General features: G+C 46.6%; 51 protein-coding genes (2 of these 51 running past the window's edge). 22 read left to right on the forward strand and 29 right to left on the reverse strand.

The window, feature by feature from the left end:
* Both BKB51_RS00540 and BKB51_RS00545 read left to right on the forward strand, forming a co-directional pair.
* Window positions 1–765: the 3' portion of a hydantoinase/oxoprolinase N-terminal domain-containing protein gene (locus BKB51_RS00540; RefSeq protein WP_158090099.1), read on the forward strand. The gene continues 1,254 nt to the left of window position 1, outside the view; 765 of the gene's 2,019 nt are visible here — the last part of the coding sequence; its start codon lies off the left edge, out of view; it ends in the stop codon at window positions 763–765.
* 188 nt (window positions 766–953) lie between these two features.
* Complete coding sequence (locus BKB51_RS00545) at window positions 954–1,325, forward strand: bleomycin resistance protein (RefSeq protein WP_085899156.1); 372 nt, start codon at window positions 954–956, stop codon at window positions 1,323–1,325.
* A 113-nt stretch (window positions 1,326–1,438) separates the two neighbouring features.
* On the opposite strand, the gene BKB51_RS00550 is transcribed toward BKB51_RS00545, so the two are convergent.
* Window positions 1,439–1,978, reverse strand: a complete 540-nt coding sequence (locus BKB51_RS00550) for a winged helix-turn-helix transcriptional regulator (RefSeq protein WP_085899157.1) — start codon at window positions 1,976–1,978, stop codon at window positions 1,439–1,441.
* 84 nt (window positions 1,979–2,062) lie between these two features.
* Here BKB51_RS00550 and BKB51_RS00555 point away from each other — a divergent pair, with 84 nt between their 5' ends.
* The gene (locus BKB51_RS00555; protein WP_085899158.1) at window positions 2,063–2,437 is read left to right on the forward strand and encodes a VOC family protein; all 375 of its coding nucleotides are present in this window, start codon (window positions 2,063–2,065) and stop codon (window positions 2,435–2,437) included.
* A 142-nt stretch (window positions 2,438–2,579) separates the two neighbouring features.
* On the opposite strand, the gene BKB51_RS00560 is transcribed toward BKB51_RS00555, so the two are convergent.
* The 4 genes from BKB51_RS00560 to BKB51_RS00575 form a co-directional block, all read right to left on the reverse strand.
* On the reverse strand, window positions 2,580–3,587 hold the full coding sequence (locus tag BKB51_RS00560) for a zinc-dependent alcohol dehydrogenase family protein (RefSeq protein ID WP_198946582.1): 1,008 nt from the start codon (window positions 3,585–3,587) through the stop codon (window positions 2,580–2,582).
* 123 nt (window positions 3,588–3,710) lie between these two features.
* The gene (locus BKB51_RS00565; RefSeq protein WP_198946583.1) at window positions 3,711–4,319 is read right to left on the reverse strand and encodes an alpha-ketoglutarate-dependent dioxygenase AlkB family protein; all 609 of its coding nucleotides are present in this window, start codon (window positions 4,317–4,319) and stop codon (window positions 3,711–3,713) included.
* A gap of 29 nt (window positions 4,320–4,348) precedes the next feature.
* The gene (locus tag BKB51_RS00570) at window positions 4,349–4,957 is read right to left on the reverse strand and encodes a hypothetical protein (RefSeq protein WP_085899159.1); all 609 of its coding nucleotides are present in this window, start codon (window positions 4,955–4,957) and stop codon (window positions 4,349–4,351) included.
* 274 nt (window positions 4,958–5,231) lie between these two features.
* Window positions 5,232–5,648, reverse strand: a complete 417-nt coding sequence (locus BKB51_RS00575) for a PilZ domain-containing protein (RefSeq protein WP_085899160.1) — start codon at window positions 5,646–5,648, stop codon at window positions 5,232–5,234.
* A 242-nt stretch (window positions 5,649–5,890) separates the two neighbouring features.
* Between BKB51_RS00575 and BKB51_RS00580 the strand changes: the two genes are divergently transcribed.
* A complete protein-coding gene (locus tag BKB51_RS00580) occupies window positions 5,891–6,925 on the forward strand; it encodes a lipid II:glycine glycyltransferase FemX (protein ID WP_085899161.1) in 1,035 nt (344 codons plus the stop codon).
* A gap of 176 nt (window positions 6,926–7,101) precedes the next feature.
* Here the strand turns inward: BKB51_RS00580 and BKB51_RS00585 are convergent, their stop codons facing one another.
* Window positions 7,102–8,271, reverse strand: a complete 1,170-nt coding sequence (locus BKB51_RS00585; protein ID WP_085899162.1) for a YeeE/YedE family protein — start codon at window positions 8,269–8,271, stop codon at window positions 7,102–7,104.
* A gap of 307 nt (window positions 8,272–8,578) precedes the next feature.
* Between BKB51_RS00585 and BKB51_RS00590 the strand changes: the two genes are divergently transcribed.
* Window positions 8,579–9,967: a tetratricopeptide repeat protein gene (locus tag BKB51_RS00590; RefSeq protein ID WP_085899163.1), complete on the forward strand. Its 1,389-nt coding sequence runs from the start codon at window positions 8,579–8,581 to the stop codon at window positions 9,965–9,967.
* Between the two features lie 173 nt (window positions 9,968–10,140).
* On the forward strand, window positions 10,141–10,524 hold the full coding sequence (locus tag BKB51_RS00595) for a DUF1761 family protein (RefSeq protein ID WP_158090100.1): 384 nt from the start codon (window positions 10,141–10,143) through the stop codon (window positions 10,522–10,524).
* Window positions 10,525–10,635: 111 nt separating this feature from the next.
* Here the strand turns inward: BKB51_RS00595 and BKB51_RS00600 are convergent, their stop codons facing one another.
* On the reverse strand, window positions 10,636–11,661 hold the full coding sequence (locus BKB51_RS00600; protein ID WP_085899165.1) for an alpha/beta hydrolase: 1,026 nt from the start codon (window positions 11,659–11,661) through the stop codon (window positions 10,636–10,638).
* A 24-nt stretch (window positions 11,662–11,685) separates the two neighbouring features.
* The gene (locus tag BKB51_RS00605; RefSeq protein ID WP_218043931.1) at window positions 11,686–12,951 is read right to left on the reverse strand and encodes an OpgC family protein; all 1,266 of its coding nucleotides are present in this window, start codon (window positions 12,949–12,951) and stop codon (window positions 11,686–11,688) included.
* A gap of 305 nt (window positions 12,952–13,256) precedes the next feature.
* On the opposite strand from BKB51_RS00605, the gene BKB51_RS00610 reads away from it, so the two are divergent.
* A complete protein-coding gene (locus BKB51_RS00610) occupies window positions 13,257–14,822 on the forward strand; it encodes an OpgD/OpgG family glucan biosynthesis protein (RefSeq protein ID WP_085899166.1) in 1,566 nt (521 codons plus the stop codon).
* 15 nt (window positions 14,823–14,837) lie between these two features.
* Window positions 14,838–16,682: a glucans biosynthesis glucosyltransferase MdoH gene (gene mdoH / locus BKB51_RS00615; RefSeq protein ID WP_085899167.1), complete on the forward strand. Its 1,845-nt coding sequence runs from the start codon at window positions 14,838–14,840 to the stop codon at window positions 16,680–16,682.
* An 83-nt stretch (window positions 16,683–16,765) separates the two neighbouring features.
* Here the strand turns inward: mdoH and BKB51_RS00620 are convergent, their stop codons facing one another.
* The 8 genes from BKB51_RS00620 to BKB51_RS00655 all read right to left on the reverse strand — a co-directional run bounded on the left by BKB51_RS00620 (window position 16,766) and on the right by BKB51_RS00655 (window position 25,131).
* Entirely contained in the window at window positions 16,766–17,653 is an 888-nt protein-coding gene (locus BKB51_RS00620; RefSeq protein ID WP_085899168.1) for a DMT family transporter, read from the reverse strand.
* A 38-nt stretch (window positions 17,654–17,691) separates the two neighbouring features.
* Complete coding sequence (locus BKB51_RS00625) at window positions 17,692–18,582, reverse strand: ABC transporter permease (protein WP_085899169.1); 891 nt, start codon at window positions 18,580–18,582, stop codon at window positions 17,692–17,694.
* A gap of 22 nt (window positions 18,583–18,604) precedes the next feature.
* Window positions 18,605–19,552: an ABC transporter permease gene (locus BKB51_RS00630; protein WP_198946584.1), complete on the reverse strand. Its 948-nt coding sequence runs from the start codon at window positions 19,550–19,552 to the stop codon at window positions 18,605–18,607.
* Window positions 19,549–20,325: an ABC transporter ATP-binding protein gene (locus BKB51_RS00635; protein ID WP_085899170.1), complete on the reverse strand. Its 777-nt coding sequence runs from the start codon at window positions 20,323–20,325 to the stop codon at window positions 19,549–19,551. The genes BKB51_RS00630 and BKB51_RS00635 overlap by 4 nt, the downstream gene beginning before the upstream one ends.
* A complete protein-coding gene (locus BKB51_RS00640) occupies window positions 20,318–21,130 on the reverse strand; it encodes an ATP-binding cassette domain-containing protein (protein WP_158090101.1) in 813 nt (270 codons plus the stop codon). Before BKB51_RS00640 ends, BKB51_RS00635 begins: the two co-directional genes overlap by 8 nt.
* The gene (locus BKB51_RS00645) at window positions 21,120–22,700 is read right to left on the reverse strand and encodes an ABC transporter substrate-binding protein (protein ID WP_085899172.1); all 1,581 of its coding nucleotides are present in this window, start codon (window positions 22,698–22,700) and stop codon (window positions 21,120–21,122) included. The genes BKB51_RS00640 and BKB51_RS00645 overlap by 11 nt, the downstream gene beginning before the upstream one ends.
* Window positions 22,701–22,885: 185 nt before the next feature.
* Window positions 22,886–24,361: a sensor histidine kinase gene (locus BKB51_RS00650; RefSeq protein ID WP_085899173.1), complete on the reverse strand. Its 1,476-nt coding sequence runs from the start codon at window positions 24,359–24,361 to the stop codon at window positions 22,886–22,888.
* Window positions 24,362–24,369: 8 nt separating this feature from the next.
* Complete coding sequence (locus tag BKB51_RS00655; RefSeq protein ID WP_085899174.1) at window positions 24,370–25,131, reverse strand: response regulator; 762 nt, start codon at window positions 25,129–25,131, stop codon at window positions 24,370–24,372.
* 277 nt (window positions 25,132–25,408) lie between these two features.
* Here BKB51_RS00655 and BKB51_RS00660 point away from each other — a divergent pair, with 277 nt between their 5' ends.
* The 9 genes from BKB51_RS00660 (at window position 25,409) to eda (ending at window position 35,183) form a co-directional block, all read left to right on the forward strand.
* Window positions 25,409–26,671 (forward strand): ABC transporter substrate-binding protein, encoded by a 1,263-nt coding sequence (locus BKB51_RS00660; RefSeq protein ID WP_198946585.1) that lies wholly within the window; start codon window positions 25,409–25,411, stop codon window positions 26,669–26,671.
* Window positions 26,672–26,928: 257 nt separating this feature from the next.
* The gene (locus BKB51_RS00665) at window positions 26,929–27,837 is read left to right on the forward strand and encodes a carbohydrate ABC transporter permease (protein ID WP_085900157.1); all 909 of its coding nucleotides are present in this window, start codon (window positions 26,929–26,931) and stop codon (window positions 27,835–27,837) included.
* Window positions 27,830–28,717: a carbohydrate ABC transporter permease gene (locus BKB51_RS00670; protein WP_085899176.1), complete on the forward strand. Its 888-nt coding sequence runs from the start codon at window positions 27,830–27,832 to the stop codon at window positions 28,715–28,717. Before BKB51_RS00665 ends, BKB51_RS00670 begins: the two co-directional genes overlap by 8 nt.
* 14 nt (window positions 28,718–28,731) lie before the next feature.
* Window positions 28,732–29,856, forward strand: coding sequence for an ABC transporter ATP-binding protein (locus BKB51_RS00675; RefSeq protein ID WP_085899177.1), 1,125 nt, complete (start codon window positions 28,732–28,734; stop codon window positions 29,854–29,856).
* A gap of 14 nt (window positions 29,857–29,870) precedes the next feature.
* Window positions 29,871–30,761, forward strand: coding sequence for an SMP-30/gluconolactonase/LRE family protein (locus BKB51_RS00680; RefSeq protein WP_085899178.1), 891 nt, complete (start codon window positions 29,871–29,873; stop codon window positions 30,759–30,761).
* A 16-nt stretch (window positions 30,762–30,777) separates the two neighbouring features.
* The gene (locus BKB51_RS00685; RefSeq protein WP_085899179.1) at window positions 30,778–31,572 is read left to right on the forward strand and encodes an SDR family NAD(P)-dependent oxidoreductase; all 795 of its coding nucleotides are present in this window, start codon (window positions 30,778–30,780) and stop codon (window positions 31,570–31,572) included.
* Window positions 31,573–31,630: 58 nt separating this feature from the next.
* The gene (locus BKB51_RS00690) at window positions 31,631–33,424 is read left to right on the forward strand and encodes an IlvD/Edd family dehydratase (RefSeq protein ID WP_420843482.1); all 1,794 of its coding nucleotides are present in this window, start codon (window positions 31,631–31,633) and stop codon (window positions 33,422–33,424) included.
* Window positions 33,425–33,560: 136 nt separating this feature from the next.
* Window positions 33,561–34,523: a sugar kinase gene (locus BKB51_RS00695; protein ID WP_085899181.1), complete on the forward strand. Its 963-nt coding sequence runs from the start codon at window positions 33,561–33,563 to the stop codon at window positions 34,521–34,523.
* Between the two features lie 15 nt (window positions 34,524–34,538).
* A complete protein-coding gene (gene eda / locus BKB51_RS00700) occupies window positions 34,539–35,183 on the forward strand; it encodes a bifunctional 4-hydroxy-2-oxoglutarate aldolase/2-dehydro-3-deoxy-phosphogluconate aldolase (RefSeq protein WP_085899182.1) in 645 nt (214 codons plus the stop codon).
* A gap of 27 nt (window positions 35,184–35,210) precedes the next feature.
* On the opposite strand, the gene BKB51_RS00705 is transcribed toward eda, so the two are convergent.
* Together BKB51_RS00705 and BKB51_RS00710 are read right to left on the reverse strand one after the other, a co-directional pair.
* Window positions 35,211–36,596, reverse strand: a complete 1,386-nt coding sequence (locus BKB51_RS00705; protein ID WP_085899183.1) for a tetratricopeptide repeat protein — start codon at window positions 36,594–36,596, stop codon at window positions 35,211–35,213.
* 144 nt (window positions 36,597–36,740) lie between these two features.
* Window positions 36,741–37,973 (reverse strand): methionine gamma-lyase, encoded by a 1,233-nt coding sequence (locus BKB51_RS00710; protein WP_085899184.1) that lies wholly within the window; start codon window positions 37,971–37,973, stop codon window positions 36,741–36,743.
* 223 nt (window positions 37,974–38,196) lie between these two features.
* Between BKB51_RS00710 and BKB51_RS00715 the strand changes: the two genes are divergently transcribed.
* Together BKB51_RS00715 and BKB51_RS00720 are read left to right on the forward strand one after the other, a co-directional pair.
* The gene (locus BKB51_RS00715) at window positions 38,197–39,756 is read left to right on the forward strand and encodes a sigma 54-interacting transcriptional regulator (protein ID WP_085899185.1); all 1,560 of its coding nucleotides are present in this window, start codon (window positions 38,197–38,199) and stop codon (window positions 39,754–39,756) included.
* Window positions 39,757–40,092: 336 nt separating this feature from the next.
* Window positions 40,093–41,787, forward strand: coding sequence for a methyl-accepting chemotaxis protein (locus BKB51_RS00720; protein WP_085899186.1), 1,695 nt, complete (start codon window positions 40,093–40,095; stop codon window positions 41,785–41,787).
* A 105-nt stretch (window positions 41,788–41,892) separates the two neighbouring features.
* On the opposite strand, the gene BKB51_RS00725 is transcribed toward BKB51_RS00720, so the two are convergent.
* Window positions 41,893–42,294 (reverse strand): group III truncated hemoglobin, encoded by a 402-nt coding sequence (locus tag BKB51_RS00725; RefSeq protein WP_198946586.1) that lies wholly within the window; start codon window positions 42,292–42,294, stop codon window positions 41,893–41,895.
* Between the two features lie 326 nt (window positions 42,295–42,620).
* Between BKB51_RS00725 and BKB51_RS00730 the strand changes: the two genes are divergently transcribed.
* Window positions 42,621–43,523 (forward strand): dihydropteroate synthase, encoded by a 903-nt coding sequence (locus tag BKB51_RS00730; protein ID WP_085899188.1) that lies wholly within the window; start codon window positions 42,621–42,623, stop codon window positions 43,521–43,523.
* A gap of 286 nt (window positions 43,524–43,809) precedes the next feature.
* Here BKB51_RS00730 and BKB51_RS00735 read toward each other — a convergent pair whose 3' ends face one another.
* The 8 genes from BKB51_RS00735 to BKB51_RS00770 all read right to left on the reverse strand — a co-directional run bounded on the left by BKB51_RS00735 (window position 43,810) and on the right by BKB51_RS00770 (window position 54,285).
* Complete coding sequence (locus tag BKB51_RS00735; protein WP_245813187.1) at window positions 43,810–45,435, reverse strand: bifunctional metallophosphatase/5'-nucleotidase; 1,626 nt, start codon at window positions 45,433–45,435, stop codon at window positions 43,810–43,812.
* Window positions 45,436–45,813: 378 nt separating this feature from the next.
* On the reverse strand, window positions 45,814–46,803 hold the full coding sequence (locus BKB51_RS00740) for an ABC transporter substrate-binding protein (protein WP_085899190.1): 990 nt from the start codon (window positions 46,801–46,803) through the stop codon (window positions 45,814–45,816).
* A 52-nt stretch (window positions 46,804–46,855) separates the two neighbouring features.
* Complete coding sequence (locus BKB51_RS00745; RefSeq protein ID WP_085899191.1) at window positions 46,856–47,989, reverse strand: ABC transporter permease; 1,134 nt, start codon at window positions 47,987–47,989, stop codon at window positions 46,856–46,858.
* Window positions 47,986–48,915 (reverse strand): ABC transporter permease subunit, encoded by a 930-nt coding sequence (locus BKB51_RS00750; RefSeq protein ID WP_085899192.1) that lies wholly within the window; start codon window positions 48,913–48,915, stop codon window positions 47,986–47,988. Before BKB51_RS00750 ends, BKB51_RS00745 begins: the two co-directional genes overlap by 4 nt.
* Window positions 48,905–49,723 (reverse strand): ABC transporter ATP-binding protein, encoded by an 819-nt coding sequence (locus BKB51_RS00755; protein WP_218043959.1) that lies wholly within the window; start codon window positions 49,721–49,723, stop codon window positions 48,905–48,907. The genes BKB51_RS00750 and BKB51_RS00755 overlap by 11 nt, the downstream gene beginning before the upstream one ends.
* A 252-nt stretch (window positions 49,724–49,975) precedes the next feature.
* On the reverse strand, window positions 49,976–51,430 hold the full coding sequence (gene hydA, locus BKB51_RS00760; RefSeq protein ID WP_085899193.1) for a dihydropyrimidinase: 1,455 nt from the start codon (window positions 51,428–51,430) through the stop codon (window positions 49,976–49,978).
* A 15-nt stretch (window positions 51,431–51,445) separates the two neighbouring features.
* Window positions 51,446–52,696, reverse strand: coding sequence for a Zn-dependent hydrolase (locus tag BKB51_RS00765; RefSeq protein WP_085899194.1), 1,251 nt, complete (start codon window positions 52,694–52,696; stop codon window positions 51,446–51,448).
* A 92-nt stretch (window positions 52,697–52,788) separates the two neighbouring features.
* On the reverse strand, window positions 52,789–54,285 hold the full coding sequence (locus BKB51_RS00770) for a CoA-acylating methylmalonate-semialdehyde dehydrogenase (protein WP_085900159.1): 1,497 nt from the start codon (window positions 54,283–54,285) through the stop codon (window positions 52,789–52,791).
* 553 nt (window positions 54,286–54,838) lie between these two features.
* Here BKB51_RS00770 and BKB51_RS00775 point away from each other — a divergent pair.
* Both BKB51_RS00775 and BKB51_RS00780 read left to right on the forward strand, forming a co-directional pair.
* Entirely contained in the window at window positions 54,839–55,480 is a 642-nt protein-coding gene (locus BKB51_RS00775; protein ID WP_085899195.1) for a TetR/AcrR family transcriptional regulator, read from the forward strand.
* 49 nt (window positions 55,481–55,529) lie between these two features.
* Window positions 55,530–56,165 carry a TetR family transcriptional regulator C-terminal domain-containing protein gene (locus BKB51_RS00780; RefSeq protein WP_085899196.1) on the forward strand — a complete coding sequence of 212 codons (636 nt, stop codon included), beginning with the start codon at window positions 55,530–55,532 and terminating at the stop codon, window positions 56,163–56,165.
* Window positions 56,166–56,214: 49 nt separating this feature from the next.
* On the opposite strand, the gene BKB51_RS00785 is transcribed toward BKB51_RS00780, so the two are convergent.
* Window positions 56,215–57,177 carry a DMT family transporter gene (locus BKB51_RS00785; RefSeq protein ID WP_085899197.1) on the reverse strand — a complete coding sequence of 321 codons (963 nt, stop codon included), beginning with the start codon at window positions 57,175–57,177 and terminating at the stop codon, window positions 56,215–56,217.
* A gap of 89 nt (window positions 57,178–57,266) precedes the next feature.
* Window positions 57,267–57,671 carry the 3' end of an NAD-dependent dihydropyrimidine dehydrogenase subunit PreA gene (gene preA, locus BKB51_RS00790; protein WP_085899198.1) on the reverse strand. The gene runs 903 nt beyond the window's last position, so the window shows 405 of its 1,308 coding nt (coding positions 904–1,308); its start codon lies beyond the right edge, outside the window; it ends in the stop codon at window positions 57,267–57,269.

A 57,671-nucleotide genomic window follows, 5' to 3' on the forward strand; every position in this document is an offset into this window, starting at 1 on the left:
GGCCTAACCCCAAGTGACAGCAGCCATATACTGAACAAACAAAACAACTGGACCCGCGATGGCGCCCTGCTCTGCGCGCAACTGTTTTTAAGACAATCCCAGCGCGATAATTACCTGTTGGGCGTCACCCCCGATGACCTTGCGGAAATGATTTATCAACAAACAATCGTTCAGGCGGGTAAAACCATTCTCGATACTGCCTTTATCGAAGAAAACATTCCGCAGATGACCAATACCCAAAGTCTGGGCATGGCCCTGCTGGACAATGCGCTGCGAAACAAAGCAGATACCGATAAAGGCGACAGCAAAGGCACCTCTCCCCTTTTGGACTTTACCGTCAAACTGGGCAGAGGCATTGTGGCAACGGGCGCGCCGTCAGCCATCTATTACCCGGAAATCACCGCGCGCCTGAACACCGAACTGAACCTGCCGGAAAACGCCGATGTGTCAAACGCAGTCGGTGCCGTTTGCGGCGGCGTTGTCCAGAAATACACCGTCATGATCTCCTCCCCCGAAAAGGGCCGCTTCCGCACCCATATGGGCACCGAGCAAAAGAACTTCACCGTCGCGCAAGACGCCATCGACTACGCCAAATCCCACGCAGAAGAAAAGGCCTATCAAATGGCAGAGGAAAGCGGTGCCACAGATATCATCGTAGAGGTCGACCAGTTCGATAAAATCATCACCGACGCCGGCGGCGACCAACTCTTCATCGAAAGCGCTATTATTGCAACGGCGAAGGGGCGGCCTGTTTTGATGGGCTGATGGGGGTCGCAAAACATCATCATAGGTTGTATTTTCAGTATTTTCCTATACTGTTTGATTTGTTATTGGAACGTCTGCTTCCAACCCATAGCGGTCCTCATCGTTCAGATGGCAGAACGACAACTATGCATACAAAGTTACTGTCGCCCTATAAATGTGCTAAGGTAGCAAAATAGAAGGAGATCAATGTGGTGCTCATCCGTGCTTGTCCAATTCTTCCAAGTTCTGATTTTGAGACGACGAAAAAATTCTACAGCGATTTAGGATTCGAGTTTGGGTCTGAATATCTCGAAGAAGGATATTTGATCCTTCATCGAGATAAGATTGAGTTGCATTTTTTCAAGTCCCCTCAACATGTTGCAGAAACTTCAGATCATGGTGTTTTTGTCAGGGTTGATGACGCTAGCGTTCTTTCCAACGAATACAAAGCTCTAAATTTACCAGTTGAAGGCATCCCGCGGTTTACGGAAGCCGAAAACAAACCTTGGGGTATTTGCGAGCTAGCAGTCATCGACACTGATGGCAACTTGATTCGAGTAGGTCACATTATGGATACCTGATCTGGTAAGTTTGGGCTCAGAGTTGTCGTTCGCTTCGAATTCAACTAACTTCCGCTTCTGGCACTAAGCAGCTAAAAAACATACTGTAACCGTCCCAGAACAAACTTTTACCATCACCCCAAAATCACACCGCTTGTCACTCCACTAATCATCGCCCCGGTATTAATCGGGTGGTATATTGGCATTGGCGGGCGGGTGGCGTTTTCGACCCTTCGGTGGATCCATTGTCGGTCTTCCATGCGTCGTAGGGACTGTGACAAGGCGCGGTCTGTGATGGTGGATAGATTGCGCTTGATCTCACTGAATTGACTTGGCTTTTGTAGGGTTGCCAGAACGGGCAAGGTCCAGGATCTGCGTATCAAGTCCTGCTCTGATTCTTCCGAAACATCCAGAATTTTACTCGCCATTTCGGCTGCGACTTTGCCCAGCGGGGTCAGGCGGAATTCCGGGCGCAGGGGGTGCCCGTGGCCGGGGTTGCGTTCCAACAGGCCGATATTGATCAGATGATCCATACTTTGTGCGAAGGCCGTTCGGCTTGCGCCCGTTGCGCTCAGCAAGGGGGCTTGCCGCCCCGGAACGCCAGCGTGGAGCTTTGCAAGGATGGGCAGCGCCCATGCCCGTGATGTGATGTTGACAAATACATTTATGTCCATAAAGTATAGTTACTATATTTTAAGAAGACAAGAAAGCCCTAAAGGAAAAACCCCGGAAATGAAAAGCTCAGTAAAGGAAAAGATATGTCGCTCGTAAATTTGAATGAAATGATCACAATTGCAATGTCGGTCACTGACCGTCACAAAAGTGCGGATTGGTACCAGGAAATGCTCGGCTTTGAGCTTATGTATCATGCGGATGAAGCCGGCTGGTCAGAGATTAGAACCAACACACAAAACGTGACAATCGGTCTGGGCGAACACACAAAACCGGCACCGGGAAACTGTGTTCCTGTGTTTGGCATTCCTGACCTTGATGCCGCACGGGGCAAGATGGAAGATGCCGGCGTTCGATTTGATGGCCCAACAGACGTGGTTGAAGGCATGGTCAAAACGGCGACCTTTTATGACCCCGACAACAATGCGCTTATGCTTGCCGAAGATATATCAGGGGATTGATCTGGGGCTGTGGGCTGATAGGCCTTAGGCCTCGTTCTTTTTGAGGCTATTCTCTGAACTTCTTTATTGGAGCTCGTTATCAGGGCCAGTATGGGCGGCGAACCACCCTATACTGGCCACCCCATATTGGCCGATAATTTTCTTATAGTTCTATAACAACTTTACCAACGGCGTTACCACTTGTCAGATGGCTATAGGCTTCGTTCACATCCATGAAGCCAAAATGATTTGGATCCACCAAAGGTGTCAGCCCCCCTTGATCCACAATCTCTGCAAGGGTGGATAAGGCAATGTTATGGTCCTCGCGCTTATGATTGTGCAACATTGGAATAAGCATAAACACCACATGAAGGGACAGACCTTTAAAATGTGCCGGAGTTAAATCAAGCTCTGTCATCGCAACGGTTGTTGCAACGTTGCCGTTTAGTGATGCAGCTTCAAAAGAATTAAGCATGTTAGGCCCGCCAACGGTGTCAAAAACAACATCGAAACCAGCGCCTTTGGTATATTGAGCCACATAATCAGAAACGGCTTCTTCCCGGAAATCAATGGCCGTTGCGCCATAGCCTCTAATCGCGTCAAGCTGTTCCGTGCCGGTTCCTGTGGCGTAAACATCTGCGCCAAAATATTTTGCAAGCTGAACAACAACATGTCCAACACCACCAGCGCCGCCGTGAACAAGGATCATTTGCCCGTTTTTGGCCCCTGCACGCTTTAGACCTTCAAGTGCCGTAATACCAACCAGAGGAAGCGCAGCGGCTTCGCGCATGGACAGACCTTTAGGCTTACGAGCAATCAAATTAGCATCAGCAAGTATGAATTCCGCTAAGGCCCCTTGCAATTCAGCAAGACCGCCCGCACAGCCATACACTTCATCACCGATGGTATACTCTGTTACCCCTTCGCCGACAGCCTCTACCGTTCCAGCAAAATCCATTCCAAGAACAGCAGGTAAGTCGGGTGCTATGGGTAAGTTTTCTTGCCCCATTTCCCGGATCATCGTATCGACGGTATTAACGCTTGTTGCAGAAACTCGGACGATTACGTGGCCAGGCTTAAGTTCTGGGGTTGGTATGTCTGCTTGTTCAAATTTAGCATTCTCACCGTAACTATTAAGAATCATTGCTTTCATAAGTTGGGTTTTCATCATTTGGCTCCAAAGGTTTATCTAGAGCCAATCTAATCACTATCAAAATAGATATAAATGACATTTAAAAGAATTCAGTATTCGTAATATCTATATAATCAAGCATGAGACATTTGACGTCTTAGATCAGGAATAGGTCATCCGGAACGTAAGGCAGATGCGCTCGCCAGTTGGCTTGTTGGTCTTGGGGATCTGATGCAGCCAGTAGTGTTGGGTTTCGCCCTTCATCAATAACAGATTGCCCGCTTTCAGGTTGATATCGAACGGCAAGGTCGCGCCTGATTTTGGCTTGAATTGAAAAATCCGATCTCCGCCAAAGCTGAGCGAGGCGATGGCCGGGTTTGTGCCCAACTCTGCTTCGTCATCCGCATGCCACGCGACGCTATCACGCTCGTGACGGTAGAGATTGCAAAGCGCGCTGTTATAGGTAAACCCGGTTAAGTGTTCCACCCGTTGCTTAAGGCTTAACAGCAAAGGCGTCATCGGCCTTGCCGGCATGTGCAGACGCGAATAGGTATAGTCCGAATCCCCGTACCATTGCTGTAAACGGGGGATCGGCACGGTCCGACCATGGAGGGAGATATGCGCTTGCTGCCAATCCAGGTCGGCTTTCAGCAGCTCAAAAATCTCTGCACTTTCATCAGTCGAATAGGCATTGGGAAAACAGGAAATATCGGCTTGTGGGGCAGGATAGTGAATCACCTTCGTATCCGGTGTGTCCGGTGTATCTGGCAATCTACCCTCCCCCACTTAGCGTAACGAACCTATGAAGTGGCTGTCTCTTCTGCGTCAGTGTCTTCCTCGAAAACCTCTTCCTCGACGGGCTCTTCCTCTGCTGCCTCGGTCTTTACTGCTTCGGCTTTTACTGTCTGGGACTCTATAGTTTCTGTCTTGACAGTTTCTGCCCAGGCGAGACGGTTGGCTTCGCTATCTTCCTTGTCCCCAAGAAAGTTCTGATAACTATCGGGATCGAAGGTGACGGGAGCCAATATGATGCCTTCTCTTTTAAGCTCTATGCGTGCGCGGGTAATAACCGTGCTGTAGAGCTTGTGATAGCGAAATAGCTTGAAGAAGTCCGGCTTCCATTCTTTAAACACTTTATTGCCGAGGTAACGTATAACGGGAACGCTTTCGGGCTTGCCCTTCGCTTCGACGATATCGTCAACGGTTGCCATAAGGTCTTCGACATAATCCTCGATCGATTCTTCGAGTTTGAGTAGTTCTGTGGCCTTTTCATCAGGAATTTCGGACTTTCCCTGTACCCAGCTAAAAAGATCTCGTGCCGGGACTCTGAGAACGCCAGCGGCCTCGCGGTGGGTCATGCCCATTCCAAAGATAATATCATCCATCTGATCTGGTGTAAGTTTTGACAATTTGTAACGTCCTGTTTTGTATAGGTATTGCTAAAACAACGTAAACAGTAATAGCAATAAGGTTAGCAGGCCTCACCCGTGTTGAAATCAAAGGTATGGTATGAGACCCAATCGTTCTGGCGCCTGTGTAGCATGATCTGGCAGATTATGAACATATTATTTCAAAAGAGTTATGGCGACGGCCAAAGGATAAGCCACAAATAAGAAAATGCTTCTTATCTCTCTGCTTATGACGCAAAAATTTTAATGTGCCACAATTATATCCACAATCCTATTACCTCAACCGCCCCAGAACGATCTTTTCCAGCGTATTAAAGTCTTTGTTGCCGATGTTCACAAAGCGGGCGCCGAGCTTTCCGTGGTCGGCATCGGCACGGCGGATTTCGATATCGATCAAAAAGGGATCAGCTTTTTTCAGCAGGATTTCGAGGCTGACGATATCACCGACTTTAAGGCCCAATCCTTCGATATCCAGCTTTTCACCGTCGTCAACGATAACATCCATATCGCCGTATTCTTCAAGGTCAGTTTCTTCCCCCTTGATGCCAACCCCGCCCGGACTGATATCATTAATGGTCACGCGCACGCCCTTGAGAATGGCATCCAGTCCCTTTAACTTTGCGGCAAGTTTCACTGCGCGGCGATGGTCGCGTCTTCTTTCTTTACTATAAACCGCTACTACCTTCGCCATAAAATCTTAAATCCCATCATTCTAGTCATCCAATCTAACTCTTTCTTATCGTTGTTTCATCGTTCGTGTAGGTCACCTACACGTCTCTCTTCACGCCTTAAGTAAAAGCTAGGTTTAATGACTAACGTTAAAAGTTGCATAAGAATAGCACGAATATATCGGGAAATCATTTACAAAGCCATAGATAAAGCATTAAGGATAATAGATGATTCGCCAAAAAAATAGCTAACAACAGCTCTTCTATGCCTCAAAAACAGACGTCACAAAAACAGACCAAACCAACCGCCAAAGCATCAGGCACATCACCGGACGCAAAGGTATTGGATATCAAGTGGAACGACGTTTCCGTGCGCCAGTGGCGGGACCTCGTGCGCAAGGCAGAGCAATCAAACCTGTTGCAAAGCTGGCCCTATGCACAAGCCGTCTTGTTGACCGAACGTCTGGTCGGAAAATTTGCCACCATTTACTGGCAGGGGCGAATTGTCGGTATCTGTCAGGTGCTGGAACAAAAGCTGTTGGGCGTATTTCACAAGGTACGGCTCTATCGCGGGCCGCTGTGGCTGGAACCCAATATCCCGCAAGAGGTTCACGAATTCTTCTGGGCGGAAATCCAGAAACGCTATCCCGCACGTCCCTGGCGGTTTCGATACTTCCTGCCGGAAATGCCGGATACAGAAGAAAACCGTGCCTTGCTGGCGAAGTTTGACCTCAACCCTATTCAGACCGATGGCTATTCATCGATCTGGCTGGACCTGACTCAGCCCGAAGAAACCCTGCGCGCGAACCTGAAACAGAACTGGCGCAATACCCTTAACCAGTCAGAGAAAAAAGGCCTGTCACTCGATCTGGATACTGAGGGCAAGCACCTGAACTGGCTGTTGAAACTCAGCGAGATGGACAAGATCCTCAAGGAATTCAAAGGTCCAAGCCCCGCGTTGGTTGCGCACCTGAAACGCTTTACCAAAGACCGGGGTGATTTCCTGTTGATGCGTGCCTTACAAAATCCTCAAAAAGGCCAAGATAAAGAAGCTGTCGGTGCCATTCTGTTGTTCCTGCACGAAGGCAGCGCAACCTATCTGGTGGGGTGGAACTCGCAGGAAGGACGCGATGCCCGTGCGCACAATTACCTGTTGTGGAATGCCCTGTTAGAGCTGAAAAAGCGTGACGTCAAATGGCTAGATCTCGGCGGGATCAACCCCGATGACGCCAAGGGCGTCACCTATTTCAAAAAAGGCCTCGGTGGCACCCCCTTTACCCTCGTCGGCAGCTACAACTAGGTGGCGAGAGACACTGTCTGGTTATAACGACTTCTAACTATAACCGATTTACTCTTCCATCTATTTAACTGTTCAATAGTTGCTATACTTGATTTCTGTTCAAGGCGTGAAGAGAGACGTGTAGGCGACCTACACGAACGATGAAACAACCCATGAGATAATTTGGGGAACAGGAGTTAAGTAGAGTCACTATAGGCTTTTCGGATGCGGACGCCGATCATGTTTCCGGCAAGCGCTGCGAACAGCCACACCCAGCCGTGTACACTGCCCGATGCAACGCCGCTGAAAAAAGCACCAATGTTACAGCCGTAGGCCAAACGGGCGCCATAACCCAGCATCAGGCCGCCAATCAGGGCCGTGATAATGCCTTTGGACGTGACGTTCTGTGACTTGCCAAACTTTCCGGCCAGAACCGCCGCGCTCATGGCCCCGGCGACAATACCGATATTGGTAGCAGAGGCATCGCTTTTAAACAGCGACCGGTCAAGGGCCGCCATCCGCCCGGACCAATAGGGAATGTCGGACAGATCCGCGCCAAAGAAAGACACCATCTTCCCACCCCAAAGCGTAATACCAGAGGTAATACCCCATGGATGCCCCAGTAGTGCCAGCATAGCGAAGTTCAGCAAGGCCAGTGCCACAGCGCCCAAAACCAGCGGCCATGGCCCTTCGGCCATACGTTTGAACAGAGGTATCTTGGGTGTGCACTCTGCCTCTTCCAGCATAAAATTTTTGTTTTCGACCCTGCGGACAAAGAGGTAGAGCACACCAAAGACGATCAGATGCAAGATCAAAGCCTGTTCCCATCCCCAGAGGTTCACCATGGATACGGCTTTCCACTTGGGCAGCGTGTGCCAGAACGGCAGATGCACCGTTGCAATGACCGACCCCAGCATAAAAGTAATCAAGGTCACTACCATACGGATACTGCCGCCGCCTACGGTAAAGAGGGTTCCACTGGCACAACCACCCGCGATTTGCATCCCAATGCCAAAGACAAAGGCCCCGACCACAACACCCGTTCCCGCCGGAGCCACAAAGCCCGATGCCCTGTGTCCGAGAATGGTCCCGCTATCAAGCACCGGAAAGAAAAGCGTCACCACAACCGCAAGCATGACAATCTGTGCCTTGAGCCCTGCCCCCCAACGCTCGGTCAGGAAACGTCGCCATGCCGAGGTAAAGCCGAAGGCCGCGTGATAAAGGCTAATGCCGAGGGCAATACCTAACCCCGTCGCGATTGTTGATCGCTGCCCCATATAAAAATACAGCACAACAAGCGCCAACAAAGAGATCGCCAGTGGCAAATACTTGTTTGGAGAGAAAACCTGGCTTGTTTGCGCTTGCATTAAATAGTCCGTTTTATGAGGTTGGGCGATCAGGTTTCGTAGCTGATTTTGAGCTTATCATACCTAGTACTCATCCCTTTTCCTTTCACAATTTTGTCAGACGGCTGTGTCCGACCTGTGAACTGCGTTTGAACACAGAGACAAAAAGCAGAGCTATTCTGCTAGTTTGAGCCAGCACGCGCCTTATCACGGTGATCACAACCACCTAAAACACTAAGGTTTGACATCTTTTGTGCACTGGAAATTGCCCCCCAATGCATGCCATATGGAATTCAAGAATTTATTGAATCTGCTATGGAGGCACCCCGTGTTGTTTGATTGTCGTGGACACGCAGTAACAGCTTTGAATCAAAACGCCGTTGATCACTTTGACAATACAGTCTCCCTCTTTCTTGCCCATTCAAAGAAAACACCCGATGCTCTTGGCCTGACACTGGCCGCTGATCCGCAAATGGTTCTGGCGTTGATTGCCAAAGGTTTTTTCTACAAGATGCTGGCCAAGGTCGAAACCGACCCCGTAGCACTGGAAGCCCTGTTCAAAGCAAAGCTGTCGGTTAGAGAACGCGGCGCAAACCACCGTGAAAGCGAACTACTAACAGCTCTGGAAGAATGGTGTTACGGCAATCTGGATAAAGCAATCCTCAGATTGGATGCCTTACTTGATGACTATCCTCTTGATGCCCTGAGCGTCAAGATTACCCACGCCTGTCAGTTTATTCGCGGGCAAAACCACGGAATGCGGGCCTCGACCACCAAAATCATGAGTTCATGGAACGAAGGTGTTCGCGACTACGGCTTTATTCTGGGCTGTCACAGTTTTGGTCTGGAAGAAACCGGATCTTACGCAGAAGCAGAAAAAACTGGCAAACGCGGTGTCGAGATTGCCCCGAACGATGCATGGGGCACCCACGCAGTTGGCCACGTTCTGGAAATGTCCAACCGTCCGTCCGAAGGTATTAACTGGCTGAAACAGTACCAGAATGAATGGGAGAACTGTAACAACTTCTCGTACCATATGCATTGGCACATGGCGTTGTTCCATCTGGAACTGGGGCAAAAGGACGAAGTTCTTCGCCTGTATGATTCCTATATCCGTAAGGATCACACCGATGATTTCCGCGATATCAGCAACGGCGTGTCCCTGCTCTATCGTCTGGAGCTAGAGGGCGTCAACGTCGGCAATCGCTGGGAAGAAATGGCTAAGCTATCCGCCAATCACGTCAACGATCACAGCCTGGCCTTTGCCGATGCACACTATCTTCTCGCCATCCTGAGCAGTGGCAATACCAAAGCTGCGGACGCCTTTATTGAGACCATGCGCGAGAAAGCCCAGGGCGAAGGCACGACACAGGAAATCTTCCGCAACTTCGGCATGCCCTTGGCAAAAGCTATCCATGCCTGCAAAACTGGAAATGATGCACAATGCGTTGATCATCTGCTGCCCGTCTTTGATGATCTGCAACAGATCGGCGGCAGCCACGCCCAGCGCGACGTGTTCCACAGGCTCCTGATTGATGCATCTATCAGGGCAGAGCGATACTCAACGGCCAAAGACCTTCTCAACACCCGCCTGAAACAACGCCCGGAAAACCCTTGGGCTATGAAAAGGCTGGCAAAAATTCAAACCGCTGCAAAAGTTGAGAAAACATCAGTAAAAAGTGAACATAAAGAACTGGCTTCAACACCAGCGCAGTAATCAATCAATTCCAGATATACACGAAAAGACATTATTCACCTGAAAAAGGCCCGGCTTGAAGCAGGGTCTTTTTAATTCTTCCTGCACTGTATGTCATCCGCATATCTCCATCCGCAGGCATCTATCAATTTCTTTCTCTTGTCTGTAAAATGGTAAAAGAGGGAGACAAAAAAATGCATGAATTTGAAAACATCAACTGGATAGCCGTTCTGGTCGGAACAGTGGTTTCTTTTTTACTAGGATGGGTGTGGTACAGCCCGCTTTTGTTCGTGGAGAAATGGGCAGAAGGGTCCGGTGTAGAACTTGGCAGCGTAGATAAAATGCCTGTCTTTGCCATGGTCACGCAGATACTGGCGCTTTTGGTGCTATCTGTCGTCATCGCGATCACAGCAAGTAACAATGCGCTCTTTACCGCGCTGCTCGCCATATTGGCAGTTGCACTGTTTATTGCCTCTACAGGTAGCTTTGTCCTCAAATCAACCTATGCCATAATGGTTGATTTCTTTTATATCCTGCTGGCTGGTACCGTGATGATTGCCGCACAGAGTTTCCTTTAGGCCCGCTCGTTTTAATCAAGGCTTATCTGGTGAAAATTGGCTAGTGATCCGAGCATAAACAGCTGAACGAAAATAAGTTCACTTCTGTCTTTTAATCAAATACGTCAGCTCCTAAGAACACAAAATAGAGTTTCGGAATATTGTCGACGCGGGGATTATATGATCGTTTTCTATATTCAACTCCAGAGTATCATCCCGGTTTCCCTCTAAAATATCCGGGGTATTTTTCGACTTCTCTGCTTTAAACTTACTATCGATAAAAACCAGCACCCGTTCAATCTCGTCCCGCCACAGCTTCCATGTGTGATTGCCATTGGTAATCCGGAGTTCTGACGGAAGCTTCTTGTTCTTAAGTTCCTTATAGAGCGCAAAGGTGCCTTCGTAGAGCCCAAACCAGTCATCATCCCCAACCGTCAGGTATGTATGGGGAAAACCCTCTGGCTTTGCATTTTTCAGCGCCGTAAAAACATTTTCACGGTTAAAGGTCTCAACGGAAAAGGGATCACCATAAGCACCAGCAAAAAGCTTTATCTGAACAGGTTTAAAACTGTCTGCACTTTCAACGTTGGGAAAAATTGCTGGACTTAGGCCTGCTGTGACGATGAAATTTTCCGGTGCCTCAAATGCAAACTTCAACGCTCCAAATCCACCCATAGACAATCCGGCAATCGCGCGCGTTTCTTTGACCACTTTGTTTGCCAAAAGATCTTCCATCACGACAGGAAGCTCCTGTCCAAGGCCAGATTGAAAAGCGCCATGCTTTTCCGAATTAAGATACCAGGACTTGCCAGCAGAGGGCATCACGACAACAAGGGGATCAATCACATGATTAGCAATCAACCGATCCAAAGTCTCAGCGACCCGCCCCGCTTTTAGCCAGTCTTTGTGCGATCCGCCATACCCATGTAAAAGGTAAAGAACGGGGTATAACCTGTTATCAACACAATATTTTTCTGGCAAATAAACCGAATACTCCAAAGGAGCATTAAAGCTCGGCAAGGTAACTTTCTGATCTGTAAGCACGAGGCCTTGGGCAACGGTTGTTGAGGACCATACCAGTCCCAAAGAAAGACAGAGAGCTGTCAGGACAATACGGCCAAAACAAACATCAAAGAAAAGATTAAGTACTCTACGCAAGTGTCCCCCTGATCAAAAACTCTCTTACTCTGCTGGCTGTGCCGCCGAACGGCCTCCTCGGTCGGCGTCAACTTGTGGCTTTAAATCCTGTTGAGCCTTGGGATCAGCATCAGGCTTTGGCACCTGACGCCACGGGGATGATTTAACCCACGCCATCAAATAGGCATACCCCAGAAGCAAGATAATACCAGCTACATTGACCAATGTCAGTCCAAAGGCATCGCGGCCAATCTGATCCAGAACAATTCCCCCTGTCCAGGATAGGGTCATGCCCAATAGGAAAACTGGTAGAGCCTGCTGCCCACATTTGATCAACGGTTTGAAAAAACGGTGCCTCAGGATTTGTTCCCGGCCTTTCAGCAAGGTCACGCAAATATAGGCAAGGGCCAGAAAGTGTATCCAGCGTAAAAGACCAAAGTTGGTTTTCTTAAAGCCCAGAATAAGTTCGGCACGGACATCCTTCAATTCAGGTATGGCACGCATAATCGGCCAGTTACTGATTGGAACCAGGACAAGCACAAAAATGATACAGGCAATAAGCAGCCATTTGTTAGGCGGTGGGGCCTTGATCCACCCTGCGGATATGGCAAAGCCTGTGAAGAACAGCAACTGCCAGGTCAGTGGGTTAAAAAACCACGGACGATCAGAAAAAGGTTCAGCCGGGAACTCTAGCTGCCACTGCCAGGTGGCTGCATATAAAGCGATTGAAAATACCGGAACCAGATAAGGATGCACCCGGGCAAGAAGGATAACCACAGGGACGAGAGCCAAAACGCCGATATACATGGGCATGATATCGAAAAAGTTAGGTACATAGGTCAGGGTGAACAAGGCCCCAAGAGCCTCGGCTGTATTATTGAAAAAATACGGTAGATTAAGCTTGGTAATATAGTTGAAATCAACGAAGTAAGCCGTTGCAATGGCACAGATTGTCGCCAGAACAAAAAATAATCCCAGATGCGCGACGTAGAGCTGAACACAGCGAATCACGATACGCATCGTTCCCATAAAAAAACCGGAACGACGAAAGGTACCGCCAAAGGCAATTGCAGCCGCAAAGCCCGAACAGAAAACAAACATTTCAGCCGCATCACTGGGTCCAAAACGTGCCGGAATAAACTTTGCCCAATAGTTGCCGGGGACATGTGCGACAAAGATAATCAACATGGCAACGCCACGGAAAAAATCCAACCGAGGATCACGCTCTTTTTTTACTGTCCCCATAGCTCCGGCAGTTTGGGCTGCTTGTGATAATTTATTGTCTGTAGGTCGCTCGTTCGCTTTATACATGCACTATTTGTCCAGCACTCTTTATCAGGCACTCTTTAATCTGGCCGATTCACAATTCGTAAAAGAGGTCTCTATAATGAAAATGATACCTGATCAACTCCCCGTACAGTAAACCTTGTTCGCGAACTTGTGATGAGGATTGTATACCCCTTCACTTTGGGAAAGTTTACAAAAAACCAATCTATTATGGAGAGACACGAATCATAATAAGGTAAAAAAAATGCAATGACACAGAAATACCCCTTGAAAAAGCATTACATTTCAGCGACTTCCTCTGTATTAATTTAAACTTGAACCATTGCACTATGAACCGTAGAAAATTCCTTCTCTCCTCTGCAGCTCTCGCGACCTCCGGGTTAATTACCGGCGTGATTTCGAGCCCCTTTGCCAATAATAACGCTGGCAAGGATGTTACCCGTTACGACGATGTCATACAAAAAGCACAGCTTCTTTCGCAAACTGCCTATAACAAACCAGAAAGTACCATAAGTGATTTTTGGAAAAGTATGACAGTCGAAGAGTTTTCCAAAATTTACTACAACCCCAATAAACCACTCTGGAATGATGGTGGCCCCTATCAACTACAGTTCTTTCACCCCGGCGGCCCTTGGTTCCACGATACAGTTGACATCAACCTACAGGAAAATGGCGAAGAAAAAGGTCAAACCATTCAACCCGGCATGTTCTGGTATGAGGGTAAACAACCTGCTCCGTCAGATATGGAAGATTTGCATTTTGCCGGTTTCAGGGTTCATCATCAGCTCAACAGTGAATACTATGATGAATTGATCTCTTTCCTGGGATCCAACTACTTTCGTGTATTGGGTCAAGGCCAACAATACGGCCTGTCAATCAGAGGGCTTGCAATTGATACTGCCGAGCCAACAGGCGAAGAATTCCCGCTTTTCAAAGAGTTTTGGCTGGAAAAACCTGAAAAAGACTCTGACGAAAAGAACCTAGTTATCATGGCCCTGTTGGACAGCCCAAGCATCTCCGGGGCCTATCGCTTCTCGATTCAACCGGGCAAAGACACCGTTGTTGATGTCGAGGTTTCTCTTTTCGCCCGAGAGAATATCAATAAGCTTGGCCTTGCGCCCTTAACCAGCATGTTCCTGTTTGGCGAGAATACAAAGGGACTGGATGATTACAGGCCAGAAGTGCACGATTCAGACGGTTTGATGGTTTGTACATCCTCTGACGAATGGATCTGGCGTCCCTTGACCAGACGCAAGAACCTCACAATTTCTGCTTTTGTAGGTGAAAATACGAATGGTTTCGGCCTTTCCCAGCGTGATAAAAATTTCAATCACTATGGAGATCTGGAATCGCGATACCAAAAGCGTCCAAGTATCTGGATTGAACCTCAACAAAACTGGGGAAGTGGTCATGTAGAACTTGTCGAAATTCCTTCGGATTTGGAAACGACAGATAACATTGTGGCCTATTGGGTATCCGACAAACAAATGAAAGCAGGTAGCTCACTGCAATATAGTTACCGACTGACAAGCTATCTGGAATCAGAGCAATGGCCGCCAGCAGGAAAGTCGATGAGTACGCGCGAAGGCCCCGCCAACAGAGCAGGTTTTTCCTATGGTCATAGTGCACAAGCTCGCTTTTTTGTCGTAGAGTTTGAAAGCACTGAACTTAGCGAACTTCCCGCAGATAGCCCTATTGAGGCCATATTCAATTGTCAGGCTGGAAAAATATACGACGTTAAAACGTTTAAAAATACAGAAAACAAGCTGTGGCGTGTCGAGTTCAACATGAAACCGGAAAACGACCAACCTTGTGATTTACGCGGTTATTTGAGAATGGGCGATCGCGCCCTCACAGAAACCTGGACTTACCTCTACACAACAAGATATGCCTAAGGCTGGATAAACTGAATGAGCCATACAACCAACAAACCTTGCAAGATTGACGTCGCGAAAACAAAGCGTAGACGCAGATCTTTGCTTCTCTTGTTGCTCAGCCTAACCGTCGGTGCACTTAGCACAAATCTAACGCTCAACCTTTTTGAAAACGGCTTGAGTCTGCTCGAAGGCATCTATGTACTTCTCTCGACAATTGCCTTTCTCTGGATCAGCCAATCATTCTGGACGTCTATTATCGGCTTTGTCATTCGTGCTTTCCATCACACAAATGCAGCAAAAACTGTTGCGCCCATCGCACGCGATCTGGATCCCAAAGCCGCGCCGGAAGGCAAAATCGCTGTCGTCATGCCCGCCTATAACGAAGATCCTGAGCTGGTTTTTCTGGGGATGGAACAAACGCTTAGGTCCGTACTGGCAACAGGACACGGTAATTCGTTTGAATTCTTCCTTTTAAGCGATACAACAGATCTATCCATTGCTGCCCAAGAAGAAACATTAGCGCAGGAATTACTACATCGCTATGCCCTGCAGGGAAAATTCCACTATCGCAGAAGAGAAAAGAATACGCATCGTAAAGTCGGCAATATCAAAGATTTTTGTGATCGTTGGGGAGATTCTTTCGACTATATGGTTGTGTTGGATGCGGACAGCATCATGTCAGGCGAAACAATCCTAAATATGACCAGAATGATGGATAACAATCCCAAAGCTGGTTTGATACAAGCACTGCCACGCGCTATGGGACAAAAAACCCTCTTTGGCCGTCTGACACAGTTCAATATCAGATTGACAGGGGAGTTGTTCACAACAGGCCTGAGCTACTGGACAATGAATGACGGCAACTATTGGGGCCATAATGCCATTCTTCGACTGTCGCCTTTCATGGAACACTGTGACCTTCCCATATTGTCAGGCCAAGGACCTCTATCCGGTGAAATTCTGAGCCATGATTTTGTCGAAGCAGCCTTTTTGCGTCGCGCAGGACAAGACGTCTGGATCTATCCGGAAGGCAAAGGAAGCTACGAGCAAGTACCAACCAATATCTTGGATCATATCATAAGAGATCAGCGTTGGTGTCAGGGCAATTTCCAGCATATGCGTCTGATAACCGAGAAGGGGCTCAAGAAGGTTAGCCGCATCCACATGCTTATGGGTGCGATGAGTTACGGGTCCTCTTACCTCTGGATGATGTTGTTATTGATGAGCGCCTTTTTGGTGACTGAACGCACCATGCCAATCAGTCCGGTTATTCCCCTGCCCTACGAATGGTCAATGCTGACACCCTACACAGCCTCACCGCTAACTTTGTTTATCATTGTTATGAGTATGCTGTTTATGCCAAAAGTTTTGGCACTCCTCCTCGCTTACAGAGAAGCATCTGCCTATGGCGGTGCCATTAAACTCACCCTCAGCAGCATTCTTGAAATGGTTTTTTCTGCCATTTCGGCACCAGTTATCATGATATTCCATGTTCGTATCATATCGGCACTACTTATTGGCAAAACAGTGCAATGGAATGCCCAGAGCCGAAGTGGGCGCAGTATTCCATGGAAAGAAGCCTTTAAACAGCACAGAGCACACTTTCTAGCTGCTGTTGTGCTTGGGTTTGTTTACCTAAATCAAGCGCCCGAACTTTTGTTATGGCTAGCACCGATTTTAACTGGCCTGATTTTTGGTGCTCCCTTGGCTGTTGCTTTTGGACAGGAAAAGATTGGCTTGTTTTTACAACGCCATGGCATTCTTCTCATCCCAGAAGAAACTAGACCACCTGAAGAATTACCGCTGATATTTACTCGGAATATACAGGAAAGCTTTCCGCTTGGTTCAACAGAACTTACCGCGAAAGCTGCTGAATAAAGTCCCCTTTACCTCACAAAAAAAACAGCCCCAATTGGTAATTAATTGGGGCTGTTTTTTTATAAGCTGAATATATCTCTGGATCAGGTGGCTTTTAGGTCCTTCTTTTTATCCTTGAATGCAACAAAAGCAGTTGCAAATAGAATAAAACAACCAGCGATATAGAAATTATAGCCCGGTATAATACTGAAGAAAAAGAAATCAGAAAAGACAGCAAAAATCAGAGATAGATATTCAAACGTCGCCAACTTCGATGCTTCACTGAACTGATAACTCAAAGTCATCATAATATGTGCCACACCACCAGCGAGCCCGGAACCAATAAGCAGCATTAATTGTGTTGTGTCAGGCGTCGGCCACCCAAATGGTAATGTTGCCAAGCCAGCAAGAGTACAGGTCAAAGCAAAATACAATGCAATTGCCCCTGCATTTTCGGTAAGGGCCAAACTGCGAATTTGGATCTTAGCTATCGCCGTAAATCCTGCCATGACAAAGCCCAGACCAACACCTATCAAATACCCCTGATCAACATCAAAATCATTTAACTGCGGCAAGATAAGCACCAGCATCCCCGCAAAACCAAAAACAACGCCAACCCAGCGTACTTTGGAAACGGCCTCGCCCAAAACCAGTCGTGCAAGAAGAACCGTCAAGATTGGTGCCAGATACCCTATGATCGTTGCATCCGCAATTGGCAGGTATTTTAGAGAAGCAAATGAAGCAAACATAGCAACACAGCCAAAAAGGCATCGCGCAACATGGCCCCCAGGGCGTTTGGTTTTTAAGCCTGACGGGAAATCACCCGTTAGAAAAAGAAAAATGACCAAGGGAATCAATGCAAAGGCACTTCGATAAAAAACCGTTTGTCCAACAGGGAAATCTGTTGCCAGCATTTTGATAAAAAGAACCATAATCGTAAAAAATAATGTGGCACCTATTCGCAATGATATGCCTTTAAAATCAGAACTCATTTTATTTTTCCAAAAACTGGTTATTTTTTTAAAACTATTTATTTTTCAGAGGATTGAAGGTGATCACGGAAGTGATCTCCCATAAGGTTAAGTATGAGAACAGTTACTAAAACGGCTATCCCAGGAAAGATCATGACATGTGGTGCCGTTAACATGTACGGCTTTCCATCCAGAAGCATTGCCCCCCATTCAGCTTGGGGAGGTTGAACACCAAAGCCCAGAAAGCTCAATCCTGATATTGATAGAATTGTTCTAGACCATGAACTGGTCCAGATCACAACAACACTCAATATTATATTTGGCAGATAATGCCTTGATAAAATTAAATAATACGGAAGTTTATTTAACTTGGCCTGAACAACATAATCCCGTTGTTTTATATCGCCGGTCAGTGCACGGACCAAACGTGCAAAACGCATCCAGCTAACAAGAATTAATGCGATCACCATATTGACAGTATTTGGTCCCAAGACGCCTGTAATTACGATTGCAGCAATTAATTCCGGAAATGCAAAAAAGCTATCCGTCATCCGCATACAAAAGCCATCAACAAACCGCCCAAGGGAACCGGCAAGCAAGCCTATTATCATACCAATGACAGCCCCCGCAGTTGAAACAATCAAAGCAAGTCCCACCGACCATCCCGCGCCATATAAAATACGGGTAGCAATATCACGCCCCATCTGATCAGTGCCGAACCAATTCTTCCAACTCGGAGAACTAAGACGATTTAAAAAATTAGTTTCGACAGGATCATATGGTGTCATTGCAAAACCAAGCAGAACGAGCCCAATCAAAAGACCAAAGAATAAAAGAAAGAAACTGTGCTTTTTAAAAACAGTCTGTGTTTGAATGTACAATGCCAGAGCATATTTTTGCGCCAGAGTACATTTTTGAAAAGACAAATAGTTAAAAGAAAAGAGGTTCATGAAATAACTCAACTCATTATCTTCATCGGGATACAGGGTTGATAAACCATTGAAAAATCTCAACAGCACTATTTATCGTTACATAAGTCACCGCCGAAAAAATGACGATACACTGGATGATGGGAAAGTCTCTACTCATCACAGAATGCACCAATAAAGATCCAATGCCGCCGCGGGCAAAAACAACCTCGACAATAACGGCCCCTTCCAAAAGATAAGCCAAATCAAGACCGAGCATTGTTATAAAAGGAACAAAAGCGTGCCGAACAATATGTCGGCAGAAAAGCTCCTTTGGCCCAACACCTCTTATTTTCAAGGCTTCAAGAAACGGAGCAGCACTTGCTTCAAGTAAAAAGGATCGGATCAAACGGGTTTGAGAAGTCAACACCCATAAGCCCAATGTTGATGCTGGCAAAATAAGGTGCGCAAGACTTCCTGTTCCATAGGCTGGTACCCATTGAAGTTTCGCAGCAAAAACAAAGATAAAGATAAGGCCTAACCAGTAAGAAGGGATTGCGGCTCCTATTGATGACAGCGCAATCGCAAAACGGTCGATAAAGCTTTTTGGTTTCCACACAGAGATTAAACTGAGCGGAAGAGCAAGAGACATTCCAATAAGCAGGGATAAAACTGCTAACTCCATTGTTTCTTGTAACTGACTAATAAAGATCTCACTGACAGGTTCCTGAGAAATCAAGGAAACACCGAAATCCAGTTGAATAAGATCCAGAGCCCAATAGTAAAACTGTACAAAAAATGGTCGATCGATACCTGTCTCTAGCCTGATCTGTTCAACCAATTCGACAGAGGCACTGCCTTCGCCGATATAACGAGCATTTGCGATAGCCAGGGCTTTGTCCCCGGGCGCATAATAGTACAGCAAGAAGGTTAGAAACGAGACACCCAAAAGTACAAGAATTAGGCTGATTGCCTTGATTAGAGCAACACGCATAAAATTATTCAACGTCATGCCACCCGAAACTCTTCTGTCTTCTTTTGAGGTAATGAACCCAAGATATAAGCAGCTTCCAACAATTCTTGACCATATATACTTTCCGGCCCTTGGAAGAATAGGTTTACATCCTGATATTCTTCTACTTTCCCACTATTTAGTAATAAAATTCTGTCCGCATAATGTCGTGCAAATCCCAAATCGTGGGTGACAAATATATAGCTTAGATCGTTTTGTTTTTTTAACCTGTCCAGAAGTTGGGCTATCTGTTTTTGAATAATGGCATCCAAGGCACTTAATGGTTCATCGAAAAATAGAATATCCGGTTTGGCAACAATCGCCCGCGCTATGCATATGCGTTGAGCTTGTCCCAAAGAAATTTGAGCCGGATATCTATTTTCCAAACTTTCAGGTAACTCTACGTCTCTCAACGCTTGCAAAACAGCATGGTCGATCTCAACAGCCTGCAGTGATGACTTGTATAAGCTTTCAGCAATTGACCGTTTTATTTTTTGACGTGGGTTCAGCGCAGCAATTGGGTCCTGCATAACAATCTGCGTTGATGGTAACCCGATTTGGGATTGTTCCGGACTCTGATAGACGTGTCTATCCAACATTACACTTCCCAAGGATAAGGGAACTAACCCCAGCAGAGCACGCAGCAACGTTGTTTTCCCCGATCCACTTTCACCGATGATACAGAGAGTTTCTCCGCGGCTTAGTTTAAAATTGATATTCTCAAGAAGAGTTTGATCTTGCAGCCGTACAGATAAATTATTCACTTCAAGCATAGTCGAGCCCCCAATGCCGATGCTTAACCAGATTTGAGGTATAGGGATGCGCGGGAGAGTTCAAAATTTCGCCTGTTGTTCCCACTTCCAATAACTTTCCAGTTGAAAGAACAGCAACGCGATCAGCGAACTGAGTTGCCAACGCCAAGTCATGGGTAACCATTATCACAGAGATATTATTTTCCTTCGCTACTTTGGTAACTTCAACCAAAGCTTTTGCCGCGACAATCGGATCTAATGCAGATGTAGGTTCATCAAGAATAATAATTTTTGGCTTCGCAACGAGAGCAAACGCGAGAAGAAGTCGTTGTTGCATTCCCCTGCTCCACTGATGTGGAAATTTTTTATCAAAGGCCTTAAGATTCAACTGCGAAAGAATATGTTGAGAAAACCGACGGTCTTCAATGTCCTGCTCTTTGTCTGATTGAGTTCCTTTTAAAGTCCTCATCGCCCTTAATGCCTGTCGCCATTGCCATTGCAAACGTTTCAAGGGATCCAGCCCTATACTGGGATTTTGAGGAACATAAGCCAATGAATTTGCAGTTAGAGATCCATACGATTGGTCAAGGGCAAGGTCTTGCTGTTGTCCATCGAATGTTAAAGACCCCGAAACACTGAATCCACGAGCAGTGACTCCCAACAAGCTTCTCAGTAAAGTGGTCTTTCCAGCACCAGACTCTCCGACGACCGCAAGAGTTTCACCAGACATAACATCCAGATCAATGCTATCAAGCAAAGTCTGACCGCCGTAAGTGACGGTCAGACTAGATAGCTCTAAAAGAGGGGGAAATTCCTTACCCTTCAATATCCAACTCCGTAGAAGCCAGATAGGTCTCTGCTGGGTGGATTTTATATCCCTTAACTTTACCATTCCCGACGGATACCTGTGATTTATGAAACACAGGTATCAGAGGGAGATCATCGGCGATAATTTCTTGGATTTTATCGTAGATAACTTTGCGTTTGGCATAATCAAATTCACCACGGCCTTCTTCCAGCAAAGCATCAAGTTCAGGGTTTTTGTAGCCCGAGAAATTATACCCGGCCTCTGAATCAAGCAATGTAGAAGGAAAATAATCCGGGTCGCCCTGAGGTGCCGTTCCCCATGCTTGCAGGTGCATTTGAATTTCACCAAGCTTCAAAGCATCGTTATTTGCCTGAAACTCACCCATGGAAATTTCGACTTCAAGTCCCAGTTTACTGAGCAAAGCCTGCGTAACCTCAAGCGTTGGCTTCAGAGCTAGGCGACCTTCGTATGATCTCAGTTTAAGAACAATGTTATCACCATCAATTTCCCGAATACCATCATTATTCGTATCTGTTATTCCGGCTTTATCCAAAATTTCCAAGGCCTGCTTTGTATCGTAGGGAGACTTTAGACCTTCATTAATCCATGACTTCATTGACCCCGGAAAAATAGAGTGTGCAGGGTCACCGCCAACGCCAGCCAAAGCAGCCTCAACAATCAAATCCCGATCCAACCCCAGAGAAATCGCTTGCCTCAGATCTTTGCTAGCCAGTGGGCCATCAGCTGTTCGAACCTGATAGAAAAATAAGCGTGTTGTCGCACCAGAAAAGCGCTGTCCCTGATTATCGTTTTCAAGTGCAGCGAAATCAGGCTCTGAATAATTGGTCACAAGATCAACATTGCCCGCCTTCAAAGCAAGTGCTGCAACTGACGCATCTGGAATGGCATCAAAAACAATACCATCAAGTTTTGGTTTTCCGCCCCAGTACTCATCAAATGCTTTGGTGTGATAGTTTTTTTCCGTTTCTGCAGAAACAAAAACAAAAGGCCCGGTTCCAACGATAGGAAGCTTATCGCTGCCTTCTTTAATGACTGATGCTGTTGGTTCTGTCAGGGACCAGATAAAGGCTGAATTTGGCTTATTTGTTTCAAAAACAAGCGTTCGATCATCCTTAAGAGTAATCGTTTTGATATCCAGCAATTTGGTAAGGCGTGGATTAAACGCAGTATGATCTTTGTCATTTAATTTGGAAAATGAATCTTTAACAATACTTGCTGTTAAAGGGCTTCCATCATGAAACTTAACATTTTCACGTAATGTAAACTCCCATTGGGTTGGACTAATATTACGATAGTTTTCGGCCAGACGCGGAAACATTTCCATTTTATAGTCCAAACCAACCAATGTCTCGGACACACCCGCTTTGTTGCTCAACCAGCCATTTTGACGCGCTCTTGGATCTGGCACTGAACTTTTTGGACCAAAAGGTACAGCAATTGTTATTACTTTTTCAGCTTTTATCTCTTCCAGGGAATACGCAAAATTAATAGAGACTGGGCCAACCGTACTTGCCGTAAACGTAATAAATCCGGACGCAAGAACAGCCCTTAATGATCTTTTTTTCATAACTAGAAAGCCTGTGAACAATTAGGAGAAATCCGAGAAAACATCAATTCGAGTCTTCAGACGCACAAGATATACACAATGTTATAACATAACAATCAAAAAATAAACGCTTAAATATTTAGCAAAACAAAAACAAAAATAATACAATTAAATATTACAATTCAATAAGTTAGATACAATTGAAGTCATCCCATTTCAATTGATCGAGGAATATCAACGGTCGCATTCAGACCCTGAACCGGAAGATTGATCAAATCAAAATGCCCGTTATGGGCTTGAATAACGCTGTTGACGATACTCAACCCAAGACCACTGCCCCCGGTTTCTCGATTTCTGGATTTCTCTAGTCGATAAAAGGGTTTGAGAACATTTTCCATCTCATCCTCGGGAATGCCCGGACCTTTATCCATGACTTCGATCAAAACACGGCCTGGTTCTATAGTTAAGCTCACCTTTGCCTGAAATCCGTATTTAACCGCATTCGCAACAAGGTTTGTAATCGCGCGTTGTAAAGCTTTGGGCCGCCCCTTCATATTCCCCTTGAGCATACCATCCAAAGGTACTGACTTTTCGTGGGAACTAAAGACTGTGCCAGTTGTTCTCAGGGTTGGGTATTGAATAGGCATAAATGTAACGGGCATACCAACATCGGAAAAATCATCACAAATACTTTGAACGAGCGACACGATTTCAAAATACTCTTCATCCTCTCTTTCCAAGCCACCCTTAAGAAAATCAATCGCGTCTCTTGTCATGCCAAGCATTAGATCGAGATCAGAAAGGATCTTGTTACGTAAACTTTCGTCTTCGATATATTCAGCCCGCAATCTTAAACGTGTGGCAGGCGTTCGCAAGTCGTGAGAAATTGCCGTTAGCATACGTGTTCTTTCGTCCAGAACTTCTGCTTTCTCTTTCTGTTCGGCAGAAAGGCTGTGGGCGATACCTTTCGCCTCTTCTGACCAAAGGGCTGTAACACGCACGTCATCCAGATCATCGCTGCTTTCACTTAATATTTTGAAAGGTCGAAGTAAGGCCCGGGTTCCAATTGCGTAAAACACACCGGAAAAAGCCATACCAGCCAAGCAAATCAATAACCACTGGATTTCTGTAATACGAGCTTTCCAATATTTAGGACTTGAAACAACTAACCTCTCTCCATTTGAAAAAATAATGAAAAGCTTCGCCCGGCTATCGTGTCGTGCAATTGCAGATACGAGGAAAGTCAGCTTTGCGGTTAGGTCTTCAGGGGGATAATCAGACTTGAGGATCCTTTGGCGTGGATTACGATCAAGAAGCTCAAGGTAAATGCGCGGATTAGGTCCATACTGTGAGTTGGTATTAAGAAGGGAATAGTCCTCTAAAGACTGTGCCTCATTCAATTCATCTTGCTTGATCAGAGCAAACTGAACAGCATCAGATCGATTAAAGTTCTCAACGGAGAGAAGCCTGCGCTCTAGCGGCATACGAGAGATATCTTCATAAACCCGTGCGATAACAGGCCCAATCCAGGTCGTTTCAGCTATTTCCGCTCTACGGTTGATAATAGCTCCGACCCCGACAGATGCAAAACTCGCGGCAAGAAAACCACATAGAAAGCCAAAAAGAAGAATTCTGGGACGTATTTTGGTCGGAAGATATTTTTCAAAAAGGCGTACGAACATACCAGTAATTACAATCTGCTTTGAACAGGTGACACAGTATTCACGGAAACCTTTTCAGCAAAAATATACCCCTGTCCTCGCACAGTTTTGATCAGCTTGGGTTTATCTGCATCATTTTCAAGCTTCTTCCGTAATCGACTGACCTGAATATCAATACTGCGATCAAAGGCTATTGCTTCAACTCCTCTGGTCGCATTAATCAAATCATCACGAGTTAACACTTTTTGTGGCTGTTCCAAAAAGGCGATCAACAGCGCAAACTCACCAGAAGAAAGGTGAACAACAAATTTGTCAGGTGAACGTATTTCACGCTTTCCCTCATGTAGCTGCCAACCGGAAAATTTGAAAACTCTATTGGCAATGCCTTGATCTATATAAATATTATCGTCTGTACCTACTCCACTAACACGACGAAAAATCGCTTTCATTCGGGCCAAAAGCTCTCTGGGATTAAAGGGCTTTTCCAGATAATCATCTGCCCCGACTTCCAACCCAACGATACGATCAGCATCCCCCGTTACAGCCGTAAGCATAATAATAGGCACGTCAGATTTCTCACGAACAGAACGGCACAGGCTTAGACCATCTTCACCGGGAAGCATGATATCGAGAATAATCAGATCAATAGACCATTTATTCATCTCCCGACGCATTTCTTCGCCAGATCCGGCTTCAGAGACTCTAAAACCACGTTGTGTGAGAAACCCCGTCAAAAGATCTCTTATTTCTTCATCATCATCCACAATCAGCAGATGTTTGGCCTTTTCCATTCACTTACCTGTCATATTTCGCTACTGCGGCAAACCATTAAAAAGAAAATACTTTACCGCTGAATTGTAACGGTTTGTAACGAAGCACGTGATCTGCAATCTTCTGTTACCTTAAAGTAGTCGCAAGTTACACGCGTTAGGGTTTTACTGAGGCTATCGGAACCCGAGTATTCTGAACAGCTAACTATAATCTATGGAATGCTCGTTGGCTCTTTGTCAACACTACATTGGACCATACTTACAATTGGATCCACTTCACACGGGGAGGAAAATGGGAATGAAATCTTTTACTCAAAAACTCGCGCTTACAACGGCTTTGGTAAGCTCTATTGCACTAGGAGCAATCTCTGCTCAGGCAGAACCAACAGCAGAAGTGCTTCACTACTGGACATCAGGCAGTGAAGCGAAAGCTGTGAAAGCACTAAAAGAAGACTTTGAAGCCAATGGTGGTAAATGGCTCGATGCGCCCGTCGCTGGTGGTGGCGGAGATGCACAGGCCGCTGTTCTTCGTTCACGCGTTCTATCTGGCAACCCGCCTGCTGCGGTACAGATCAAAGGCTTGAGCATTCAGGAATGGGCCGAAGCTGATGCACTGGGTGACCTGACCAAGCTTGGTGAAGAAGAAGGTTGGGATGACGTTCTGCCACCGCTGTTACAGAAAATTGTTAAACATGACGGTAAATATGTTGCTGTTCCTGTGAACATTCACCGTGTTGACTGGATTTGGGCAAACCCGGAATCTTTGGCAAAAGTCGATGGTGAACCACCCCGTACATGGGATGAATTCAATGCCCTCGCGGACAAACTTCAAGCCGCAGGCATTACCCCTCTCGCTCATGGTGGGCAACCATGGCAAGACGGTACTGTATTTGAAACAGTCGTACTCGGAATGGGCGGCGCTGAATTTTTCAACAAAGCTTTTGTCGAAAAAGATGCCACGACAATCAAATCCGACACCATGAAAAAAGTTTTTGACCAGATGCGTAAAATGCGCGGCTATGTTGATGCAGATTTTTCCGGACGTGATTGGAACCTGGCAACAAGCATGGTGATGCGCGGCGAAGCAGCAATGCAGATCATGGGTGACTGGGCAAAAGGTGAATTTCTTGCAGCAGGGAAAGTCCCTGGTAAAGATTTCCTTTGTGTTCCCACACCATCCAACGGCGGATACATTCTTAACTCTGACAGCTTTGCAATGTTCAATGTCAGTAGTGAAGATGACAAGGCCGGTCAAGCCTTGCTCGCACGTTTGATCCTGGGCGAAAAGTTTCAGGAAACCTTTAATCTCTACAAAGGTTCTATTCCGGCAAGAATGGGCGTATCAACGGAAAAGTTTGATGAATGCGCAGTGAAGTCCATGGTCGATCTGCAATCCGCATCCGAAAGCGGTGCATTGGTTGGATCAATGGCTCACGAGATCGCTGCTTCTGGCGCAATTCGCGGTGCAATTCTGGATGTCGTTACGGAACACTTCAATTCAGACATGACATCAGATGTTGCCGTTGAGCGTCTAGCCGAAGCAATCGAACTGGCTGAGTAACCTCCCTAAAGACTGACGGTGCTTCCCCTGTAATATCCATTAGTAGGAATATTCATTGGAAACACCGTCATCTTTTTTAAACTAAGCATGTTAAATGCATGCGCGTTTCAAAGCTTTCCTCTTTGTATGTATCAATGACTGGATACATCAATAGTGGAAAAACTTTATCTGTTTGACTTAGAGCATTTGCGAGTTTCAAGCGATTTCATCGATGTGATTTTTCTTGCCGGAATGCTCCCGAACAAATGATGAGCCTCATGACTCAAAAATCCATACCAGCCAAGCAACCAATTTCAGATTGGTTTCGCCGGAATGTCGCTAAACTGGTTGTAGCACCGACTTTTGGTCTGATCATATTCTTTGTTTATGGCTTTATAGCCTGGACAGGATATATCTCTTTCACAAAGTCCAAGATGCTGCCAACCTATTCACTAGAGGGCTTTTATCAGTACATACGCCTCTGGAAAATGACGCCCTGGAATGTTGCGATGGAAAACCTGCTTGTTTTTGGCAGCCTGTTTATCCTTATCGCAATTGTCCTTGGCTGTTTATTAGCGATTGCACTGGACCAAAAAGTCCGTGCCGAAGGCGTACTGCGTACTGTTTATCTCTACCCAATGGCGATTTCCTTTATCATCACAGGTACAGCCTGGAAATGGATACTCAACCCAGGCCTAGGTATTCAAAACCTGGTACAATCATGGGGATGGGAAAGCTTTTCCTTTGACTGGCTTATCAATAGTGAAATGGCTGTTTACACCCTTGTCATTGCAGCGGTCTGGCAGTCATCAGGCTTCGTTATGGCGCTATTCCTCGCTGCGTTACGCGGTGTTGATAGTGAAATAATCAAAGCTGCTTATCTGGATGGTGCTTCCCTATCACGTATTTATCTCGTCATTATATTACCGACGTTACGCCCGGTATTCCTGAGCTGCTTTTTTATTCTCACGCACATGGCTGTGAAAAGCTTTGATCTTGTTGTCGCCCTTACAGGTGGTGGCCCGGGTTACAGCACGATCATGCCAGCGAACTTCATGTATGAAATGACATTTCGCCGCAACCAGATCGGCTTGGGCGCAGCGTCAGCAATGATGATGCTTGCGACAGTGATGGCTATCGTCATCCCTTACCTCTATTCCGAATTAAGGGAGAAGAAAAATGGCTGATCTTTCAGCACTCCCCGGTGGGAAAAGCCCTTGGCAATCCGCCGCAAGATTTGGTCTCTATACACTTTTGCTGATTTTTGCAGCTTATTACATTCTTCCGTTGATCGTTGTTCTTTCGACTTCTTTGAAAGACCTCGATGAAATCCGTAACGGCACACTGTTATCCTTACCAACAGAGATAAATTTCGATGCATGGGGCTATGCCTGGAATGAAGCCTGTATCGGTGTTAGCTGTACTGGGCTTAAACCCTACTTCTGGAATTCAGTGGCGATGACCATTCCGGCTGTCCTGATCTCTACTCTTCTGGGGGCTTTGACAGGTTATTCGCTGACCAAATTCAAGTTCAAAGGCGCAAACCTCATCTTTGCAATGATCCTGTTCGGTTGCTTCATCCCCTTTCAGGTTGTCTTGCTTCCGATGGCTCAGTCATTAGGTTATTTAAGAATAGCTAATACTGTACCGGGTTTGGTTCTGGTTCATATTGTCTATGGCCTGCCCTTTACAGTGCTTTTTTTCAGAAACTACTACGTCAATATTCCTGACGACCTGATCAAAGCGGCAACAATCGACGGAGCAGGTTTCTTTATGATTTTCTGGCGGATTATGTTGCCTTTATCACCCCCAATCATCGTCGTCACCATTATCTGGCAGTTCACCCAAATCTGGAATGATTTCCTCTTTGGGGCGTCTTTCACCACTGGTGGCGGGCAACCGGTTACTGTCGCACTCAACAACCTTGTAAACACAACAACTGGCGTCAAGCGTTACAATGTGGATATGGCCGCTGCCCTGATTACAGCAGCTCCAACACTCGTTGTATATGTATTGGCAGGTCGTTACTTCGTACGCGGTCTAACCGCTGGCTCAGTTAAAGGGTAAGGAGAAAAATACTCATGGCATCCCTATCCATTCAAAATGTCAAAAAATCATATGGCGCTATCGAAGTTCTCAAGGGCATTGACCTTGATCTCGAAGATGGTGAGTTTCTGGTCCTTCTGGGCCCATCCGGTTGTGGAAAATCAACACTGCTGAATATGATCGCAGGTTTGGATACCATTACAGATGGCGAAATCCTGATTGATCAAAATGTCGTAAACGATGTACATCCAAAAGACCGTGATATCGCAATGGTTTTCCAGAGCTACGCGCTTTATCCCAACATGTCCGTTGCCCGTAACATCGGCTTTGGTCTGGAAATGCGCAAAGTCACCAAAGAAGACCGCGAAAAGCGTGTCGATGAAGCAGCACGCATGTTGCAGATTGATCACTTGAGTGATCGCAAACCAGCACAACTTTCCGGTGGGCAACGACAACGGGTTGCCATGGGGCGTGCGCTGGTACGCGATCCTGAAATATTCTTGTTCGATGAACCTTTATCCAATCTCGACGCAAAACTTCGGGTTGAGATGCGTACAGAAATCAAAAAACTGCACCAGCGCCTTGGCACGACCATGGTCTATGTGACCCATGATCAGATTGAAGCCATGACCCTTGCCAGCCGTATCGCCATTCTGCGTGAAGGCGAAGTCCAACAGTTTGCTAGCCCGCAGGAAGTTTACGAGAAACCAGCTAACATGTACGTTGCTGGCTTCGTTGGCTCTCCGCCAATGAACTTTGTTCCCGCCGCCGTAGTCAGTGAAGATGGCAAGCTCGGCGTTTCTATCGAACGTACGGCCAATGGCAACAGAAGTTCAGTTTTCCTTGCCTTGCCGGATGATCGGCAAGATATCGGCGACTGGGTGGGACGTGATGTCATACTTGGTATCAGGCCGGAGACCCTGACACACCGCTCGGATGCAGAAATATCCTTGAACAAAGGCCTACAGGCATTTGACTGTCAGGTGGAAGTATTGGAACCTACGGGAGCAGATACGCTAACCTATATCGAACTCGGCGGACGCGAAGTCATCGCGCGTGTTAACCCCTATAATACCACAGCACCGGGAGAAACAATGGCGTTTATGGTTGATATGGGTAAAGCCAGTCTTTTTGATCCCAAAACCGAACTTCGCATCTAAAGCAAAGATAAAACATGATAGCAAACATGACCGCCCAAAAGGCTTTGGCTAAAAAAATATGGGAAGGACCTGCCCTGTTGGGTGAGTCCCCCCTTTGGGATCATCGCACTGGCTTCCTTTATTGGGTTGATATCGAAAATAACAAACTCTATCGGCAAAAAGAAGATGGAACCGACTATTCGTCACTGGATCTGCCTACCCCTGCCGGATCAATTGCCTTATGGCATGACGGCGGACTGATTGCTGCTATGGGTCAGGGACTTTCGCTTATTGATCCCGATCGCGGTGTTGTTACTGCTATAGCATCCGAGTTGAGTGACGATAACTGTCTGATGAATGACGGGAAGGCTGACAGATCCGGGAACTTTGTATTCGGAGCCAAACACCTCAAAGAATGCGATCCCGTTGCTGGGTGCTGGCGATATCAATCCGGCCAGATTAACCCCTTGGAACAAAAGTTTATCGTATTTAACGGGCCAGCATTCAGCCCCGCAGGTGACAGGATTTATTTTGCGAACTCACCAACACAACAGATCATGACCGCAAGTTATAGCCCCACGGAAGGGATAACCTCTCTACCAGAAGTTTTTGTTCAACTATCCGGCGACGACGGTTATCCTGATGGAATGACCGTTGATAGCGAAGGTTGCCTCTGGAATGCACAATGGGATGGATGGGCAATTACACGATACCGTCTGGACGGATCTGTTGATCAAAAAATTGATATGCCCGTTCAACGCCCTACGTCACTTTGTTTTGGTGGCGAGAACCTTAAAACACTTTTTGTGACCTCTGCATCAACCAGATTATCGCCAAAAGTATTGGCGGAAAATCCAGGTGCTGGTGCCCTATTCCAACTGGATTTGGATGTTGTAGGCTTACCTGAAGAAACCATCACAAAATAAATTAAAGTTATTAATTATGCTGTTGAAGAATAAAAACATTCTTATAACCGGATCCAGTAGCGGCATTGGTCGCGTCATCGCAGAAGAAGCCCTAAAGGAAGGGGCTAGTGTTTTCTTGCATGGACGACGAGATCATCTTGTCGAACAGGCTTTATCCGAGCTACACAAAGATTTTGGGGCTGACCGCGTTGCCGGGCTTGCCGGTGATATCGCAGATCCATCATTTCCCGAGAAACTGGTTACAACTGCTGTCAATAAATTCGGTAATCTGCATGGCTTGGTCAACAACGCCGGAGTATCACCGCGCCATAACATTGATACTGCTTCTGCTGAAGACTTTGACCAAATTATGTCGATCAACTTGCGCGCGCCCATGCTAACTATTCAAGCCGCGATGCAAAGCTTTCGGGATAACGGATCAGCAAGTGTCGTTAATATCGGTTCGATAAATGCCCACTGCGGGCAGCCGGACCTTTTGATCTATTCAACGTCCAAAGGCGGCCTTCAGACGCTAACAAGAAATCTAGGCGATGCTCTTGGTTTAGAAAAAATTCGCGTCAACCAGATCAATGTCGGCTGGACTTTTACGGAAAATGAGCATCAGCTACAACTCGCAGAAGGTAACCCAGAGAACTGGCTTGATAGTGTGTCGCCTCTCTCGGCACCCTCTGGCACGATCCTTCGCCCTGAACAGGTTGCCAATCATGTAGTATTCTGGCTATCCGATAAATCAGCGCCTGTCAGCGGAACCGTTTTTGAAGTTGAGCAATATCCCCTTATCGGCCGTAACCGCGTTACAAGCGGACAATAGAAGTAACTTTTCGCCTAGCTAATGCTCCCATAAAGCATTCCGGTTTAATAAAGAGAAAATGATGACACAACAACGGATCACCCCCGCAGAATTGAGAAGTAAAAAGTGGTTTGATGATGTTGATGATCCCGGCATGTCTGCGCTCTATCTAGAGCGATATCTTAATTTTGGCCTTACCCGCGAAGAGCTCCAATCCGGGAAGCCTATTATCGGCATTGCACAAACGGGATCAGATCTTACACCTTGTAACAGGCATCACACTGACCTTGCTGTGCGTGTAAAAGAAGGTATTCGCGATGCAGGCGGTATTCCGCTAGAATTTCCGGTGCATCCCATTCAGGAAACCGGGAAACGTCCCACAGCCGCGCTTGATCGAAACCTTGCCTATCTTGGTCTGGTCGAAGTTCTCTACGGCTATCCACTTGACGGCGTTGTCCTGACAACGGGCTGTGATAAAACAACGCCGGCCTGTTTGATGGCCGCTGCAACAGTAAACATTCCCGCGATTGCCCTTTCTGGCGGCCCCATGCTGGACGGCTATCACAAAGGCCGGACAGTCGGTTCGGGCAGTATCATCTGGGAAGCCCGGGAACAGCTGGCAGCGGGTGAAATTGATTACGATGGTTTCATGGATCTCGCAGCGGCATCAGCTCCGTCTGTAGGGCATTGTAACACCATGGGCACAGCCCTTTCCATGAATTGTCTGGCCGAAGCATTGGGCATGTCATTGCCAGGTTGCGCCTCTATTCCAGCCCCCTATCGGGAACGTGGGCAGATTTCCTACCATACGGGCAAACGTATCGTAGATATGGTCTGGGAAGACCTTAAGCCATCAAAGATTATGACCCGAGAAGCTTTTGAAAATGCCATTGTCTTGGCATCGTCATTAGGAGCTTCGACCAACTGCCCGCCTCACCTTATTGCCATTGCCCGCCATATGGGCGTTGAATTGACAATGGATGACTGGCAGCGTCTTGGCTACAGCGTTCCCATGATTGTTGATTGTCAGCCAACCGGACGACATCTGGGCGAGCGTTTCCACAAAGCAGGAGGTGTTCCCGCCGTTATTGCCGAACTAATCAAGGCAGAGTTGATCCACGAAGATTGCCTTACGGTGAATAATCAAACCCTCGGCGATAATAGCAGAGAAGCCTTTACCCACGACCGTGACGTTATCAAACCAACAGATGATCCCTTGTTGCAATCTGCAGGCCTGATGGTGTTATCCGGGAACCTGTTTGATAACGCCGTTCTCAAAACATCCGCAATCGACGAAACCTTTCGAAAAAGATATCTGGAAGACCCGGATCATCCCAATGTCTTCACAGGCAAGGCAATCGTCTTTGAAGGATCCGAAGATTATCACCAAAGGCGTAATGACCCCGACTTAGGTGTTACTGAAAATTCTATCCTTTTCATCAGAAACTGTGGCCCGGTCGGCTATCCCGGCTCTGCCGAGGTCGTAAACATGTTGCCGCCAGACAGTCTGGTCAAGCAAGGCATCACTTCCTTGCCCTGCGTTGGTGATGGTCGCCAAAGTGGAACATCGGGCAGCCCTTCAATTCTCAATGCCTCACCAGAAGCAGCCGTCGGTGGTGGATTGGCGCTTTTAAAAAGCGGTGATAAAGTCCGTGTTGATTTGAATACACGACAGGTGGACATGGTCATCAGTGATCACGAACTGGATGAAAGAAAAGCGAACCTCGTGTTACCAGAACTGGATAATCAAACACCCTGGCAGGAGATATATCGTTCCATGGTCGGTCAATTATCAACAGGCGCCTGTCTGGAGCCAGCAACACTCCACTTAAGAGTTGTTGATGAAAAAGGATTACCGAGGCACTCACATTAATCCAATATAACAGACATATGGATATTTTTTTGGACATATCGCTAGCCATTGAACAGGATCTGTCTTATAAAATGATCAAAATCTGCCAACCAGATATCCTATCTTTATCAAGTCCGGTTTAATCAGGAATAGTAACGTGACCTCAATTGGTATTATCGGCGAGTGTATGATCGAACTGTCCCGAGCGGATGTTTCTGGGACTGGTGTCTCTGGGGCTGGTGTTTCTGGACATCAGGGCGAGCTTTATCAAAAGCGATATGGCGGTGATACTTACAACACCGCCTATTACCTTGCCCAATGCGCTAAATCGAAAATCGACGTCAGCTATATTACCGCGCTGGGTGATGATGCCATCAGCGATGATATGATCGCGACCTTTTCTGCGGCAGGTGTCAAAACTGATTTGATAGAACAAATACCCGGCGCAGTGCCTGGGCTCTACGCGATACAGACGGATGAACATGGGGAGCGCAGCTTTCTTTACTGGCGTTCGGAAGCACCAGCCCGGCAACTTTTTCAAACCCAGCAAAGTGAAGCTTTGAAATCTGCGCTCCAGAAAAAAGACTGGCTCTATTTTTCCGGTATTACACTCGCCATCCTTTATCCCAAGGGCAGAGAAGCATTGTTCGACTTTTGCCAAACCTTTCGAGCACAAGGCGGTAAAATTGCTTTTGATATTAACTACCGCCCGCGCCTGTGGGCAAATGAAGACGAAGCAAGATCTGTTATTGACCGAGCTTACACAGTTTGTGATTTGGCCCTCCCTTCCTATGATGACGAAGCTTTGCTCTTTAAAGTTAGCTCACCTCAAAGCGCGATAGATCGCATTACAAAACTCGGTGCCAAAGAAGTTGTGTTGAAAAACGGCGCTGAAGAAATCTATGTCCACAGTCACAGTCAAACTGAAAAGCACGATATTGTTCCGGCAAGTGATGTGAAAGACACAACTTCTGCCGGGGATAGCTTTAATGCCGGTTATCTCTACGCACGGCTATCAGATCAGAATATTTCCACAGCGGTGAAAACAGGTTCAGATCTCGCAAAACAGGTAATTGCCCAGACCGGGGCCATTGTTCCCGTAACACCCCCAACATTTTAGATTCAGATTATAGCTATGACAGACACGCAACATCAAAGCTTCCTAAGCACAACACTTGAACAAGCTGTTATCTTACCCGTTCTGGTTATTGAACGTGTTGAGGATGCCATTCCATTGGCCGAGGCTTTACTGGCAGGTGGTTGTAATTCGGTTGAAGTCACCCTGCGTAGTGAAGCTGCGCTTGCCTCTATGGAGAAGATCGCTGCGCACATACCAGAACTTACGCTGGGTGCCGGAACGCTTTTGGAATGTGAGCAGTTCCAGCAAGTTAAAGATGCGGGCGCCAGTTACGCCCTGAGCCCTGGCACGACAAAAAAACTTGCCCAAGCTGCAATTGATGCTGATTTTGCCTATGTACCTGCCGCCGCAACGCCGTCTGAAGTTCTGGAATTACGTGAACTTGGCTTTAAGATTCAAAAACTCTTTCCCGCCGGAGCTTCAGGAGGCATTGAAATGCTTAAATCCCTGAGTTCTCCAATTGCCGATGTCCGCTTTTGCCCGACAGGCGGCGTTTCCACAACGAATGTTCAAGATTATCTGAAACAACCCAATGTTATCTGTGTCGGCGGCAGTTGGCTCGCCCCAAAAGATCTAGTCGCACAAAAGAACTGGTCAGCGATTACACAGATCGTTCAGAAAAGCATGGCCGCCGTTCGCTAGAATACAAAGCGTTTTATAATTTAGCCTTTAGCCTGCCATTAACGACTGGGCCCTTGCCGCAGCTTTATCAGCTTTTGCAATATCGCCCAGTCCTTTGTGAGCGCGGGCAACATAGTTCCAGTTTTGAACGGATGTATTCTTCAATGCGCAGCGTTCGTTTGCCAAAGCCAAAGCAAGATCATAGCGTTTCGATCTCAAGGCAGCTTCCAGAAGCGTCCAGGCAATAATATCTCGCTGCGCATGGCTACCGCCCAGACGGTGGGTTCGATAGCGCACAGCTAACAGGCGATCAACACAGCTATTATAGTTTTCGTTCTCGAAATCCTGTAGCGCCTGACAGAAAGGAAGTCCCACCTCACGGCTCATGGCAGTATTGGCATCGGTTGCATGATCAATGTAGCGTTCATTGGCTGTCAGCAGCTTTTTCGCGGCTTCAGTGCGCCCGTCAGAGACAAAGGTCATCATGGCATGGACATCATTAAAAGCATAAAGGGTGTCCGAAGCACTGGGCTCCCACTTGTCTGCCAGTGACGCCCAACGATCTCCTACATCAACGCCGAGTAATTTCAGTCGCCATAACAGTGCAGCAGCGTCAAGTTCTTCGTATTTATCAATCGTTTGATGCGGTGTTCTTAGATTATTGTCATAGACATCAAACACACGATCCATTTGGCCGATATCCAGGTGGAACAATGACAGATGCCACCATAGATGATTGGCAAAATGACTTTTTGACCAACTCGGGGCACGATCCCGCATAAAGCTGATACCGCCAGCCTGTCGTCCCTGCATTTCCATCACATGAGATACGGCATGAACAGCATAGGGATTATCCGGGCGGATCGCGAGCGACATCCGTCCCAGTTCTTCGGCCTGCAGATAATCAGAGTTCTCTTCAAGACCAAAAGAATAGAAGCCAAGGACAAATTCATAACCCGGCATATCTTCGTCCCAAAGGGCAAAGACCCGCGCGACACAATCCCGTTGTCCCGCAACATCACCAAGCAAAACATCTGTAAGATGGATCAATTGAAGAGCGAGAAGATCGTAAGGATAGCTGGTTAAAACAGCCTCCCACTGCTGAACAGCCCCGTAGAAATCCCCTTCAATCCAAGCTTTAACAGCTTTAATATGTCCCTTTTCCCGATCATTGGCTTTGTCCCAAAGTGCTTCGGCCGCATTCAACGCAGCAACCATTCTTTTATAGATACGGGTTTCAAGTGTTTGGGTCAGCCAGGCCGCCTTAAAACAATGCCCCATAATAAAGTCGGGATGCTCTTTGAGAACCTTGTCTATTCGTCCGATAGGATCACCATAAAAAGACATCGCACAAATATGTGCATCCTCCATGGCATCAATTGCTTTCTGATCTGAATAGGAAACAGGAACACCACGAATATCTTTTAAGGTCACGAACGATCTCTCCGTCTTTATAATTTGTCCGTCCCGAAGACTTACCATTAATAGGTTTATTATGGTCTTAGAACAGAATTACCGGCTTTCTATTATTGGGGCTTCTCTTCCGATATAAGAAAAGAAGCCCTAGTTTACTCTTTTTTATGCGCTTTTGGGCATAACACTTACGTTACGACCTCCGCCAGCAATTTCCAGTGCCTGATCCAAATCAGCGAGGATATCTTCTTCCTCTTCCAAACCAACGGACAGACGAACAAGGCTATCTGTAATATCATATTTCAGACGCTCTTCTTCCGTATAGGTAGAGTGGGTCATAGTCGCCGGATGCTGAATAAGTGTCTCTGCATCGCCAAGGCTAACGGCACGTACGATCATCTGGCAAGCATCGATCATCTTTTGCCCCATATCCAGACCGCCCTTGAGCTCCAGAGCAATCATACCGCCAAAGTCAGACATCTGTTTCTTTGCAACAGCGTGCTGTTCAAAACTTTCAAGGCCGGGATAATAAACCTTGCTGACAAGTTTATGATTTTCAAGATACTGCGCAACCGTATGTGCCGTTTTGCAATGACGATCCATACGCAAGCTCAGGGTCTTCAAGCCGCGAAGGATAAGCTGTGCATCCTGTGGAGAGAGAACCGCGCCCGTCATATCTTTGAGACCAATCAGACGGATATCATGCATAAGTTCAGCAGAACCAACGATAGCACCCGCTGTCAGGTCGCCATGCCCGCCCAGATATTTGGTTGCGGAATGCACAACCAGATCAGCGCCGAGTTCCAGCGGACGCTGAAGGTAAGGACTGCAATAGGTGTTATCGACAACAACGATAGCATTTTTGCTGTGTGCGACCTTTGAAATTGCTTCAATATCAACCACACGCATATTCGGATTTGCCGGTGTTTCAAAATACACAACACGGGTCTTGTCGCTGATTTCATCTTCCAGCTTCGCAGGATCTGTCAAATCAACGTGACGAACTTTAACGCCAAAACGTTCCAGACCATGATTAAAGAATGTGAAGGTACAGCCATATAGAGTACGGTCGACAATGATTTCATCACCGGGCTTCACAAGCGTCCAGAAAGCAGATGTTATCGCCCCCATACCAGAAGAGGTCACGAGAGCAGCCTCACCTCCTTCGAGGATAGCCATGCGCTCTTCCAGCAAGGCCAGGGTCGGGTTGGAAATACGGCTGTAGATATAACCACCTTCTTCTTCTGCAAAACGGCGACCACCTTGCGCGGCGGAATCAAAAGCAAAGGTTGATGTCATGTAAACTGGCGGGTTCAACGCCCCTTGATGATCCAAAGGGTTATAGGCGTGGTGGATTGCACGAGTGGCAAAACCTTTTTTACCAGCAACATCAGACATGTGTTTCTTCTCCCAGTATGAAGCATTTATTCTGCCACTGTTACAGCAACTGTCATGCCAACAAATATAATTGTTTTATTTCAAATAGTTATGCCATTGAACCTCACATTACTGTAAGAAATTTCTTACAGTAATTATATGACTAACAGTCTGCTTCCTTATTATCTTTGATTTTTAAGCAAATATATGCTGTAAATATTACCTTACGTAAGGAATATTTTACATGCGCGTACAATTAAAGGGCGACAACCGTTTAGGTATTACCTATGAAGTTTTGAACGTTCTGGTTAAATCCGGGCTTGATATCCGCAACATGGAGGTGACAACACACTTCATCTATATGGATATTCCCGCCTTGCGAAAATCAGAGCTGGAAGCTCTTACCGCTGCAGTGAAGTCCGTTCCGGGTATCCACGAAGTCAGCGCCATTGACCTTTTGCCGACAGAACGAAGACGTTTACAGTTACATGCCGTGCTATCCAGCTTGCCAGAGCCTGTCATCGCTATTGATACGAATGGGTACATCACACAGGCAAACGAGGCAGCCCAGGCGATAACCAAACAGACTGAATCTAAATTGCGCAATGCCTCATTGGACACCCTACTGCACACATCCCTGATAACAACGCTTCAAAAATCTGCGTTTCATATAACCGAAACTGAAGCTATTTTGGGCGGAGAAACCTATCTACTTCGGGCAGAGCCGATTACATCAAAAGAAAAATCAGACAGTAAAATATCGGGCAGCGTTCTCATTTTCCAAAGACCGGCACAGCTTGGTCGCGCCTTTAGTGCCCTAGACACACGACAGGCTACACGGGGTTTTGACGCCATTCTTGGCGAAACAGAAATCATGCAAAATATAAAGGGGAAAGCCTTACGTCTCTCAAAAGTCGATGCTCCCCTTCTTATTCTAGGGGAAACAGGAACCGGTAAAGAGCTTTTTGCCCGCGCATGTCACGAAACCAGTAGTCGCAATAGAAAACCTTTCCTTGCATTGAACTGCGCTGCCTTGCCAGAAAACCTGGCTGAAAGCGAGCTATTTGGCTATGCCCCCGGCGCTTTTACCTCTGCAGTGAAAGGCGGCAAACCCGGTTTACTTGAACTGGCAGACACAGGCACACTCTTTCTCGATGAAATTGGCGAACTATCCCCTTATTTGCAGGCAAAGCTTTTAAGGTTTTTGCAAGATGGAATTTTTAGACGTGTTGGCGGTACAAAGGAAATCAAAGTAAACGTCCGGGTAATCAGTGCAACCAACCGACATCTGGAAGATATGGTTACAACAGGTTCATTCAGAGAGGATCTTTATTATCGCCTGAACGTACTTTCCATAACACTCCCCCCGCTTCGGCAGCGAAAAGGAGACATCCCTCTCTTGACCAAGCACTTTATTAACCGCGCATCGAAACAGGTGAACTGCCCGCCCCCCAAGACATCTCCAGAGCTTCTCTCTCTGCTCAACAATCACCCATGGCCCGGCAATATTCGCCAAATGGAAAATGCCCTTTTCCGAGCAGTATCCCTTTGTGATGGAGCAGAACTCACAACAAAAGATATAGAATTTTCCAATACGCAATCGCTGAAAGCAGAACCGGCATCAAATGTGGCCTTTGATAGCGCCACCAACTACAAAGAAGCTCTGGAAGCATTCGAGAAAAACCTTTTCTCAAACTTGTATCCGCAACATCCGAGTAGCAGAAAACTTGCAAAGGTACTTGCCGTTTCTCACACAACCGTTGCTGAAAAACTTAAAAAATATGGTATCGTAGATACAAAGTAGAAGGCACAACATACAACTACCGATTAATCTATTAAACTTCACCTGCGGCAGAAAAGCGCAAGTAAATTACTCAAGAACTACTCAAAACCAATTTAAACTATTGCTTTCATAACATTTAACCCAAAAAACACGGCTACAAAGATACAACCTTATGGTTGTCATTTTTAATTTCTCTTAACTCTTAGCCCTGATAATACAAAGGGAAACACCTGTGAGTTACCTTGCCACGTCTTTGATAAAATAAAGTCGGGGCTTTTGTTTTTTAGGCAATGCCGTCATGTAGCTTGCAAACACATTCGATTTTCGAGTGTTAATGTTATATTGAAAGAGTTCGCAATGTTTATCACTAATTTCCAAATCAAACATTTGGGTATGATTTTTTCAGCCGTACTGTTGGCTGTTGTCTGCGTTGTCGGAGCGACAACCTACTACAGCCACAAAGGCAACGAAGACATTAATCATCATTGGGATAGGTTCAGTAAAGTTGATTACGGCAAACAGCTTGCCGTTACAGACTTACAGCGAGCACTCGGATTTGGCGGATTAATACATCAATTCAAGAACTATGTCCTGCGCCAGGATGAACCGCGTGTTGCTAAAATTAATACTGCAATCTCTAGCGCAAAAAAGGCATTGGATAGCTATCGGAATCTGGGGATTACCAAACAGGAAACTGACGCCCTGAACAGTATTACCGCTGTTGTTGATAACTATAAATCAAAGCTGGCTGAAGCACAGACAATGATCAAGGCAAGAAAATCACCACAAGAGATTGATGCTGCAGTTAAAATTGATGACACCCCTGCCATCGACGGCATTGCGATATTAAATGCAACGGTTCAAAAACAGATCAAACTGGACACACAATCCGTTCATCAATCACTTAATTTTGTCGACAGCTTGAATACCTTTGCCCTGACATCTGTCTTTATTTTTCTCATCTTTATGTCCGGCATGAACCTTTGGTGGAGCAGCAATCACCTCAACAAACCAATCACGTCGCTTACATCAGTAATGACCCGTTTGGCCGAAGGTGATCTATCTATCAAAGTACCTGCGGTAGAATGGAAAAATGAAATTGGGCAAATGGCCCGTGCCGTTCTGGTTTTTAAAGAGAACGCCGAAAAAATTCGCACAATGGAGACAGAACAAAAAGCAAGAGAAGAACAAGCTACTAATGAACGTAAAACCTTGATTAATCAGCTCGCTAACGATTTTGAAAATCAGGTTGGATCTACCATTCGCGAAGTCAGCAATGCAGCAACTGGTATGGAAACATCCGCTCAGCTTCTGGCAAAAACGGCCGCAAGCACATCTGAACAGGCAACTTCCGTAGCCGCCGCATCTGATGAAGCCGCATCAAATGTACAGACAGTCGCCGCTGCTGCCGAAGAGCTATCGGCCTCGGAACGCGAAATCAATCGACAGGTTGGGCGCTCTTCTGAAGTTGTTGCCGTCGCCGTTGAAAAAGCAGGTGGGGCACATGAGACAGTTGGAACGTTGGTCAGCTCTGTTGATGAAATCGGTAAGGTTGTTGAATTGATTACCGGCATTGCAGAGCAAACTAACCTTCTCGCCCTTAACGCCACGATTGAAGCAGCACGTGCAGGTGAAGCCGGTAAAGGTTTTGCCGTTGTTGCCAGCGAAGTGAAAAACCTCGCCAATCAAACGGCCAAAGCGACTGAAGAAATTTCCGGTCAAATTTCCAACGTACAGTCCGTCACAGAGGATGCTGCAAAAGCATTGGAAGCCATAGGAAACTCAATTCGTGAAGTAAATGAGATCGGCGAAGCCATTTCCACCGCTGTTGAAGAACAGGGTGCAGCAACCCAGGAAATTGCCCGTAATGTGGAACAGGCATCCGCAGGCACCCGTGAAGTATCCAGCAATATTCAGCATGTAAGACAAGCCGCCGCAGACACAGGGGAAACAGCGAAAGAAATACTGAACGCCTCTAGCAGTTTGTCACAACAATCCGTGCATCTTCAGCAAGGTCTGGATGCCTTCCTATCCCAAGTTCGCAGTGGATAAGATCATAGTATTATCTCGTCACAACTAAGAACGTGAATGAGGCAAAGGGCTGGAAAACATTCCAGCCCTTGTTACTTCCAGTAGACGCTGACTCAATTCAATAAATTAAGACCCTATTTTCACGTCTTCAGGTTTGTAAAAAATCCCCAACATCAAGCTTTGGGCAATTCTTTCGGCTTTTTCCTGAATATGGTCAGCGATTTCTGGCGTAAACAACTGCTGATTTGTTTCCTGGAAAAGTTCTAGCCACCGAGCAAACAGGTCGCGTTTGATACCATCAACCTTCATATGGACCATCATGGGGTTCCCCTTGTACTGACCAGAAGTCAGCAAAACAGAAGACCAAAAACGACACATCGTCGCCAGATGAGGATCCCATTGATCCCCTATGCTATTATTAAAAACATCTTTTAGCAGCGGGTCTTGACGAACACGATCATAAAAACTGTGCACCATCCTGTGAATGGTTTCATCTGTAATTTCTGTAAAGGGCTGGTGCATTTCCATGTACTCAATAAAACAAACAATAAGATGGTTATAATATATATCTTTTAATTTGCGAATGGTAAAATTGTCGCAAGATAAAACACGCTAATACATTGCCCCAAATATTTGGTTAAATCTCGAATTAATATCGCGGTTAAATCGGGATTAATTCAGACAAAATAAAACCGCCTCTTTTGCACTGAGAGCGTTTTTGGGCTACATAGTGTCGCGCGGGCGTCTGTACGCTTGCAAGACAATGTATATTTAATAAGAAAACCCCGAAAGAATTGGGGTTATTGTTTATAAATTACTGGGTAGATACCCTACTTTACCGGAGACGCACCGATATGACCCGTACGATCGTTAGTTCAGCGACCAAAGAGATCGCAATTGGTTTTGATGATCCCTTCTGTATTATTGGTGAGCGGATCAACCCGACAGGCCGTAAGAAGCTTGCGGAAGAAATGGCCAATGGCGATTACAGCCGTGTTGAAGCCGATTGTCTGGCACAGGTTGCAGCAGGCGCACACATGCTGGACGTCAACGCAGGCATTCCCCTGGCGGATGAGCCGAAAATCCTTGCAGAAACCATTCAACTGGTTCAGGGCCTGACAGATCTTCCCCTTTGCATTGACTCTTCCATCATTGATGCGCTGGAAGCTGGTCTGAAAGTATATAAAGGTCGTGCGCTTGTTAATTCGGTAACTGGTGAAGATGAATCTCTTGAGCGCGTTCTACCGCTTGTTAAAAAGTATGACGCTGCTGTAGTTGCTATTTCCAACGATGAGACCGGTATCTCTGAAGATCCGAACGTACGGTACGAAGTAGCCAAGAAAATTGTTGAGCGTGCTGCTGATCACGGTATTTCTCACGATCGCGTTGTTGTTGATCCCCTCGTGATGCCAATTGGTGCCATGGGCACAGCCGGGAAACAGGTCTTTGCCCTGCTCCACCGTCTAAAAACAGAACTTGGTGTCAACACCACCTGTGGCGCATCCAACATTTCATTCGGTCTTCCGAACCGTCACGCCATGAACGCGCACTTCCTCGCCATGGCAGCTGCTGCTGGTATGACATCTGCGATCATGAACCCTCTGCACGAAGAAGAGCTTGCAGGTATCCGTGCCTCTGACGTTCTGCTTGCAAAAGATCAGGATTGCCTGAAGTGGATTGCAAAATACCGTGAGCCTGTACCTGAAGGTCAAGTTAGCGCACGTGGCGAACGTCGTAACAGACGCAAACGCGCCTAAGTAAAAATCTCACTATTGAGAACACGCAAAACCCCGCCATCCGGCGGGGTTTTCTTTTGATATCACATCAAGGCTAGAGAACTCAAAACCATTGAGGTTACCCCAAATCGTCTGAACGATCTCAATCTTCTATGGTTATGGTGATCTGGCGTATATGGGATCTGGGGTGATCGCCTTTGTCAAACGTCACCAAGAACAAGGCTATCACCAAAGACATAATAAAGGCCCTGCAAAATGCAGAGCCTTTATGAATTGCACACATCTAAAATATGAAGTCGTAGAGACCCTATTCCTGAGCAGTAATCCGTCCTGAAACAGTTCCCTCTACAGGGCTATTCACTGTAATATAACCAGCAAGGGCATCTTCCAGACTTGGTCCAAAGTCATAAGCATCAATAGCGTGATCTGCCAAAACGCTGTATCCGTCACCACCATTACGAACATAGTTATTTGTTACCATGCTGTAGATTTTGGTTTCGTCCAGAGCAACAAAACCATCCTTCTCGTTGCCAACCTCAACAGAGACAACACGTGAACCCGGTTCGGCTTTTGGATCCCAAGTATAGCGAGCTCCTGAAAGCTGTGGGAAGCGACCTGCGCCTTCTTCTACTTTTGACAGGCCATTTTCAAGTGCTTCAATGAAATGCACACCTTTCAGCTTGAAAGTCGCAATTGTATTCTGGAACGGCAGAACAGTCAGTACTTCGCCCATTGTCACAGGGCCTGCATCAATAGAAGCACGCACACCACCACCATTCTGAAGTGCGATTACAGCATCACCACCAGTGGAATTCACACGAGCAAGCATTGCATCTGCAACCATGTTTGCCATTGCACATTCGCCTGCACGACAGGCTGATCTGGATCCATCAATCACGCTTGACGCAGATCCCACTTCCCGCTTCTGGATCTCATCCAATGGCTTGTTAAGTTCAGCAATACGAGCCTGCATCTTGGCATCTTCCGGATAAGACTGGTCCAGAAGCACCGTATCCCCGCTCCAGCCTTTTAGATTACCTTCATCGTCAAACGTCAGATTAAGCTCACCCATAAACTTGGAATAGGCATAGGCCTGTACAATTGGAACCTTCTTGCCGTCAGGGGCAGTTTCAACAACCGGATAAGGCCCTTCGGCACGATCATTGGAGTTGGAAAGCAGGGTATGACTATGGCCCCCAACGATAACATCAACACCTGTCAATTGTTTAGCCACCTGTTTATCACGTGGAACACCCAAGTGACTCAGCAAGATAATCTTGTTAACACCCTGTGCCTGCATTTGATCAACAATTGGCTGCACTGCATTTGCAGTATCAAAGAAAGTGATATCGTCACCCGGGCTAGAAGTCTCGTCAGTATCTTCCGCCAGCGCACCAATAATACCAATCTTTTCGCCACCACGCTCCAGAACAATAGAAGTTCCGTATTTACCACGCAGGACTGAACCTGGTGCAGCAATTGTATTCGCCCCAACAATCGGGAAGTTGGCTTTTTCAATAAAGTTCAGGAAAACATCCGGGCCGTCATCAAATTCGTGATTACCAATGGTCATGACATCAAAACCAGTCATGTTCATCAACTCAACAGCGGCCTGGCCCTTGTAATTTGTATAGAACAGTGACCCTTGAAATTGGTCACCAGCATCAAGAACCAGCACATTGCCACCTTTGGCTTCCAAGGCAGCACGACGATCATTCAATGCCTTTGAAACACGGGCAAACCCACCAAAACATTTGCCTTCAGCAAGATCTTCTTCCCCACAAGTGGAATCATACTTGTTCACAGGCAAAATACGCGAATGTAAATCATTAATATGTAAAATGTTTAAGGAATAATCAGCCTGCGCAGGTGCTGTCATCAGACATAGCCCGGTCGCAATAGCCGCCGCTCCGGAGAGGTGCTTTAACATCATGAAACTCCCAAAAAGTTATTCTTGTTACCCAAAAAACGTTATTTTTATAAGGGAGAAAGAGTAAAAGCCTTTTACCGTTCAGTCCACTGATAATTGTGAAAAATCAGTGCAAACTGACACCAAAATAACCAAGTATCAAACACTTCATTATTCGATTAAACTTTGAAACAGTTCCAACTTTCCGTTTGACGATCTTTTTAGTTCTTTATGAGGCACCACGGTCACGACACCGGAAAAGGGCAAAGACTTTTGCGCCCATAGAGAGAGCTCCTGTGATTATATTGTTTTAAGCTTAGTACATAAGCAAAACAGGTCACCTAAATTCAGGTGACCTGTTCTCATAACATCAGCAATCTTGCTCAGATTATCAAATCAGCTTTATTTAATGGCATCGACCACTGCATGGGTCCAAGCGCCTTCGGGTTTTTTCGTGATCACAGGATCAGAACCACCACCTAGAAGAGTGTTTACTGTACGCTCGTAATCCGCAGGATCTAGCTTACCATCAGAACCTGATGTCAACTTGTTGATTTCACCCATCATACGAACCTGATGTTTTTCTGTCTGCGCACCTGTTGCATCATTTTCCAGCACAATTTCCGCAGCTTCTTCCGGGTGGTTACGTGCATAGTCCCACCCCTTCATGCTAGCGGAAACAAAACGTGCCATCTTATCAACAAAAGCAGCATCCTTTAGATTGTCTTCGAGAACATAAAGACCATCTTCCAATGTTGCGACGCCCTGTTCTTCATATTTGAAAACAACAAGCTCGTCAGCGGGAATACCCGCATCAATAATCTGCCAATACTCATTGTAGGTCATTGTGGAAACACAATCAGCCTGCTTTTGAAGAATTGGATCAACGTTGAAACCCTGCTTTAAAACGGAAACACCTTCAGCCCCACCACTGGTCGGTATTTGCAGTTTCGACATCCAGCTCAGGAAAGGATACTCGTTTCCAAAGAACCAGACGCCCAGAGTTTTTCCTTTGAAATCGTCCGGGGATGTTATGCCTGTTTCTTTACGACAGGTCAGCATCATCCCCGATGTTTTAAAGGGCTGTGCAATGTTTACCAGCGCAACACCTTTTTCACGGGAAGCCAAAGCAGATGGCATCCAGTCAACAATAACGTCTGCTCCACCGCCAGCAATAACCTGTGGTGGGGCAATGTCCGGACCACCGGGTTTAATGTTCACATCAAGATCGGCATCGTCATAGAAGCCTTTTTCTTTCGCAACGTAATAGCCCGCGAACTGTGCCTGCGTTACCCACTTTAGCTGCAGATTTACGGTATCAGCAGCCTGTGCAGCACCGCCAGCAACTCCAAAAGCTACAGCAGCAACAGCACCCAATAACAGTTTCTTCATTATTTTCTCCCTGTTGTGGTTCCATCTCAGCAAAACAGAATAATCCAACGGATTAGCGACTGCTTCGAAAGGACGGATGCCAAAAAGTACATGCCCGTTCAATAACGACCATGATTCCATAAAAAGCAGTACCGGCAAGCGCAGCTACTGCAATCTCAGCCCAGACCATATCGACGTTCATACGGCCTACTTCGGTTGAAATACGAAACCCCATACCAACAATTGGTGTCCCGAAGAACTCGGCAACAATGGCCCCAATCATGGCAAGGGTAGAATTGATTTTCAAAGCATTGAAAACAAATGGTAATGCCGACGGCAAACGAAGCTTAATCAAACTTTGCCAATAACTCGCTGCATAGGTTTTCATCATATCTTTTTCGATAGAGGACGTAATAGACAAGCCAGCTACAGTGTTAACCAGCATCGGGAAGAAAGTCATGATAATGACCACTGCCGCCTTTGAGTGCCAGTCAAAACCAAACCACATCACCATAATCGGCGCGACCCCGATAATAGGTAAAGCACTGACGAGATTACCGATCGGCAGCAACCCGCGCTGCAAGAAAGGACTTCGATCAATCAGGATCGCAATAATAAAAGCGCTACCACAGCCGAGAATATAACCGATCAAAACTGCTTTCAAAAAGGTTTGTTGGAAATCTGCCCACAAAATATCCGTAGAAGCCATAAAGCGCGCGCCGATCATACTCGGCGGAGGCAACAGGACCGTTGGTATTTGTAACCCGCGAACCACAAGCTCCCAAAGCAACAGCAACCAAACGCCAAACAGCACAGGTACCACAATACTGTAGAAGCGTTTTGCGGTCGGTGTTTTCGTCTTTTTCGCAGACAACTGATCAACCAACAGCCAAGCCATGAGCCATGAAGATACCACAAGACACCAGAAACCGGACGCTAAGTGCTGATCAGCCACATCTAGGCGGGAAAGAAGCATCCATGCCCCGACATGAGGTAATATCACCAAGACCAGATCAGCCTTTAAGCCCTTTAACCGATTAAGAAGCACCGCCACGGAAGCCAGCATGGAAACAATTGCAAAAGCTGTTAGCCCACTGTCACTCCACAAAGAGACAGCTTCACCATTTAGTTCGCCCAATGGAAAAAACAAAGCCAGAATAGAAAGCACACCACTTAGGATAGCGAGTGATTGTCGAAAACTAATCATTGTGCCATCCCCATTTTTTTGAGGACAACTTTATTGGAAATACCAACCAGAGAAACCAATCCAGCCGCAAGTAAGGCAGCAGCAATTAAAGCCGACCAGATCTGAATGGTTTGTCCGTAATAAGAACCAGCCAACAGTCTGGCCCCTAAACCTTCGACAGCACCAGTAGGGAGTTCACCAACGATTGCCCCGACAAGGCTGGTCGCTATGGCAACCTTCATTCCGGTAAAGAGGTAAGGTACGGAAGATGGCCAGCGTAATTTCCAGAAAAGGTCCCAGTTGGACGCATTGTAGGTCCGCATAAGATCAAGGTGAATAACTTCTGGAGAACGCAGCCCCTTTACAATCCCCACAGTAATGGGAAAGAAGCTGAGATACGTGGCAATAAAGGCTTTGGGTAAAATACCCTGAATACCGATTGCATTCAGAACAACAATAATCATTGGCGCAATTGCCAGAATAGGAATTGTTTGGGACGAAATAATCCACGGCATCAAGCTTTTATCCAGGCTCCGATTATGAACAATGCCTACCGCGAGCAAAATCCCCAGAACCGTCCCGATGATAAAACCAAGTAACGTTGTAGAGAGTGTAATCCAGCTGTGATAAACAAGCGATCTTTTTGACGTTACTTTCTTCAGGATTGTTGTCTTGTATAGTTCAACCACAACCTGATCCGGTGCTGGCAAGACAGGGCGCTCTTGTGACAGCGTATCGCTAATCAACTGGCTTGTTGTCCATTCAACACTATTGCGTTTGTAAATTTCTTTCTGAAAAGGGCTGTTCAGCATAACAGCAGAGAAATACCAAATGGCAATAATTGCCATCACAATCACCAAGACAGGGCCCGTTTTCCCAGACATCAACCGAGACCACAGCCCCTGCCCCCCGGTAACACCGGGAGAAATCAGAGCATCAGTCGTCATAGCTATGCCCTTCCTTTAAGCCTTCGCGTACCCGATGGGCAATTTCCAGAAATTCCGGTGCCTCCCGAATATCCAATCCGCGATCACGTGGAAGATTGCAATCTATCACATCGTAAATACGCCCCGGCCTTGGGGACATGACCACAATTTTAGAAGACAGAAAAACAGCTTCCGGGATCGAGTGGGTCACAAACAGAACTGTTTTGTCGGTTTTATCCCACAAACGCAAAAGCTGTTCGTTCAAATGATCACGGACAATTTCATCCAAAGCTCCAAAAGGCTCATCCATTAGCAGTAGCTCTGGATCAAAAGAAAGTGCACGCGCAATAGAAGCCCGCTGTTGCATACCACCAGAAAGCTGCCAGGGATATTTTTTATCAAAGCCCGAAAGATTTACCAGTTCCATATTACGCGCAATTCGATCCTGTCGTTCGGACTTGGGAATTCCCATAACTTCCAGTGGTAAGGATATATTACCTGCAATCGTCCGCCACGGATAAAGCGCGGGAGCCTGAAAAACATATCCGTAGTCCCGATTAAGCCGAGCCTGTTGTGCGCTAACGCCATTGACCCAGAGTTCGCCGCCAGTAGGTTGTTCCAGATCAGCAACCGCCCGGAGCAAAGTCGTTTTACCGCATCCCGAAGGTCCGATAAAAGAAACAAAATCCCCCTGATTAATAGTGAGATCAATATCAGACAACGCATGAACTGGCCCGTCATTCGTCTCAAAAGTAAGCGACAGTCCTTTGATATTAATAACAGAATTCGCACTCTGTTCCTGACTGCTAGTCCCTGTCTCTGGACTCATCCCGTTTGTATCCATTTTTTCTGCCTGTCCGGTCGTTCCCTGTTTGGTACCCTCGGCGACGCCAGTTGCATTCCCATTTGTATTTATGGCTGTAGATTGCAGCATGGCATTACTCCCTGTGTATAGAACTCTGTCTTTAGTGACAGTTATCGTTCTTGTTTTGGAGTGGCGTAAAGTTAGGCTACGCCACTCTTTATTTTATCACTGAAATCAATTCAGCTTGTTCCTACCGCTAGAAACTAACGGGCATATCTATACACCAGCCGGCATATTTTCAGCTTTGCGTTCCACTTTACGCGGTGCAGTGATTTCTTTCCACTTGGAAAGTGCTTTATTTACGGCCGGGTATGAATCTCTCGCAACAAATTCACCATGACCGGGTTCAGCCTTAACAGTGCTTTCTTCAACAGACACCTTACCCCGCGTCAGTGTAAAACGTGGTAATCCGGTGACTTCCTTGCCTTCAAAGACATTGTATTCGATAACAGATTGCTGGTTCTTTGCCGTAATAGTTTTAGAGCGATTTGGATCCCAAACCACCAAATCCGCATCGGCACCAACCATGACAGCGCCCTTCTTAGGGTACATGTTCAGGATTTTAGCTATGTTTGTTGACGTCACAGCCACAAACTCATTCATAGTCAGACGCCCCGTTTGCACACCGTGGGTCCATAGCATCGGCATACGATCTTCCAAACCACCCGTACCATTTGGAATTTTGGTAAAATCGCCAATTCCAAAACGCTTTTGTTCCGCTGTAAAGGCACAGTGATCTGTTGCCACAACCTGAAGTGATCCGGATTGCAGACCAGCCCAGAGGCTATCCTGGTGCTGTTTATTGCGGAAAGGCGGAGACATTACTCGTTGTGCAGAATGGTCCCAATCCGGGTGCGCATATTCGCTATCGTCCAGTGTCAGGTGCTGAATAAGCGGCTCACCAAAAACACGCATTCCTTTTTGACGTGCACGGCGAATGGCTTCATGGGCCTGCTCACAGGATGTATGCACAATGTAAAGCGGTACACCAGCCATATCGGCAATCATAATCGCACGGTTAGCGGCTTCGCCTTCGACCTCTGGCGGTCTGGAATAGGAATGCGCTTCAGGACCGTTATTTCCTTCGGCTAGTAATTTTTGTTGCAAGGTCGCAACCACATCGCCGTTTTCGGCATGAACCAGAGGCATCGCCCCTAGGGCAGAGCAACGCTGGAAAGATGCAAACATCTCATCATCATCAACCATCAACGCGCCTTTATAGGCCATGAAATGCTTGAAGGTATTAATCCCGCGACCAACGACTTCTTCCATTTCATTAAAGACTTTTTCGTCCCACCAGGTTACCGCCATGTGATAGGAATAGTCGGCACAGGCAGAGCCAGATTTTTGCTGCCAGATAGCCAGTGCTTCCATGAGGGACTGCCCTGGTGCAGGAAGGCAGAAATCAACCACCATGGTTGTCCCCCCTGCGAGACCAGCCCGCGTACCACTTTCGAAATTATCGGCAGAGTGCGTTCCCATGAACGGCATTTCAAGATGCACATGGGGATCAATACCACCCGGCATAATATAACAGCCAGTAGCATCCAAAGTTTCATTGCCGGAAAGATTTTGCCCAATTTCGGTGATTTTACCGCCTTCGACCAAAACATCTGCTTCGTAAGATAAATCTGCGGTAACAACAGTACCGCCTTTGATAACTGTACTCATAATTTTACCCTTTCTTTATTCTACGATTTCAGCGGTTTCAACAACGGCATGAAACAGAACATCAGCCCCCGCGCCAGCCCATTCCGGTGAAATTTCTTCGTCTTCGTTATGACTTAGTCCATCAACGCAAGGACACATCACCATTGCAGTTGGCGCAACTCGATTAACCCAACAGGCATCGTGTCCCGCACCGGAGACAATATCACGATGGGAATAACCAAGGCGAACAGCTGCATTACGCACAGCAGAAACACACCCTTCGTCAAAGGTAACGGGATCAAAGGCACCAGCCTGTTCAATTTCCATAGTCAGACCAATTTCTTCGACAATCTCGCGCCCTTCAAAACGCAAAGCCTGTTCCATAGCCGTGATCACATCTTTGTTCGGATGACGGAAATCGATGGTAAAGACAGTCTTTCCCGGGATGATATTACGAGAATTAGGATAGACATCCATATGACCAATCGCCCCCACCGCATGCGGGGCATAACGCAGCGCAATATCATTTACCAGTTCGGTGATACGTGCAGCCCCGAGACCAGCATTTACCCGTTTAGGCATCGGTGTTGAACCTGTATGGCTTTCCTTACCTGTTAGCGTCACCTGTAACCAGTTCAACCCCTGACCATGGGTCACAACGCCAATATCAACATTCTCGTCTTCGAGGATGGGTCCTTGTTCGATATGGAGTTCAAACATCGCGTGAAGTTTTCGTTCTCCAACAGGTTCGTCGCCGACAAAACCGATCCGCTTGAGTTCATCGCCAAATTTAAGACCTTCGGCGTCTTCACGGTCATAGGCCCAGTCTTGCGTATGAACACCGGCAAATACACCTGATGCCAACATCGCAGGGGCAAAACGAGTGCCCTCTTCATTGGTCCAGTTTACGACCTCAATCGCGCGTTTGGTCTTAATCCCCATATCATTCAAACTGCGAACGATTTCCAGCCCCGCCAAGACGCCGAGGACACCGTCATACTTTCCGCCTGTAGGCTGCGTATCAAGGTGCGAGCCGACCATAACAGGCAAAAGACTTGGGTCTGTTCCTTCGTGGCGGGCAAACATATTCCCCATACTATCAATACCAACAGTCATGCCGGCGTCTTCACACCACCGTTTAAAGAGATGACGCCCTTCGGCATCTTCATCGGTCAAGGTTTGGCGATTATTTCCTCCGCGAACCCCCGGACCAATTTTTGCCATTTCCATTAATGAATCCCATAACCGAGGGGAATTAATATGCATATTATCGGCTGGTTTGCTCATGATAAGCTCCCTGAAAATACTTTTTTGTTCTTTTACGTTCTATTAAAAAAGGCATCGGGATCAGCCAGCTGACCTATCCCGATGCCCTTATTCTAATCCATGTTCGGGAAGGTAAAGACTGCCCCTTCCTTAATACCAGCAGGCCAACGTGTTGTGACCGTCTTTAGCCTTGTATAGAAACGCACACCTTCCGGACCATAGATGGAATGATCACCAAAGAGAGATCGTTTCCATCCGCCAAAGGAATGATAAGCTACTGGCACGGGGATCGGCACATTCACACCAACCATCCCGACCTCAATATCATCTGCGAATGACCGCGCAGCATCACCATCACGTGTGAATATTGCGGTTCCGTTTCCGTACTCGTGCTTGTTGATCAGATCAACAGCATGATCGTAATCCTTGGCGCGCAAAACAGACAGAACAGGACCAAAGATTTCTTCTTTGTAGATCGTCATATCATCGGTTACGCGGTCAAAAAGCGTTCCCCCGACAAAATAACCATCCTCATAGCCCTGCAATTTGAAGTTACGACCATCAACAACCAGATCAGCCCCCTGGGCAACGCCCTGATCAATATATCCCAGTACCTTTTCCTGGTGTGCCTTGGTAATAACCGGTCCCATATCCGCATCCACATCAGTGCTCGGCCCAATCCGCATGCTTTCGACACGTGGCTTGAGGATTTCAACCAGCTTATCCGCTGTCTCCTCACCAACAGGCACCGCAACAGAGATCGCCATACAACGTTCACCAGCAGAACCGTACCCTGCCCCCATCAAGGCATCAGCCGCTTTGTCCATATCAGCGTCCGGCATGATAATCATGTGGTTTTTCGCACCACCCAGCGCTTGGACACGCTTGCCTTTTGCTGTTCCACGGGAATAGACATATTCCGCAATCGGCGTTGACCCTACAAAAGAAATAGCCTTCACATCGGGATGATCCAAAAGGGTATCGACAGCTTCTTTATCGCCGTGAACCACATTCAAGACACCATCCGGGAAGCCCGCTTTTTTAAAGAGATCCCAAATCAGCATCGGGGCTGATGGATCACGCTCGGATGGTTTGAGAACAAAGGTGTTACCCGCAGCAATAGCGATTGGGTACATCCAAAGCGGCACCATCGCGGGGAAGTTAAAAGGTGTAATGCCTGCAACAACGCCAAGAGGTTGGCGATCTGAATAGCTATCGACTTGAGGCCCAACGTTTCTGCTGAACTCACCCTTTAAAAGCTGAGGAATACCACAAGCAAACTCTACCACTTCGATACCACGAGCTACTTCCCCCAAGGCATCGTCATGTGTCTTACCATGTTCGCGACTGATCTCACGCGCGATATCATCTGCATGAGCATCCAGTAATTCCTTGAAACGGAACATATAGCGTGCGCGTTTAAGCGGTGGCGTTGCCCCCCATTCTTTTGCAACAGCTTTGGCAGAAGCAACGGCTTCGTTTACTTCATCAACTGTCGAAAGAGGTAACTCTGCAATCTGTTCACCCGTCGCAGGGTTAAAAATCTTAGAGCTTCGCGTACTTGAAGAAAGGCGCCGTTCGCCTGCGATTGCATTACTGATCCGTTCCATTTCACCACCCATAAAGTCACTTAAGCGTTTGTTACGCTTATAAATTTGAACCTGTTATTCTCTACGCGCATCCAATGCACACGTCAGAAAACAACCTATGACAAGAGGCCGCAGGACAACGGGGGTGAAGGAAAAGATAATGTTTTACGTCAATAACAAGAACCTGTTATCGCGTCATAAAAAGGTCAGCAGCTTAAGCGACAGACATAAATCGTTTTAAAGATTATTGTTCCGATTTTCCTGTTACTTAAATTTGAAGATAGCTTTGTAAAAAGCGCCTTCAACATACAGTCTTTGATCTCAGTTGTTGCCACCTATTTTATGCATGTACCTATACTCCCTGTACTACCGGTGTCTTCTGTCCCCGGCCTTGTTTTTATTTTGGCAGTTGTTTAACCTGCCTTTATAATTATTTACTTTATGGTCAATATTTAAGTGTATTTTTCTTAAATTCCTGACCATTTGGTCAAATTAACGCTACTAAATCCTGACCATTTGGTCAACACTAAAAACACATGTCGGATCCCGTTTGGGCAACACGGCAGGAAACAAAATGACAAAAGTGGAAAGAGCAATAAAATCAAACTCTAAGGCGAGTATTCGGCAGGAAAAAGAAAAGATAATTCTCAAGGCTGCAGAAAGTGTTTTTGCCGAGTATGGTTTTCGGGGAGCAACGACAAGCATGATTGCTGAGCGGGCAAAAATGCCCAAAGCCAATCTGCACTATTATTTCCCAACAAAACAGGCCCTCTATCGTCAAGTTGTTGATAACATTTTCAACATCTGGCTTCAGGCAGCGGATTCATTTGACGACTGCGACGATCCTGTCGAAGCCCTGACCAGATACATAGAGAAGAAGATGGATATATCCCGGGAAAACCCCATGGGGTCAAAAGTCTGGGCCAATGAAATTATCCGCCGCGCGCCCGTTATTCAGGACTATCTTGAAACCACCTTGAAAGATTGGACGGAATCAAGAGTATCAGTCATTCAACGCTGGATAGATCAGGGTCGTATCAACCCGGTCGATCCCCACTATCTGCTCTACATGATCTGGTCAACGACACAACACTATGCCGATTTCAATCATCAGATCGAAACCCTGAACGGGGGCACTCCTTTGAGTGATACGCAATACCAAACGGCAAAAGACAATGCTATAGAGATCATCCTCAAGGGTATCGGAGCCCGATAGGTTAAAATTTGTCCGATAATTTGATATTTGAGAGAAGAAGTAAGTGGTTATGAACCCAAGAGCCGGTCAGACAAAAAAGCGTACACGTATACAGGCTAAGAATGAAGCCAAGATCCTGGAAGCTGCGCTGGATATCTTTGCGACCTTTGGCTTCCGAGGGACAACCATCGACCAGATTGCCCAGAAAGCAGAGATGTCGAAACCAAACCTTCTCTACTATTTCCGCCGTAAAGAAGACATCTACATTTCTGTTTTAGAACGAACACTGGATGAATGGCTCACCCCGCTAACAGAACTTGATCCAGATGGCGATCCCATTAAGGAAATTGGCAAATACACAAGCCTGAAGCTACAGATGTCACAGAATGATCCAACGGCATCACGGCTTTTTGCCAACGAAATCCTTCACGGCGCGCCAATGATTGAACACGTTCTCAAAGGATCACTAAAGGATCTGGTCGACGAAAAAGCTGCTGTCATTCACCATTGGGTCAAATCCGGAAAACTTACCAAGGTTGATCCCTACCATCTTATTTTCATGATCTGGGCAACAACACAGCACTATGCTGATTTTAAAATACAGATGCGGGCGATATTGGGCGACGAAGTTGATCAAGCAGATTATTTCGAGAAGGCTGGCAATACAATCAGCACCGTCTTCTTCGAGGGCATCAAACCAAGATAAACCCTTTCAGGGCTTTGCTATTACTTGGCCCAATTAACCCTCAACTTCATTATCTCGGAGATTGATCAGCACTGCGCTGTAAAAATACCATCGCCGACGCCGTAATAATCGCGCCGATAATCAGCTTAATATCAGGTACCGAACCAGAAACGATACTTTGGATGGCAAGAACAATTGCCGGTGTTAAAAATGTGTAGGCCATGACCTTTGCGGCTGGCAGTCGAAAGCTTGCAAACTTGAGCAAATAAAAAGACAAAGCAGTGTTGCATAACGCCAGATAGACAATCGCCGCATAGATGGACCAATCGAGCTGGAGCCAAGGACTTTTTTGTATATCCTCAAACCCATAGATACCCAGTAAAATCACCCCGGCAATAAGTGTCCAGAACGTCAGAACCAATAGATTTTCGCCGCCATGATATTTACGGACGAACGGCGAATAGGCACTGTAGCTAAAACACCCGATCAAGAAAATCAGCTCCCCTTTACCAAGAGAAAAGTTGAGCAAATTTTCAATATTGCCATCAAAAACAATCCAGATCGCGCCAAGAGCCGCGATGATCAATCCACCCCACAAGCGAATTGTTGTACGTTGCCCCAACAAAAAGAAAGCGATGACTGCCGTCATCATCGGAATAAGAGTAAAAACGGCCCCAAGGTTAACCGGACTACCCCAGCGAAGACCTTCGAACATGGTAATAAAAAACACAACCAGTAGAAAACCAAGCCAAAAATATTTGAGGAGTAAAAGTGGTCCCGGCCCCGATTTCTGCCACGGCAATTGCTTTTTTACCAACAGAAGTATGCCAAAGGCACAAGATGCAATAACAAACCGCAGGAATGTAAGAGCACTTGGATCAAGCGCATGGGTTATCGCTGAACCAACAGGAAAAGATGTGCTGACAAAAAAGATAAACAGCAACATGGCAACATGCGCTGTTCGAGTATTTGATGTCTGATTATCTGAGTTTTGGGATAGCGCTGAAGCTTCCGGGGTAGATCTGACTGACACGCTATCTTCCTTTAATGGCTCGATAATTCTTTTCAAGCCCGAAAAAACCAGGCCACGAAAGATAACGCGTCAGATAAAAATTACCAGATCTATTCTGCTGCTTTCACCGCAGAGGGGTTGTTTGGATGTGTGGTCCAATTTGCGTAATCAGGATCAATCGGCTTATTTGTCCGCGGATCACTGCCTTCTGTCATTTGCTCCATGGTAATACAATCTTCCACAGGACATACACTAACGCAGAGGTTACACCCAACGCATTCGTCATCGATCACTTCGAATTTGCGTACACCATCAACCATTGAAGTGATCGCCTGGTGGGACGTATCTTCACAGGCAATATGGCAACGACCACACTTGATACATGCATCCTGATCAATTTTAGCTTTGGCGATATAGTTCAGGTTCAAATACTGCCAGTCCGTCACATTCGGTACAGCACGACCAATAAAATCATCCAGCTTGTCGTATCCCTGCTCATCCATCCAATTTGACAG

Origin of the sequence: Kiloniella majae (assembly GCF_002118315.1) — a bacterium.
Taxonomy (GTDB): Bacteria; Pseudomonadota; Alphaproteobacteria; order Kiloniellales; family Kiloniellaceae; genus Kiloniella; species Kiloniella majae.

What these genes read in the sequence shown, in the direction of transcription:
- BKB51_RS00755 (WP_218043959.1), bottom strand. Translation starts at nt 49,723, where the DNA reads ATGAGTCCAGAGACAGGGACTAGCAGTCAGGAACAGAGTGCGAATTCT.
- BKB51_RS00585 (WP_085899162.1), bottom strand. Translation starts at nt 8,271, where the DNA reads ATGCAAGCGCAAACAAGCCAGGTTTTCTCTCCAAACAAGTATTTGCCA.
- BKB51_RS00765 (WP_085899194.1), bottom strand. Translation starts at nt 52,696, where the DNA reads ATGAGCAAACCAGCCGATAATATGCATATTAATTCCCCTCGGTTATGG.
- BKB51_RS00575 (WP_085899160.1), bottom strand. Translation starts at nt 5,648, where the DNA reads ATGGCGAAGGTAGTAGCGGTTTATAGTAAAGAAAGAAGACGCGACCAT.
- BKB51_RS00605 (WP_218043931.1), bottom strand. Translation starts at nt 12,951, where the DNA reads ATGTATAAAGCGAACGAGCGACCTACAGACAATAAATTATCACAAGCA.
- BKB51_RS00725 (WP_198946586.1), bottom strand. Translation starts at nt 42,294, where the DNA reads ATGGAAATGCACCAGCCCTTTACAGAAATTACAGATGAAACCATTCAC.
- BKB51_RS00720 (WP_085899186.1), top strand. Translation starts at nt 40,093, where the DNA reads ATGTTTATCACTAATTTCCAAATCAAACATTTGGGTATGATTTTTTCA.
- BKB51_RS00625 (WP_085899169.1), bottom strand. Translation starts at nt 18,582, where the DNA reads ATGAACCTCTTTTCTTTTAACTATTTGTCTTTTCAAAAATGTACTCTG.
- BKB51_RS00610 (WP_085899166.1), top strand. Translation starts at nt 13,257, where the DNA reads ATGAACCGTAGAAAATTCCTTCTCTCCTCTGCAGCTCTCGCGACCTCC.
- BKB51_RS00560 (WP_198946582.1), bottom strand. Translation starts at nt 3,587, where the DNA reads ATGATGAAAACCCAACTTATGAAAGCAATGATTCTTAATAGTTACGGT.
- BKB51_RS00680 (WP_085899178.1), top strand. Translation starts at nt 29,871, where the DNA reads ATGATAGCAAACATGACCGCCCAAAAGGCTTTGGCTAAAAAAATATGG.
- BKB51_RS00690 (WP_420843482.1), top strand. Translation starts at nt 31,631, where the DNA reads ATGATGACACAACAACGGATCACCCCCGCAGAATTGAGAAGTAAAAAG.
- eda (WP_085899182.1), top strand. Translation starts at nt 34,539, where the DNA reads ATGACAGACACGCAACATCAAAGCTTCCTAAGCACAACACTTGAACAA.
- hydA (WP_085899193.1), bottom strand. Translation starts at nt 51,430, where the DNA reads ATGAGTACAGTTATCAAAGGCGGTACTGTTGTTACCGCAGATTTATCT.
- BKB51_RS00775 (WP_085899195.1), top strand. Translation starts at nt 54,839, where the DNA reads ATGACAAAAGTGGAAAGAGCAATAAAATCAAACTCTAAGGCGAGTATT.
- BKB51_RS00665 (WP_085900157.1), top strand. Translation starts at nt 26,929, where the DNA reads ATGACTCAAAAATCCATACCAGCCAAGCAACCAATTTCAGATTGGTTT.
- BKB51_RS00770 (WP_085900159.1), bottom strand. Translation starts at nt 54,285, where the DNA reads ATGGAACGGATCAGTAATGCAATCGCAGGCGAACGGCGCCTTTCTTCA.
- BKB51_RS00670 (WP_085899176.1), top strand. Translation starts at nt 27,830, where the DNA reads ATGGCTGATCTTTCAGCACTCCCCGGTGGGAAAAGCCCTTGGCAATCC.
- BKB51_RS00715 (WP_085899185.1), top strand. Translation starts at nt 38,197, where the DNA reads ATGCGCGTACAATTAAAGGGCGACAACCGTTTAGGTATTACCTATGAA.
- BKB51_RS00730 (WP_085899188.1), top strand. Translation starts at nt 42,621, where the DNA reads ATGACCCGTACGATCGTTAGTTCAGCGACCAAAGAGATCGCAATTGGT.
- BKB51_RS00685 (WP_085899179.1), top strand. Translation starts at nt 30,778, where the DNA reads ATGCTGTTGAAGAATAAAAACATTCTTATAACCGGATCCAGTAGCGGC.
- BKB51_RS00660 (WP_198946585.1), top strand. Translation starts at nt 25,409, where the DNA reads ATGAAATCTTTTACTCAAAAACTCGCGCTTACAACGGCTTTGGTAAGC.
- BKB51_RS00595 (WP_158090100.1), top strand. Translation starts at nt 10,141, where the DNA reads ATGCATGAATTTGAAAACATCAACTGGATAGCCGTTCTGGTCGGAACA.
- BKB51_RS00645 (WP_085899172.1), bottom strand. Translation starts at nt 22,700, where the DNA reads ATGAAAAAAAGATCATTAAGGGCTGTTCTTGCGTCCGGATTTATTACG.
- BKB51_RS00580 (WP_085899161.1), top strand. Translation starts at nt 5,891, where the DNA reads ATGCCTCAAAAACAGACGTCACAAAAACAGACCAAACCAACCGCCAAA.
- BKB51_RS00620 (WP_085899168.1), bottom strand. Translation starts at nt 17,653, where the DNA reads ATGAGTTCTGATTTTAAAGGCATATCATTGCGAATAGGTGCCACATTA.
- BKB51_RS00675 (WP_085899177.1), top strand. Translation starts at nt 28,732, where the DNA reads ATGGCATCCCTATCCATTCAAAATGTCAAAAAATCATATGGCGCTATC.
- BKB51_RS00635 (WP_085899170.1), bottom strand. Translation starts at nt 20,325, where the DNA reads ATGCTTGAAGTGAATAATTTATCTGTACGGCTGCAAGATCAAACTCTT.
- mdoH (WP_085899167.1), top strand. Translation starts at nt 14,838, where the DNA reads ATGAGCCATACAACCAACAAACCTTGCAAGATTGACGTCGCGAAAACA.
- BKB51_RS00555 (WP_085899158.1), top strand. Translation starts at nt 2,063, where the DNA reads ATGTCGCTCGTAAATTTGAATGAAATGATCACAATTGCAATGTCGGTC.
- BKB51_RS00710 (WP_085899184.1), bottom strand. Translation starts at nt 37,973, where the DNA reads ATGTCTGATGTTGCTGGTAAAAAAGGTTTTGCCACTCGTGCAATCCAC.
- BKB51_RS00735 (WP_245813187.1), bottom strand. Translation starts at nt 45,435, where the DNA reads ATGATGTTAAAGCACCTCTCCGGAGCGGCGGCTATTGCGACCGGGCTA.
- BKB51_RS00655 (WP_085899174.1), bottom strand. Translation starts at nt 25,131, where the DNA reads ATGGAAAAGGCCAAACATCTGCTGATTGTGGATGATGATGAAGAAATA.
- BKB51_RS00550 (WP_085899157.1), bottom strand. Translation starts at nt 1,978, where the DNA reads ATGGACATAAATGTATTTGTCAACATCACATCACGGGCATGGGCGCTG.
- BKB51_RS00630 (WP_198946584.1), bottom strand. Translation starts at nt 19,552, where the DNA reads ATGACGTTGAATAATTTTATGCGTGTTGCTCTAATCAAGGCAATCAGC.
- BKB51_RS00650 (WP_085899173.1), bottom strand. Translation starts at nt 24,361, where the DNA reads ATGTTCGTACGCCTTTTTGAAAAATATCTTCCGACCAAAATACGTCCC.
- BKB51_RS00745 (WP_085899191.1), bottom strand. Translation starts at nt 47,989, where the DNA reads ATGATTAGTTTTCGACAATCACTCGCTATCCTAAGTGGTGTGCTTTCT.
- BKB51_RS00750 (WP_085899192.1), bottom strand. Translation starts at nt 48,915, where the DNA reads ATGACGACTGATGCTCTGATTTCTCCCGGTGTTACCGGGGGGCAGGGG.
- BKB51_RS00780 (WP_085899196.1), top strand. Translation starts at nt 55,530, where the DNA reads ATGAACCCAAGAGCCGGTCAGACAAAAAAGCGTACACGTATACAGGCT.
- BKB51_RS00740 (WP_085899190.1), bottom strand. Translation starts at nt 46,803, where the DNA reads ATGAAGAAACTGTTATTGGGTGCTGTTGCTGCTGTAGCTTTTGGAGTT.